The organism is Pseudomonas sp. SIMBA_041 (assembly GCF_046535095.1).
Taxonomy (GTDB): domain Bacteria; phylum Pseudomonadota; class Gammaproteobacteria; order Pseudomonadales; family Pseudomonadaceae; genus Aquipseudomonas; species Aquipseudomonas mucoides.
Window position 1 is genome coordinate 518,630 of record NZ_JAWRXJ010000003.1, and the last position, 57,671, is coordinate 576,300.

Here is a 57,671-nt window from a genome sequence, read left to right on the forward strand (position 1 = left end):
GGCCCTTATGTCGATTGCTGCCCGTAAAGATGAAACTTTTCGATCGTTTTGGCCTGATGACCTAACCTCATAGGCTGAGTGACCAACAACAGAGCCGAACGCCTATGCGTCATGTATTGATGTCAGTGATTTTCGTCGCGCTCACCCTGCTGGTGCCCAGTGGCGCAGCGCTGCCCGCGGATGATCCCGCACCGTCTTCAATAATTGCGCCAGGCTCTTCGTCGGCGGCGGTGTCCACCAGTGAACTGCAAGGCCTGCAATTGCGCCTGGACCTGATCAAACAGCGGGTTTCACTGGCCAATAACGTCACCATGATGGTCGGCCTGCAAGACTCCGTTCAGTCGTTTATCAATGACGTGGACAACCTGCAATCGTCGCTGTTGCCCGAACAGAAACAACTGCAAGCGCAACTGGACGTATTGAGCGGTCCGGTTTCCCTGGGGGGCGAGGCTGTCGAGAAATCGGATATCACGGCGCAACGAGCTGTTCTTTCCGAGCAAAAGAAAAATGTCGATGCCAGCTTGAAAATCCTCGCCGCACTGAGAGCCAGTGCCGTCGACCTCCTTACACAAATCGCCAGCATCCGGCGCAGTCTTCTGGAAAGCGAAGTCACACTGCGCAGTGGCAGCATCCTGGGACGGGATTTTTGGGCACCGTTAATTAACCCACTCCCGGAGGATCGCCTGCGGCTCATCAATTTCATCGAACAAGCCGGCGACACACTCGCGGCTGCCTGGCAACCCGGCCAGCGTCTGTCGACAGTCCTGCTGATGTTGCTGGCACTGGTCATCTGGATCTGGGGCCGCAGACTGGCTGATCGAGGGCTGACCTGGATTTGCATCCATCGCCTGCCTGAAGGGCGATTGCGGCGAAGTACGCTGGCCCTGGCGTCTGTCGTGGCCACGGTGTTGACCACCGCCTGTGCGTTGCAACTGCTGTTTTACGCCCTCACGCGGGAACTGCCGTTGTCGCCGATGATTCAGAACTTCGCCGAGGAGTTCGAAAGGGTGGTCTATACCTGCGTGCTGATCACCGGGTTGAGCCGTGCGTTGTTGGCCAACCAGCACCCCTCCTGGCGGCTACCCGCTATCGACGATTCCGTCGCGGAGGCCATAAAGCCCTACCCCAGAATACTGGCCGCCACCCTGCTGGTGACGGTGACGATAGCCCAAATCACCAATGTCTCCGGCATGAGCGGCGCCGCCGTGCTGTTGGGGCGAGGCCTGATCGCACTGGTGGTGGCAATTATCTTCGCGTTGTTGTTCCGCCGCGCGAGTCACGCCCGAAGAGTTCTGGTTGCCGCTGGCGACAGCATTGAAGCGGGCACTGCCCTGGCCGGCCTGATTTACACCTGCACGATCATTGCGCTGGTCATCTCGTTCTTCGCCTTGCTGATCGGCTATGTGTCCCTGGCAAGGTTCATCACGTATGAACTGGTCTGGGGTTTTATCGTCCTCTCAGGTTTCTACATGCTGATCCAGTTGCTCAGGGACAGTTGCGAATACCTGTTCTCCCCCAAGAGCCCGAGCGGCAAGGCGATCAAACAGTTGCTGGGGATGGGCGATGTGCGCCTTGAGCAAGCCCAGATCATTTTGTCCGGGGCCGGTCGTGCGACGTTAATACTGTTGGCGGTCATTTCGCTGTTTGTCGGCGGCGTAGGCACCACGTTCGGACAACTGGTGACCCAGGCGCTGTCGATCCTCGGCGGTGACGGTTTGCGCAAGCTGAACATCATTCCCGGCCATTTGCTCAATGCCATCCTGGCCCTGTTTATCGGGATCTACCTGATTCGAGCCCTGTGCCGCTGGCTGGATGACGAATTCCTGCCGAAAACCGATATGGACCCCGGCATGTGTGCCTCGCTGAGTACCCTGTTCGCCAACATCGGCTATGCCCTGGTGATCCTGCTGACGCTGTCATCGCTGGGCATCCAGTGGACCAACCTGGCGTGGATTGTCAGCGCCCTGTCAGTGGGTATCGGTTTCGGCTTGCAGGAAATCGTCAAGAACTTCGTCTCTGGCCTGATCCTGCTGACCGAGCGTCCGGTCAAGGTCGGCGACCTGATCAGCATCAGCGGCGTGGAAGGTGATATCCGCCGCATCAACGTCCGGGCCACGGAAATCCAGCTCAGCGACCGCTCGATTGTGATCGTGCCCAACTCTCAGTTGATCTCGCAAAACCTGCGCAACGTGACGCTGGGCGGCAGTGCCCAAGGCGTGGCGAGCCTTGAGTTGATGTTCCCGCTGAACATCGATCCGGAGCAGGTGAAAAACCTGCTGTATGACACCTACCAAGAGAACGAGAACATCCTCGATAAACCGGCGACGTTTGTGCGCTTCAGCAAACTCAGCCCCGATGGCATCACCTTGACCATCACCGGTTACGTCAGCAGCCCGAGAATCGTCGGCATCACCAAAAGCGACCTGTTGTTCGAGATTTTGAAGCGACTGGGCGCGGCGGGGATTGAACTGGCTAAGCCGGCGACCCCGGACTGAAGGATGACGTCCGGTTAGTTCGTTCAGCGCTGGCCGCAGCGCTTGAGTGTTTCACTGGGCAACTCTTTGAACAACGCCCGATAACTGCTGGAAAACCGGCCCAAATGCCAGAACGACCAGTTCATCGCTACCTCGGCAACGGTGGTCTCGTTGGGGGTGCGGCCGAGCAGTTCGCGGTGTGCGCTGTTGAGCCGGCGCAGGCGCAGCCAATGGCTCGGTGTCATGCCGGTGAAGGCCTTGAACGCATGCTGCAACTGACGCAACGAAACCCCGGCGACCTGGGAAAGCTCCAGCAGATTGAGGGTTTCTTCCGGGGAATCGGCGGCCCACTCCCCGATGCGTTTCATGATCGCGCGCTCTTCGGTGCGGCGCTGTAAGCCACCCCGGTCGAGGCACACGCAGGCGTTGTCGAGGATGTACAAACAGTCCTCCAGCAACTGCTGTGTCAGGGCTTCCTTGCTCGGTGGGTCGAGTGTTTCGCCCAGACGGGTCAGCGTGCCGCTCAGCCAACGGCTGAACAAGGCGTTCTGCCCCGAGTTCAGCGGCGACAGGAACAACCCTTCCAGCCGCGCCACGTTCAACCCCTGGCGCTGGACGAATTCAGGGCCGAATACCACGGCGATTTCCTGGTAGTTCTCGGGGGTGATCCAGATGTTGCGGCTTTCACCATTGAGCAGGTAAAGCGCGTTGTCGCTGCGATCAAAACAGAACGCCAGTGCCCCCTCGGGTGCGCTGAAATTCTGCTCGACGCGGGTGTTCATCTGCTCTTCGTAGATCTCCACGCCTTGCAAGTCCAGATAGCGCACACGCCCGGCGAAATGCCCTGGCGACATCTGCTGATAGTGCTGGACCCAACCCGGTGTGGCGCGGATTTGCTCGGCGACATCTTCGGTGTTGAACGCTTGAACCTGAATCGGACTGGACGCTGACATGGGTGACCTTACGCACTCGTTTGGTGCGTTTTGGTGCTGCTTAAAGTGGATAGATGGAACCGCAAGGCTCGCCCAAGATAGTCGTCAACGCGTCTCAGGGGAAGAGTGCGGTGGATGAAACCGCCCTCCCCGACGTTAATAAAACCAATAACGAGGTCTTTATGAATGTCCCTTTCGATCAGCTGTTCACTTGGCTGAAAGATCACAAGATTACCGAAGTCGAGTGTGTGGTCAGTGACTTGACCGGCATTGCACGCGGCAAGATTGCACCCACTAACAAGTTCCTGCATGAGCGAGGCATGCGCCTGCCGGAGAGTGTGCTTTTGCAAACGGTAACCGGGGACTTTGTCGACGACGACATCTACTACGACCTGCTCGACCCGGCCGACATCGACATGGTCTGCAAGCCGGACCCGAATGCGGTCTATGTGATTCCATGGGCGATCGAGCCGACCGCCATCGTCATCCACGACACCTTCGACAAGTTCGGCAACCCGATCGAATTGTCGCCGCGCAACGTGCTGAAGAAAGTGCTGCAGTTGTACACCGACAAAGGCTGGCGGCCGATTGTGGCGCCGGAAATGGAGTTCTACCTGACCCAGCGTTGCGAAGACCCGGACTTGCCACTCAAGGCGCCGATGGGCCGTTCGGGGCGTGCCGAAAGCGGTCGTCAGTCGTTTTCCATCGACGCGGCCAACGAGTTCGATCCGCTGTTCGAAGATGTCTACGACTGGTGTGAACTGCAGGGCCTGGACCTCGACACGTTGATCCACGAAGACGGCCCGGCGCAGATGGAAATCAACTTCCGTCACGGCGACGCGCTGGACCTGGCGGACCAGATCACCGTGTTCAAGCGCACCCTGCGTGAAGCCGCGCTCAAGCACAATGTGGCGGCGACCTTCATGGCCAAGCCGATTGGCGATGAGCCTGGCAGCGCCATGCACATTCACCAGAGCGTGGTCGACATCGCCACCGGCCAGCCGATCTTCGCCGACGCCGATGGCAACATGAGCGAGCTGTTCCTGCACCACATTGGCGGTTTGCAAAAGTACATCCCTAAAGTGCTGCCGATGTTCGCGCCCAACGTGAACTCGTTCCGCCGCTTCCTGCCGGACACCTCGGCGCCGGTCAACGTCGAATGGGGCGAAGAAAACCGTACCGTCGGTTTGCGCGTGCCAACCTCGTCGCCAGATGCGATGCGCGTGGAGAACCGCCTGCCGGGCGCCGACGCCAACCCGTACCTGGCGATTGCCGCAAGTTTGCTGTGCGGTTACCTGGGCATGGTCGAGCGCGTCGAGCCGAGTGCTGCGGTACAGGGCCGCGCCTATGAACGTCGCAACCTGCGCTTGCCGATCACCATCGAAGACGCCCTGACCCAGATGGAAGAGTGCGACACCGTAGAACGTTATCTGGGCAGCAAGTTTGTTCGCGGTTATGTCGCGGTCAAGCGTGCGGAACACGAAAACTTCAAGCGGGTGATCAGCTCCTGGGAGCGTGAGTTCCTGATGCTGAGCGTCTGAGACCTGATTCGCCTGCACCGGCCTCTTCGCGAGCAGGCTCGCTCCCACATTTTAAATGCATTCCATATCTGAAATGCATTCCCCCTGTGGGAGCGAGCCTGAACTCGCGAAAGCGGCTTCAGGATCAACAAAGAATCTCCGGAAGAATCCAATAATTAGAAGAGGTGTCGATATGCGTCTATTGAAATCCATGTTCCCGGTCGCGCTGGCGGCAATGTTCAGCGCCGGTGTGCAGGCTCAGCCACAGGTCAGCGTCTACAACTGGACCGATTACATCGGCGAAACCACCCTCGCCGACTTCCAGGCCAAAACCGGGATCAAAGTGATCTACGACGTCTTCGACTCCAATGAAACCCTGGAAGGCAAACTGCTCGCGGGCCGCACCGGCTATGACGTCGTAGTGCCGTCCAACCACTTCCTCGCCCGTCAGGTGAAAGCCGGCGCGTTCCTGAAGCTCGACCGCGAGCAACTGCCGAATTTCAAGAACCTCGACCCGAAACTATTGGCCTTGCTGGAAAAGAACGACCCACAAAATGCGCACTCCGTGCCGTACCTGTGGGGCACCAACGGCATCGGCTACAACGTCGACAAAGTCAAGCAAGTGCTGGGCGTCGATCACATCGATTCCTGGGCCGTGCTGTTCGAACCGGAAAACATCAAGAAACTCAGCCAGTGCGGCGTGTCGATGATGGATTCGGCGGATGAAGTGTTCCCGGCGATCCTCAACTACATGGGCATGGACCCACGCAGCGAAAACCCCGAAGACTTCAAAAAGGCCGAAGCCAAGTTGTTGGCGATCCGTCCTTACATCACCTATTTCCACTCCTCGAAGTACGTGTCCGACCTGGCCAACGGCGACATTTGCGTGGCCTTCGGCTACTCGGGTGACGTGTTCCAGGCCGCCAACCGCGCCAAGGAAGCCAAGAACGGTGTGAACATCGCCTACGCCATTCCCAAGGAAGGCAGCAACCTGTGGTTCGACTTGCTGGCCGTTCCCGCCGATGCGAGCAATCCAAAAGAGGCCCATGCGTTCATCAACTACCTGCTGGACCCACAAGTAATTGCCAAGGTCAGCGCGTCGGTCGGTTACGCCAACCCGAACCCGCCAGCCAAGGCATTCATGGACCCGGAACTGGTGAACAATCCTGAGGTGTATCCATCCCAGGCCGTCCTCGACAAACTCTACATTTCGACCACCCCGCCCCAGGCGATCATGCGTTTGATGACCCGTTCCTGGAGCAAAGTGAAGTCCAACAAATGACTCAGTACAGCAACGAACACACCCATTCCTACTATGCCGCGTCGGCTAACGGCCTGACGCCGCGCCCCACGTTGACTTCGGACCTGACGGCCGATGTCTGCGTGATCGGCGGCGGCTTCACCGGCGTCAACACCGCCATCGAACTGGCGCAGCGCGGGCTCTCGGTGATCCTGCTGGAGGCCCGGCGGATTGGCTGGGGCGCCAGCGGGCGCAACGGCGGCCAGTTGATTCGCGGCATCGGCCACGACGTCAGCGGGTTTGCCAAGCATGTCGGCGCCGAAGGTGTGCGCTATCTGGAACGTGCCGGCGTCGAATCGGTGCAAGTGGTGGGTAATCGAATCCGCGAACACGGCATTGATTGCGACCTGCGCTGGGGCTTCTGTGAACTGGCCAACACCCCGGCGCAGTTCGCCGGGCTGAAGGCCGAACACGCGGAGTTGATCGCGTCGGGCTACGCCCATGAAACCCGCCTGGTCGAACCCGGACAGATCCGCGAGCAGGTGGTGAACGCCGGCGTGTATGCCGGTGGTTTGGTGGACATGGGCTCGGGGCACTTGCACCCGCTGAACCTGGTGCTCGGCGAAGCCCGTGTCGCGCACTCCCTCGGCGTGCAAGTCTTCGAGCAGAGCCCGGTGCTGGAACTGATCCATGGCAGTACCGTGCAAGTGCGGTGTGCCGGCGGAACGGTGCGCGCCGGCAGCCTGGTACTGGCTTGCAACGCGCATCTGGAAGAACTCGAACCCACGCTCAGCGGCAAGGTGCTTCCGGCGGGCAGCTACATCATCGCTACCGAGCCTCTGTCGGAAGAAGCGGCGTCGAAACTGATCCCGCATAACGTCGCGCTCTGCGACCAGAAAGTTGGCCTGGATTACTACCGGCTCTCGGCGGACCGGCGTTTGCTGTTCGGCGGTGCCTGCCATTATTCCGGTCGCGATCCGGCGGACATCGCCGCCTACATGCGCCCGCAAATGCTCAAGGTATTCCCGCAACTGGCCAATGTGCGGATCGACTATCAATGGGGCGGCATGATCGGCATCTCGGCCAATCGTTTCCCCCAGGTCGGGCGCTTGAGCCAGCACCCGAACGTGTTCTACGCCCAGGGCTACTCCGGCCATGGCCTGAACGTCACCCACTGGTGCGCCAAACTGTTGGGCGAAGCCATCCATGCCGGGCACAGCAAAGGCTTCGATGTGTTCAGCGCGGTGCCGCACATGACCTTCCCCGGCGGCCGTGCCCTGCGCTCGCCACTGCTGGCGCTGGGCATGCTCTGGTACCGGATGCGGGAAGTGTTGGGTTAACGTTAAGCCATCCTTCACTTGCACATGAAAAACGACAGGAGATGCCGGGCTGCCTCAAGCCGCTTCGGGTTGGTAAAAAGACACCCGGCATCCGTCGACACCCGCTAACGCCCCACCGCCGCTTCAATCGCTGCAATATCGATCTTGCCCATCTGCATCATGGCCTCGAACGCGCGCTTGGCTGCCGCTTGATCAGGACTGGTAACCGCGGCCGTCAAGACACGCGGGGTGATCTGCCACGACAAACCCCACTTGTCCTGGCACCAGCCGCAGACATTTTCCGTGCCGCCGTTGCTGACAATCGCGTTCCACAGGCGATCCGTTTCGGCTTGGTCATCGGTCGCGACCTGAAACGAAAAGGCCTGGTTATGCTTGATTCCCGACCCGCCGTTCAGGCCGAGACACGGTATGCCCATCACCGTGAACTCAACCGTCAAGACATCGCCCTGCTTGCCCGCCGGATAGTCGCCCGGCGCGCGATGCACGGCACCCACGGCACTGTCGGGAAACGTCTGGGCATAGAAAGTCGCAGCCTCCAGCGCAGTGCCGTCGTACCAGAGACAAATCGTGTTTTTGCTGATCATCGTGGTTCTCCTGGATTGGAACTCGAAGGTGCATTTTAGCAGCGCAGAGAATTGCGACCGGACGCCGAGGTATTGACCGAGGTACGAGGCGTGTCAGCCATCAGCGAACCCCGCCGTTACACAGTGGTCACAACCAGTGATGGCATCGCAACTGATCAGCGGCCCGGGGCCTCTATAATTCAAGCGCGACGCTTGCAATCCCAACCTTTCAGGGTGCGCCGGATAACGTCAGCGAGCTCGGTTCCTGCCAGATGCAGACACTGACTGCTGGCCCCATCCAAGCTCCCTTTCTCGGAGTACGGAAATGACACGATCAATGCAATTCCTCCTCTCGTTCTTCCTCGCAACAGCCTCCTTGGCCTCGGCGAGCCTCCTCAACACAGCAGGTGCGGCCACCGCCGAGGATTTGAATGCCGACGCTCGGCAAGAACTGAAAATCCTCTACAAATCCACCCCAGCTGCCGAAACCCTTTCAAAACAGGCAAAGGCGATCCTGGTCTTCCCGAAAATCATCAAGGCTGGCCTGGTCTTCGGCGGTAGTTATGGCGAAGGCGTGTTAATGGAAGGCACGAAAATCGATAAGTATTACAACTCCGTCAGCGGGTCATGGGGGTTGCAGGCCGGCGCCCAGTCGTATGGCTATGTGGTGTTTCTGATGACCGACAAAGCAGTGAAATACCTCGCCGAAACCAAGGGTTGGGAAATCGGTGTGGGGCCCACGGTTGTCGTAGTGGATGAAGGGATTGCGAAAAACCTGTCCAGCTCGACACTGAAAGATGACGCCTACGCGTTCATTACCGACCAACAAGGGTTAATGGCCGGCGTCAGCATCGAAGGCACGAAGATTTCCCAGATCAAGCGCTGAAAACGGCGGTTTGATTGGGTGTCTGTCTCCCCTTCGACCATCACTTTTCTGCTCGATTGCTGCCCGGCTTAACGGGCAGTAATCGCCTGTGGATTCAACCGGTCGAGGCAACAGATTGGCTAAATCGTTCAGCGGGTGCTTGGTAGAGTAGTGTTTTCCGAAGGCAGCTATTTAGCTGCCTGCCACTTCTATCCCCATAAATGACTGTAGCTCTACGCAGCGGCCAATTAAGTCTCAGGAGCTGGCTGTAAGGTGTAGTATCAACACCTGTCCTTCAGATATCAGTTAGCCATGTCCACGCTAAGCGAAGAGAGCCGTCAGATCGTAGCTTCTCTAACTTCGCCATGAGCACCCAAGTGACTATCAACCGTCTGGCCACTGGTGGATAGCCGCGCCCCGACCTGTCCATCGACGAGATCGTGCAGTTGCTGTTAAGTGAAATCACGCGGCTCAAGGCCACCCGCGTGGTGATTGACTTTTTGTCAGGCTTCGAACTGACGCTGGCGTCAACCTTTCGCGAAGATTTTCGCGAATCACTGTCGTGTATGGTCACCGCCCTCACCAGTGTCGGCGTCAGTGTGTTACTGACCTCGGACCTGGAAGACCGCTACATTGCCGGCCGGCTGGTGCGGGTGCCCAGTGAAGAACTGCCGAGGATGCAGGCGCTGATTGAAGGTCAGGTGCAACACATGTCTCGGTTAGTGGACGATTTGCTCGACCTCTCCCGTGCCAGCACCGGCAAGCTGCGACTGGATTGCCACCTCGTCGTCATTCACCTATGCCGCTGCACTGCATGGATCATAGTAGTCGTTGGCGTACTCTTTTGGTTCGGGTTTCCAGCAGCTTGATAGTCCGGTTATGGCCACTTGCGTCTCATGCGTTGGCCGCTTCACGTCCTGAGGAAGTCAGCCAACCAACATCGATGTTCTTGAGGCGCGTGACCCCGGATTCTACCGGTGGCTAACTATCTGCTTATTGTTTGACGCGTCATCTTATTCTATGAATCCAAGGGCTTATAGAGACAGTCGCTAAACTTAACCAGAAAGAAACTCCCTCTCAAAACATTCTCAGTAGTCACCACCCGCTCGACCTGCTTAAATAACCCGCAGGCTTACGAATTGATTGGCTATCTGGCCAATCTATTGCGCTAATGCCGATGCATAATGGGGTATAAATAATGACAATTAAGCCATCCTTTTCCAACTAAATCGCAATCGACCATGCTGGCATTTGCTTGTGCACTGGGCGTCTCTCAGAGCGCCGAGGTTTTTGCCGAGTCGCCATCAGGGGCCAGTGTTCCAGATTCAGCGTTTTTTATAGGGTTCGGCGCCAGCGCCAATCACACCCAATTTAACAACCAGGATATTTATGCAACCGGCTTGTCGAATGTCTATGATTCGAATACCGGCGCCTATATTTCTTCCGGCTCTGCCGGTGGGCCAGCTGTCGACCTGAGCATGGACTCCGATTCAAAATTTTCGCCGTCACTGCAAGTGGGCTATTTCAAGCACTTCGAGAACAGCAGCTGGCTGTGGGGCGGTAAATTTACTTACGATTACTTATCAACCAGCTCTAAGACAGACCCTTTCCTGATCCCTCAGTTTGGCGCTTACGGAACGACCTCTTTTACCGGGAATGCAGTTGTCCGCTCGTTTGAAACCGAAGTTAAACATCACATGTCTTTAGTGCCCTATATTGGCCGGTCATTTAAGTCCGGCTATATTTATGCAGGCGCTGGACCGACCGCTTCTCAAATAAACACCAAAATTACCGACTTGGTTGGTTTTGCCGACCTCAAGGGAAATCGCACGGATATATCTGGGCAGCCGACTAACTTTTCCGGTTCAGACTGGGTGTACGGCGGCACCGCGACACTGGGCGGCACCTACTTTTTAAGTTCATCGTGGTTTCTGGACTTTAGCTACAACTACTCCGTCACCAAAAGCCATACCATCGACTACTCCGCTCCATTCACAAACCCCGGCACGCCTTACACTTACACTGGTTCGCTCATCGGTAGCACCACTGGCAGTATAACGACACAATCTGCTGCGCTATCAATTAACCGGGCTTTCTAGTTTAACGTTTGGCGCCTCTCGTTATTTTATGCGTATTAACTATTGTGAAGACCATAATCCAACGCGTTGCACAGACGAATAAAAACCCGGAACAACACAGACCGAGACGGGTGACCGTGGAAACTGAGTGCGACACCTGACCTTTCCGGTAAGGTGAAGCCCAATGAAATTATCACGAACTCATGTTGGCTTCTCGCTTATAGAAACGGTTCGTGGCCGACGGCGGTCCTCCCCGAACGGCAGCTGTTGGCCGGTTGCGCCCCATCAACGGCGGTGTCGCTTGGCAGTCTTCAAAATGATGCTGTAACGATGGCACGCCTCGCCAATCGCCAACGCAGACACCTTCTTGATCAAAAATCCCCCTCTGATACGCGCGATAATTAGCTAGCTATTTGTTAACGAAAGTCTGAAGTATTGATTTGAACTTTCAGATTCTTTCGCCGCACGGCCTGTGCCTAACATCGGCGCCACAGTGAACCAGCCTCGGTATCGCTCAGTGGATCAGATGACGCAGACGCCCGGACCTAATGTCCTCTGCCCCGGTTGACCATTGATCGCTGATTGGCTTGGCGCCATCGAAGTGCTTTTGCAGTAGGCCCTGGGATTTTTGAGGATCACCGATGAAGCTGGAAATTTTTCGCACGCTGTGGGGTTACACCGCCAGCAAAGCTCAAGCGCTCGAGGAGTTGCTGCAAGCCGGCTTTGATGGCATGGAAGCACGCCTGCCACTGGACGCCCGGGAACGGGCTGAGTTTGGCGCCTTTCTCCAGGCCAATCGCCTGGGCTATATCAGCACTGTCTTCACCGCCTACGACGTGCTGCCGGAACAGTCGGCATCGCCTGCCGTCCACCTCAATGACCTCGATCAGAAACTCGCCTGGGCTGCCGAACTCGGCCCTCGTTTCGTCAATGTGCTGGCAGGCAATGATCGCTGGTCCTTGCCGCAACAAGTGGAGTTCTTTGGTCAAGCACTGGAACTGGCGCGCAAGCATGGTCAGGTGTGCAGTTTCGAAACTCACCGTTCGCGTTCGCTGTTCAACCCCTGGGTGACCCTGGAGTTGATCCGGCAACTGCCCGAGTTGCTGTTCACCAGTGACATCAGCCATTGGGTCGTGACTTGCGAGCGTCTGCTGAATGACCCGGCCGATGACCTCAGCGCCTTCATCGAGCGCGTTCACCATATCCAGGCCCGGGTCGGTTACGACCAAGGCCCGCAGGTCCCACACCCGGCAGCTCCCGAATATGCAAAAGAACTGGCTTTCCATCAGCAGCATTGGGAAAGCATCTGGCGTTCGCAGCAAACTCGCGGTTACCAGGTCAGCACCCTGACCCCGGAATTCGGCGCCGACGGCTACCTGCATCACTTGCCCTTCACCAACGTCCCGGTGGCCGATTTGTGGTCATTGAACGTGTGGATGGGCCAGACCGAGCGCGAACACTTCGAGCGTTTCCACCACTCAAGCCGTCCTTAGGGAGCCGATGCGTCATGCCTGACAATAAAAACAACAGCGCCAGCACTGACACCCACACAGCCAACTTCAATAGCATCCCGGTGGTGAACATCGCCGGTCTGTTCAGCTATGAACTGGAACACCGCCTGGCCGTGGCCGAACAATTGGGACGCGCCGCCAGCGACGTCGGGTTCCTCTATATCACCGATCACGGCATCGACCCGCAACTGATCGCCAACCTGCGCAAGGCTGCCAAGGATTTTTTCGACCAGCCTTTCGACACCAAGATGCAGCACTACATCGGCACCTCGCAAACCCACAAGGGCTTTGTTCCCGAAGGCGAAGAGGTCTACTCCAAAGGCAAGCCGGACCACAAGGAAGCCTTTGACGTCGGCTTCGAAGTCCCGGCCGATGACCCGCTGGTGCTGGCCAACACTCCATTGCTGGGGCCTAACGACTGGCCGCAACTGGCAGGTTTCAAGGCGTCAGTGCAGGCCTACTATGAAGCGATCTTCGCGTTGGGCCGGCGCCTGTTCGGCGGCTTTGCCCTGACCCTGGGCCTGGAAGAAAACTATTTCGACAGCCTGGTCACCCGCCCGCCATCCAAACTGCGGCTGATTCACTACCCCTTCGACGGCGCCGCCCACGACGCACCGGGGCTTGGCGCCCATACTGATTATGAGTGCTTCACCATTCTCTTGGCCGACAAACCTGGCCTTGAGGTGATGAACAACCTTGGGCAATGGATCGATGCACCACCGATGGCCGATGCCTTTGTCGTCAATATTGGCGACATGCTTGAAGTCATGACGGCAGGCGCATTCGTTGCCACTGCACACCGGGTGCGCAGCGTGAAAGAGGAGCGCTATTCCTTTCCTCTGTTTTATGCCTGCGACTATCACACCCAGATCAAACCGCTGCCAGGGTTCGCCCAGGCAGGCAACGACTACGAAGAAATCACGATCGGCGAACACATGTATGGCCAAGCTCTGCAGACCTATCAGTATCTGCGTCAGAGGGTAGCCAATGGGGAAGTTCAACTGCCAGGCAAGGCACGCAAGCCCGCCAGTTTCGGACATTTGAAAAATCAGGTTCAACCGTCCTGATTGAAGTTTTCAGTTACACCCTTACCTACGCCGGAGTCAGTAAAAGATGAAAAACAATAAAAAGAACCTGTTGAGCTTGGCTGTATTGGCAGCCGGTATGCTCGGTGCCTCGGTGAGCATGGCTGCGACCGGCCCGTTCAAGGTCGGCATGGAAATCACTTACCCTCCGTTCGAGTCCTATGACAAGGACAAAAACGTCGTGGGTTCCGATCCTGAACTGGCAGCGGCACTGGCCAACCACATGAACACCACGGTGGAGTTCGTCGACACCAAGTTCCCGAGCCTGATCCTGGGCTTGAACTCGGGCAAATACGACGCGGTCATTTCCGGCATGTACATCACACCGGAACGCCAGACTCAGGCCCAGACCATCGCCTATGCCAACACCGGTGCCGCGGTCATGGTGCCCAAGGGCAGCGAAATCAATGCAAAAAAACCTGAAGACCTGTGTGGCTTGAAACTGGGTCTGGAACAGGGCACCACCTGGGTCAAGGAATTCCGCAAACTGTCCGATGAATATTGCGTGCCGAACAACAAAGGCGCGATCACCGTCAGCGAGTACCCTTCGGCGCCTGAAGTCACCCAGGCCCTGTTGTCCAAGAACATTCAGGCCCAGGTTGAAATCGCAGGCGCGGCAAAATTGATCGCGGAAAAGACCAACGGCCGAGTCGTCATCACCACCGATCACCCGATCTATCAGCAAACCCTGGGCATTTTCGTCAAGAAAGGTAACGAAGAAACCTTCCAGGCGGTGCAAAAGGCCTTCGAGGAGACCAAGAAGAGTGGTGAGTATGCCGCTATTCTTAAAAAATACGCCTTGGAAGAACCGACCTCCCATTAAGAACCTGTCCTTGTAGTCTGGTCATCTGCCGCCCCTGCATGGGGGTGGCAGATCGAGGTGCCCTATGCCATTCGATTGGTCGTATTTCTTCTCCCTGTTCTCCCTGCCGGACTTCTGGAACGCCTGCGTCACGGTGATCCAGCTCAGTGCCCTGGCCTGGTTCATCGGCATGCTGCTGGGTTTTCTCCTGGCCTCGGCCAAGCTGTCCCAATCGCCCTTGCTGCGCATTCCCGCAGCGGTCTACATCTGGTTCTTTCGCAGCATTCCGTTGCTGGTGCTGGTGGTGTTCGTCTACAACTTGCCGCAATTGTTTCCCGGTAGCGGCCCGATTCTGTCCAACCCCTTCTACTCCGGCTTGCTGGCCCTGGTGGTCACCGAAGCGGCGTACATGGCGGAGATCCATCGTGGCGGCCTGATTTCCGTGGCCAAGGGCCAGAAGGAAGCCGGGCGCGCGCTGGGCGTCGGCGTGTTCGGCATGCAACGTTTGATCGTGATCCCCCAGGCATTCCGTATTTCACTGCCCACGTTGATCAATGAATACATCACGGTGGTCAAGCTGACATCGCTGGTCTCGGTCATCTCCCTGACCGAAATCCTCACAGTCGGCCAACGCCTCTATGCCACTAACTTCCTGGTCATGGAAACCCTGGCGGCAGTCGGCGTCTACTACGTGTTGATCGTCACCGTGTTCGGCTATTTCCTGCAGCGTCTGGAACGCTACCTGGACCTGAATTTCCGCAAGCCGCACACACTCGATGACGCGGCCGTGGCGAAGTTCAAAGCCTGCGCCGAAGCGCTGCCCGACAGCGCGCGCAAAGCCGCCGGCAATAATGCGACACCCATCCTGCAATTGAAGAATATCCAGAAGAGCTATGGCACGCATAAAGTGCTTTTGGGCATCGACCTGACTGTCGCATACGGCCAGGTGGTCTCGATCATCGGGCCCTCCGGCTCCGGCAAAACGTCGCTGATCCGCACGGTCAACGGGCTGGAAAGCATCGATACCGGCGACATTCTGTTGTTCGGCGAAACATTCATTGAGGCGTCGGACAAGCCCGACAGCGCCCGCCTGCGCAAAGGCGTGCGGCACATCGGCATGGTGTTCCAGAACTTCAATCTGTTCCCGCACCGCACCATTCTCGACAACGTCACGCTGGCACCGCGTTACCACGGCCAGCCAGGTGAGCTGAGTGAACATCGTGCCTACGCGCTACTGGACAAGGTCGGCCTGCTGGCCCATGCCCACAAGTACCCGCACCAGCTCTCCGGCGGGCAGCAACAGCGCGTGGCCATCGCCCGGGCCCTGGCGATGGAGCCGCAGATCATGCTGTTCGACGAGCCGACCTCGGCCCTCGACCCGGAACTGGTCAACGACGTGCTCAATGTGATCCGCGACTTGGCCAAGGAAGGCATGACCATGCTGATCGTGACCCACGAAATGGACTTTGCCATGTCAATCTCCGATCGGGTGATTTTCATGGAGAACGGCAATATTCAACTCGATGCCGCGCCTGAAACCATACGTTGCGATGCCGAGGGCGAACGAGTGCGGCGCTTTATGGGCATCGGTGCTCAGTCGCCCAACCGCTCCGCAGCGGTGGATCACGCATGAACAGGCAACTCCTTTTTTTGAGCGCTCATCTTTCAGGAAAGCACGCATGAATCTTGGAATAGCAGGACGCTGGGCGCTGGTATGCGCCGCCAGCAAAGGCTTGGGTAAAGCCTGCGCACAGGCACTCGTCAGCGAAGGCGTGAACGTGGTGATTACTGCGCGGGGCGAACACACGCTGAATGAAACAGCCCTTCAGCTCAGAGCGATCAATCCTGAGGTGACGGTCATCGCCGTGGCGGGAGACATATCGACGCCTGAAGGCCGGGCAGCCGCCCTCCTGGCCCACGAGCATTTCGACATCTTGATCAACAACGCTGGCGGCCCTCCTCCCGGGGATTTCCGCGAATGGGATCGCGACGCCTGGCTCAAAGCACTGGACGCCAACATGCTCACGCCGATCGAGTTGATCAAGGCAACAGTAGACGACATGGCGGCACGCGGATTTGGCCGGATCATCAACATCACGTCGAGTGCCGTGAAGTCGCCTATCGAAAGCCTCGGCCTGTCCAACGGCGCGCGCAGTGGCCTGACGGGGTTCATCGCGGGGCTTGCCCGGCAGGAACACATTGCCAGTCGTAATGTGACGATCAACAACCTGCAACCGGGCTCCTTCGACACCGATCGACTGCGTGACAACCTGGTCGCGGCGGCCCGGGAGTCGGGGCAAGACAGTGAGGCATTCCTCGACGAATGCCGCCGTGAAATCCCTGCCAAACGCTTTGGCTCACCCGAGGAATTCGGTGCGCTGTGTGCCTTCGTTTGCAGCCGCCACGCAGGCTACCTGACCGGGCAGAACCTGTTGATTGATGGCGGGGCGATTCGCTCCAGCCAGTAATGACGGCAGGCACAACGGAGCGGACCTCGCAACGGGGTCCGTTCCAGCGCAACCCCCCGTTTAAACAACAAAAATCCAGCCTGTTTAAACGAAGCCTCCTGTTACCACCCAAAGGCTACAACGCCTTGCGCCATGGCCTACGGGTAAGACAGAATCCGCCGGCTTGTGCGTCCAGGTCCCCGTCGTTAACTTGATTCATGTCACTGCTCATCAGTGATCGGGTCTGCAAGCCCGCCGGAACACGTTCCAGTGCGCACCTCCCCTTCGCGCACGTATCGGGTGATCAGCACGCCGCCCGGCGTGCTGGTCGAATGCGCCAACGTGAAGGCCCAAGCCTGCGCCGTGTCATCGAACAAGCGCTTGCCGCGCCCCAGCATGACGGGAAACGTCATCAACCGAAGTTCGTCGACCACTCCGGCGGCGAGCAGCTGGCGCACCAGATCGCCGCTGCCCTGGGTCAACAGATCGGCACCGTCCTGTTGCTTGAGCGAACGTATCGCATCGGCAAGGTTTCCTTCCAAGGCACGACTGTGCTGCCATTCCAGCGTATCGGGGTGATGCGTGGCCACATGCTTCGGTGCCCGGTTGAACAGGTCAGCAATACAATGGCTATGGGAATCGGCCTTTTGCTGCGGCCAATACGCCGCAAATATGTCGTAGGTGCGACGGCCCAGCAACAATTCGAACGGCTGCGAAAACAGGTCCTGTACCGCCTCGCCAGAGACCTTGTCGGCGTGGGGCACGATCCAGCCACCGAAACGGAATTCGCCGCTGGTGTCTTCTTCAGGACCGCCGGGGGCTTGCATAACGCCATCCAGACTCAGGAAAGCGGCAACGGTGAGCTTGCGCATGGTCTTCTCCTGTTGAGTGCGCGTATCGGGAATGCCGGGGATCACAGCGTACCCGCCGATTCATTCCCTGACAGATAGTCGAACGAGCCGTTGCGAAATCGACAGTACGCCGTACAGATGAAGGTTCACCGATACCGCATCGTTTTGCATTTCGATTTGCTCAATTGCAAGGCACTTCTATATTGAGGAGGTGCTCTGAACTTCCTGCCTACTGTTGAGCCTTGGCCCATGGCGAATACTGATCAATTGATCATCTGCGAGCACTGCGACTCTGTGTATGAAAAAGTCACGCTCGCCAAACACCAGAAAACCCTGTGCACCTGCTGCGGCGGCGTGCTCCAGCGTTACAACGGCCTGACGGTGGAGCAACGACTGGCGTTAACCTTCACGGCGTTGGTGCTGTGGATTTTCGCCAATTTCTATCCGGTCATGAGCATCAGCCTCAAAGGCTTGAAAAACAGCGCAACCCTGTGGGATTCGGTATTGGCCCTGAGCCTGGGTCCGATCACGTTCATCGCGATGGTCGCCGCGATTGCAATGATCATCGCGCCGATTTTCCAGCTGTTGCTGCTGATCTGGGTCCTGGGTTTCGCCCTCTCGCACCGACGTTCCCCCGGTTTCAAGTTCTGCATGCGCTGGCTGGAATCCCTGCGGCCCTGGAGCATGCTGGAAGTCTGCCTGCTCGGCGCCATGGTCGCGGTGATCAAACTGGCCGGATTGCTCGACGTACTGCCCGGCATCGGCCTGTTTGCACTGGCCGTGCTCAGCCTGATGATGATCCGCATCGCCGGGCGCGATATCCGTGAATTATGGGACATCCTATGAACATGCCCCCGGTCGCCAGCGACCTCAACCTCTGCCTGTGCCATAGCTGCGGCATGGCCTGCGACATGACCGGTGAGCCCCACGAATGCGAGCGCTGCGGCGCGCCGCTGCACCGGCGCAAATCCAATTCGCTGGCCCGCACCTGGGCCTACATGTTCACCGCCCTGGCGTTTTACGTGCCGGCCAATTTGTTGCCGGTGATGAACACCAAGATGGTCGGCAATGGCGCCGACAGCACGATCATGAGCGGCGTCCTGGAGTTCTGGCAGCACGGTGCATGGGACATTGCCCTGATCATTTTCATTGCCAGCATTGCGGTGCCGGGCATCAAGTTCGTGGCCCTGACCATGCTGCTGGTGACCGTCCAGCGCGGGAGCCTGTGGGCACGCAAGGAGCGGTCGCAGCTGTACCGCTTCGTCGAGATCATTGGTTACTGGTCGATGCTCGATGTGATTGTGGTGGCGATGGTGGCCTCTCTGGTGAAGTTTCAAGCCCTGGCCGACATTGAACCGCGCCCGGGCATTCTATTTTTCGGTTTGGTGGTGGTGTTCACCATGCTGGCGGCGATGAGTTTCGACCCGCGCCTGATCTGGGATAAAAAGCGGGAAAACCCACAAAACGAGGAGGTCATGGATGAAGTCGCAAGCCACTGAAGGGCCTCAAGCCCCCGGACAGGCCCCGGTCAAGACCGGTCGCAGTCTCTCACTGGTCTGGATCGTGCCCATTGTTGCGGTATTGGTCGGGCTGTCACTGGTGGTCCACAGCATCTTGCAGGAAGGCCCGACCATCACCGTCACGTTCAAGACCGGTTCTGGCCTGACGGCCAACAAGACTGAGGTTAAATACCGCAACGTGGTGATCGGCCAGGTCGCCGATGTGGAGCTGAGCAACGACCAGAAGAATGTCAACGCCACGATCAAACTGACCAAACAAGCCGAAAGTTTCACCCGTTCAGACTCGCAATTCTGGGTCGTGCGGCCACGTATTGGTGCCGGCGGGGTTTCGGGCATTGATACGCTGCTGTCCGGGGACTATATCGGCGCCGACATTGGCCAGGCCAATGGCCGCTCGAAAACCTTCAAAGGTCTGGAAAACCCGCCACCGATCACCTATGGCGAGCCGGGCAAGCGGTTCACCTTGCATACACAGGACCTGGGTTCGCTGGACATCGGCTCGCCGGTTTACTACCGCAAGATTCCGGTTGGCCAGGTGGTGGCCTACGCGCTGGACCCCGACGGCAAAGGGGTAAACATCGACCTGTTTATTCATGCGCCCAATGACCAGTACGTCACCGAAAACACCCGATTCTGGAATGCCAGCGGTGTGGACGTGAGCGTCGGCGCCAACGGTTTTGCGCTCAAGACCGAGTCCTTGTCCTCTCTGTTGGTGGGCGGTATCGCCTTCCGCGCGCCGGACTACAACCCCAACGACAAGCCGGCCGCCGAAGAGTATGCCTACGAGCTGTTCGAAGACCAGCAAACCGCCCTCGCCCCGCCCAATGGCAAGGCGCAGTTCCTGGCCCTGCGTTTCGATCAGGCGATGCGCGGGCTCAAGGTTGATGCGCCGGTGGAATTTCTCGGCATAGAAATCGGCAGAGTGGTGTCGGTCAACCTGGATTTTGACCCGGTAAAACGTACTTTCCCGGTCAACGTCGGCATTGTGATCTACCCGCAACGCCTGGGTCAGGCCCACACCAAAATGATCAAGGCGCTCAATCATGACCCTAATGACGAAGCGGCTGGCGTGCGGATGATCGGTACCTTCATCGACAACGGTCTGCGTGCCCAGGCCCGTACCGGCAACCTGCTGACCGGCCAGTTGTACATCGCTCTGGACTTCTACCCCAAAGCAGACAAAGTCGCTTTCGATCCCAACGTGCGCCCGGTCATGATTCCAACGGTGCCGGGCAGCCTCGAACAGTTGCAGGAAAAGCTTGAAGCCATGATCAGCAAGATCAACAAGCTGCCCGTGGAGCGCATTGCCGACAACCTCGACAGCAACCTTGTGGAACTGCGCAAAGGGCTGGTGAAATTCAACGGCAAGACACTGCCTGGCGTAGATACCACCCTGTCGGAAGTCAGCAAGACCCTGCAGTCGGCCAATACGACCCTGCAATCCGCCAACTCCACCATTGCCGAAGATTCGCCACAAAGGGAAAAACTGGGGCAGACCCTGGATGAGCTTTCACGTACGTCGCGATCCTTGCGTGAACTGACGGATTACCTGGGCCGCCATCCGGAATCACTGATTCGTGGTCGACCTGACAATGCCGCGGCAAAGGACCTGAAATAATGACCGGGACGCAGAAGAAAGGAGCAACACCTATGGGTTTTTCGCCAAAGCTCACCTTGGTCACTGCGCTGTTACTGCTCGCGGCCTGCCGCAGTGATCCTGTTCACTATCACACCCTGATGCCGCCTCAAACGGGGGGCGCGGCGCACAATAATGCGGTGTCCATCGAGATTGAGAGCCTCAGTGTGCCAGCGCAGGTCGACCGGCCACAGGTGGTGATTCGCCAAGGCAACAGCGGCCTGGTGCTGCTCGAAACCGAATGGTGGGGGGCGTCGCTGGGCGATGAGTTTCGAAGCGCCCTGATCGATCAATTGGCCAGCGCCAATCCCCCGCGCAAGCTGTCATTGCGCATTGATGTCCAACGCTTTGATTCGGTTCCCGGGCAATATGGGCTGATTGACGCGACCTGGCGCCTGCGCGTGACCGGCGAAGGCAATGGGGCAGCACTCACCTGCCGCAGCACGTTGCAAACGCCTTCAGGCGCGAGCATTGAAGATCTGGTTGCCGCCCAGCAGAACAACGTCAAACGCCTGGCTGCACTGATCGGGCAGGCGGCCAGGGGCACACGACAGAGTTGCCCGTCCTCCTGACTTTAATGCCCGGACACTGTTCAGCGGTGCCTCCGTCACCGCTGAACCAAGCATGACAGGATGGTTTTATGTCGACACGTCAAACGTCGTGACAGGGGCCGAATAAGCGATAAGGGTTCTCAATCATTGACTAAGTTGGCAGCGCCCACATCCTGAGCAATTTTTTCACATTCGTTTCACTCCTCCGCTACCTGCCCGCCTCTAGTTTTGCTCGTAACTCTCCTACTTCAGATAACGAACGACACATGACTTCGCGCACAGTAAAACTGGCGTCATTGATCGCCACCTCGGTGGTTGCTGTAGTTGTCACGGGTTTGGTCTTGTGGCCGAGATCGCCCACTCACCTGGTCAGTGCCGAGAGCGCTGCCAAGGCTGAACTCTTTCAAGACTGGCAGGCTGGCGAAGTGGTTGCGCTGGTCCGTCACGCCGAGCGGTGCGACCAATCCAGCAACCCGTGCCTGGGGCCGGCGGACGGTATCACTCGCTTCGGCAACGAATCCTCCACGGCGGTCGGCCAGCACTTCATGCGCCTGGGCATGGCGCAAACCGATGTGTTGAGCAGCCCGGCCACGCGCACGATACAAACGTCGCACGCCATGTTCGGCAATGACCCCAAGACACAGGAATGGCTGGTGACTTGTGGCAAGACACTGCGCAATGACGTGGTCGCGCACAAGCAGGCCCATCGCAATCTGGTACTGGTCTCTCACAGTGGCTGCATTGGCGACTTCCTGGCCGAGACCGGTTTCCCGCATGCGGCCAAGAGTGAATACGGCAGTACAGTGTTCCTGCGCATCGACACTAATGGGCAACTCCAAGTGCTGGGCATTATTAATCCTGAAGACTGGAACGCAGTGCAGGGGAAATAAACAACGGCGCGCCAACAGTCATCAGTAGCCGCCGACTCGACTTGAGTTGCCCCACTGTCCATTGAACTACGACACCCACGCTGCCCGCTTGCGGTATTACGGCAAGGACGAGTCATGACTTCGCATACCCCATTACCCCATTCTACGGATCAGCTAGCCAGCGCTCGCGTCCCGATTGAACGCTGGCTCGTACCCGGCCTGTTATTGGCGTTTGTGGTTTTTTACCTGCTGCCGCTCGTGACGCACGGGCTATGGATCCCCGACGAAACCCGCTACGGCCAGATCAGTCAGGAGATGCTCCTGACTGGCAACTGGGTCGCGCCGCACTTCATGGGCATCCGCTACTTCGAAAAGCCTATTGCCGGCTACTGGATGATCGCCATCGGTCAGGCGATCTTTGGCGATAACCTGTTCGGCGTGCGGATTGCTTCGGCCGTGAGTACCGGGCTGAGTGTCTGGCTGACTTACCTGATCGCCCGCAGGCTTTGGAACGATCCGCGCAAAAGCGCGGCCTGCGCATTGCTGTACATGAGTTTCGGGCTGATTGCCGGTCAGGCCGGTTACGCCAACCTTGATCCGCAATTCACGCTCTGGGTCAACTTGAGCCTGGTCGCGCTTTGGTTTGCCATCGACGGCCAAACGTCTCGAAACAAGGTGAGCGCGTGGGCGGTGATGGGTTTTGCCTGTGGCATGGGTTTCATGACCAAAGGCTTTCTCGCCTGGCTGTTACCGGTGTTGATCGCCCTGCCCTACATGATCTGGCAACGGCGCATGGGCGAATTGCTGCGTTACGGTTCGTTGGCCGTGTTGGTCGCTGTCGCGGTGTGCTTGCCATGGGTGCTCGCCATCCAGCATCGGGAGCCGGACTTCTGGAACTTCTTCTTCTGGAATGAACACGTGCGCCGGTTCGCCGCCGATGATGCGCAGCACGCACGACCCTGGTGGTTCTATCTGCCACTGCTGGTCGCGTCGAGCCTGCCGTGGGCGGCATTGCTGCCCAACACGTTGATCAACGCGTGGAAGCAAAAAGGCCAACCGGCCATCGCGTTCATGCTGTTGTGGCTACTGTTGCCATTGGCGTTTTTCAGCTTGAGCAGCGGCAAACTGCCGACCTACATCATGCCGTGCCTGTTGCCGTTGGCCCTGCTGATCGGGCACACGGTCATGGAGCAGCTGAATCTGGGTCGGGGCCGTTCAATTCGCATCAATGGCGTGGTCAACATCAGCGTGGGCACCGCGGCGTTGATCGCCTTGCTTTATGTCCAGACCACCAAGGAAATCTACCCAAACACCGAGATGTTCAGCCTGTCCCTGGTGTTTATCGTGTTGATCGGCTGGATCATTTCCAACGCCTTGCAAGTCATGCGGCCATTGACGTTTTGGGCGATGCCCGCTGTCGGTATCTGGCTGCTGGTCGCATTAGCGCCGGCCGCCATACCTTCGCAAATCGTCAACAGCAAGATGCCGGATCAGTTTATTGCCGAGCACCTCGATGCATTGGCGCAAACCTCCTCTTTGCTGAGTAACGACCTGGGGGCGGCGTCGGCGTTGTCCTGGCGTTTGAAGCGGCCACAAATCGACCTGTTCAATACCGTTGGCGAGCTGAAATACGGCCTCGCCGACCCGGCCATGGACTCACGCAAAGTCACCAAGGACAGCGTCGGCAAGTGGATGGCCGAGGCACGAAAAAAAGGCGCGGTTGGCGTGGTCATGCGAGTGAACAGTGTTCAGGAAGTGCAGGAGGTCGAGCTGTTGCCTATCGACGGCGTACGCTATGAGCGAGGCAATCTGCAGATCCTGATATTTCCGAAAACCGGCCCTGACAGCGTTTCTGACAAAGTGCCGACTGGAAACCCCTCATGAAATTCTGGACCCGTGACAAGGGCCGGTTGACGCTGCTGCTGGGCGTTACCGCGTTGATTCTGTTGTTGGGGCTAGGCACCCGTGAGTTATGGGGCGCGGAAACACGTTGGGCCAATATCGCGTTGCAGATGCTGCAAAGTGGTGACTATTTCGACCCCTACCTCAAAGGTGGGGCCTATTACGACAAACCGCTGCCCTCCTATTGGTTGATCACGGCTTCCGCCTGGTTGACCGGCGGTTTGAACCACTGGTCATTGCGCCTCTCCTCGGTGATCGCCGCGTGGCTGAGCGTGTGGCTGGTGTACCTGATCGGCGAACAGCTGTTGCGCAAAGGCACCGGTTTGATTGCCGGGTGGATGCTGGCGACCACCTTCTATTTTGTCTTTTGGGCACGGGTGGCCACGGCCGACATCCTCACGGTGTGCGGCGTGCTGGCGGCGGTGTGGTGGTATTGGCGCGGACCGGACGACACCCGCGTCGGTCGTTACCTGGTGTTTTTCCTGCTGCTGTCCCTGACCTCGCTGTTCAAAGGCTTGATCGGTTTCATCCTGCCGGGTTTGTTGCTGCTGCCGCATCTGGTGCAGGAAGGGCGCTGGAAACGCCACCTCAATCTGCGGCTGTGTGCCGCCCTGCTGATTGCCGGCGTTTTCTACATGACCCCGTTCATGCTCTCGCATGTTTACGGTGCCCCGACTTATGGCGAAAGTGGCCTGGGCCTGGTGTTGCGCGAGAACGTTGTCCGGTTTTTCCAGCCGTTCGATAACATCGGCCCGATTTACACCTACCTGCTTTACCTCCCCGTCTACACCTTGCCGTGGGCGCCTTGCTGGCTGTTGGCGTGCTGGGTCGCGTTGCGCAACTGGCGCAGTGTCGAGCCCAATACCCGCTGGCTGCTCTGGGGCCTGGGGTTGCTGATGTTGTTTTTCACTGCCAGTGGCAGTCGACGCAGCTACTACGTGCTGCCGCTTGTGCCCTTCGCGCAACTGCTGGGAGCGTGGTGGATCACCCGACGCATGGCTGAACGCAACGTGGTCGGCACGTTGGTCAGTCGCGGCTTGAAGATCGGCTTCGGAGTGAGTGCCGTCGCACTAATGGCCGTGCTTGGCGTGCTGTATCCCTGGACCAACAGCGGTGGCGGCGTGATGGACTTCGGTGACAGGGTCAAGCTCGAGGCCAGCAAACGGGCTCCCTTGAATCACTGGCGCATGGTGATGATCGATGTCGACAACAAAGTGCCCATGTACCTGCAAACCGGTGGCCCAACGTTTTATTACGTGCAGCAAACCGACGACTTCCCGCGCACCGGCGACACCGCCGCGCTGATGGCCTGGTTGGACCGCACCAGTGGCCAGCACTGGAATCCGCAACTCACCATTGTTGTCGCGCAGTACCGCAACGGCGATGCGCTGCCGCTGAACTACCTGAGTGCCGACCACCAGGTCATCACCACCACGCCCACCAACGGCGAGCGACTGTTTCACGCCCGCGAAGACCAGAGTGTGGCGTTTATTCCGGAGTGATCCACAACAAAAAATTCAACCACCGGGCCGCGCTTCCCGGCGTGCCTTTGAGAGCGGTACTATCCTTTCGCCACTATTTACACCTCAGCGGCTGCCCGCCGGTTGCTCACAACAAGGTGCGCGAAACGAATTTCTGCCGGGCAAGCCGCTGAGGGCTGCTAATCTGAATGAAAATGACATGTATTAACGGTTTCTTTGACGTTTTTTTCTCATTTTACGTTCTACATTCCCTGCCATTCAAAACATGCAAATGATTCGCATTGATTGGCTAGCGAATCGCCGTGCATGACCACTAAGAAAGAACAGGAGCTGCCCCCGGAATGACGCCCTCTTTCCCTGCGTTTTTCAAAACCGCACTGCTGACCACCGCTCTGATCAGCGCCGGGCACGTGTATGCCGCTGAGACCGACGGCATCGTGGTCTACAACGCTCAACACGAAAGCCTGACCAAAGCCTGGGTCGAGGGTTTCACCAAGGAAACCGGGATCAAAGTCACGGTACGTAACGGCGACGACACCGAGATGGGCAATCAGCTCGTTCAGGAAGGCGCCGCTTCTCCGGCCGACGTGTTCCTGACCGAGAACTCCCCGGCCATGGTGCTGGTGGACAACGCGGGCCTGTTTGCACCGGTCGCGCCGACCACGCTGGAACAAGTCGATGCGGCTTATCGTCCGGCGCATGGCAAATGGGTCGGAATCGCTGCGCGCTCCACGGTATTCGTCTACAACCCGAGCAAATTACCTGCAGCCGATCTGCCGAAATCGCTGATGGACCTCGCCGGGCCCAACTGGAAAGGCCGTTGGGGCGCCTCGCCTGCCGGTGCCGATTTCCAGGCCATCGTCGCGGCCGTGCTGGAACTCAAGGGCGAAGCCGCCACCCTTGAGTGGCTCAAGGGAATGAAAGCCAACTACACCGCCTACCGTGGCAACAGCGCCGTGCTCAAGGCCGTCAACGCCGGCCAGGTCGACAGCGGTGTGATTTATCACTACTACAGCTTCGGCGATCAGGCCAAGACCGGTGAAAACAGCAAGAACACCGCCCTCTTCTACTTCAAGCATAAAGATCCCGGTGCCTTTGTCAGCGTCTCCGGTGGCGGCGTCCTGGCCTCCAGCAAACACAAAGAAGAAGCACAGGCACTGCTGAAGTGGATCACTGGCAAGGAAGGCCAGAAAGTCCTCGAAACCGGCAAATCGTTCGAATACGCCGTGGGCAAGAACGCACCGTCCAATCCTAAACTGGTGCCTTTGCAGCAGCTCGATGCGCCAGCAGTCGATGCCTCAAAACTCGACAGCAAAAAAGCCGTGGAGTTGATGACTCAGGCGGGACTGCTCTAATTGATTCCTGAAACCCTCCCAGGGGCTATCGCCACGGCGATGCCCTCGAACTTGCGACGACGCTCCCGTGGCGTCTTCACAGGTCGCGGCGGCGTGTGGGTGATCGGTTTGTCCGTACTGATCTCCCTCCTGTCGCTGCTGCCGATTGCCTTCGTCATCGGCGTGTCGATTCAAACGGGCTGGGCGGCCATCGTGCCGCTGGTCTTCCGGCCTCGCGTCGCTGAACTGCTGATCAACACCGTGTTGCTGGTGGTGATCACCATTCCGTTGTGCGTGATGCTGGGCCTGGCGCTGGCCTGGCTGACAGAGCGCACCAATCTGCCGGGCCGACGCACATGGTCACTGCTGGCCACCGCCCCGCTGGCGGTGCCGGCCTTTGTCCACAGCTATGCGTGGGTGAGCCTGGTGCCACCGATTCACGGGTTGTTTGCCGGCGTGCTGGTCTCGGTCATCGCCTACTTCCCGTTTCTGTACCTGCCGATTGCCGCCACCCTGCGCCGGCTCGATCCAGCCATCGAAGACGTCGGCGAATCGTTGGGACTCAAACCGTGGGCGGTGTTCTTTCGGTTGGTGCTGCCACAGCTGCGCCTGGCCATTTGCGGCGGCGCGTTGTTGGTGGGCCTGCATTTGCTCGCCGAATATGGCCTGTACGCGATGATCCGCTTCGACACCTTCACCACCGCAATTTTCGACCAGTTCAAATCCACCTTCAACGGCCCTGCCGCCAACATGCTGGCCAGTGTGCTGGCCCTGTGTTGCCTGGCGATGCTCACCGCCGAATCCGCTGCTCGCGGCACGGCGCGTTATGCCCGGGTCGGCTCAGGAAGCGCACGCTCTCAGCGGACTGTACGTCTGGGCTCACGGGATATCGCGCTCGGCCTGCTCCTGCAAGGCATCACCTGCGCACTGGCGCTGGGCGTGCCATTGATCACGCTGGGCAAGTGGCTGATTGCGGGGGGCACGCAAGTCTGGCAACTGGACGATCTGCTGCCGGCGCTGCAACAGACGTTGCTGTTAGGCGCTGCGGGCGCGGCCCTCACTACCTGCGCCGCGATCCCGATTGCCTGGCTGTCGATTCGCGCGCCGGGTCGACTGCAACGGGTGCTGGAAAGCTGCAACTACATCACCAGCTCGTTGCCGGGGATTGTCGTGGCGTTGGCCCTGGTCACGTTCACCATCCACTTTGCCCGGCCGATTTACCAGACCACGATCACCGTGTTGCTGGCGTATCTGCTGATGTTCTTGCCCCGGGCCCTGGTGAGTCTAAGGGCCGGTATTGCCCAGGCACCGGTGGAACTGGAAAACATCGCGCGCAGCCTCGGCCGCTCGCCGGGGCGGGCCTTGTGGCTGATTACCCTGCGCCTGGCCGCGCCGGGGGCCGCCGCTGGCGCTGCGCTGGTGTTTCTGGCGATCACCAACGAACTCACCGCCACCCTGCTGCTGGCGCCCAATGGTACGCGTACCCTGGCCACCGGCTTCTGGGCCATGACCAGCGAAATCGACTATGCCGCCGCTGCACCCTATGCCCTGTTGATGATCCTGCTGTCGCTTCCGCTGACCGGACTTCTTTATCACCAATCCAAACGAACGGCTGGCCGATGAACGCTCTTGAACTGCATGCCATTTCCAAGTCTTACGGCGACCATCAGGCGCTGGAAAACATCAACCTGTCGGTACCCGCCGGCAGTCGGACGGTGATTGTCGGACCGTCCGGTTCAGGCAAGACCACCCTGTTGCGGATGATCGCCGGTTTCGAATTCCCGGACACCGGCCGGCTCTCACTCAACGGCCAGACACTCGTCGACGAGACCCACGAGGTGCCGGCGCATCAGCGTTTGATTGGTTACGTGCCCCAGGACGGCGCCCTGTTCCCGCACATGACCGTGGCCGCCAATATCGGTTTCGGGCTTGCGAGCAAGGGCAGCGAAAAAAACGAGCGTATCGCCGAGCTGATGGACAGCGTGTCTCTGGACGCGAACATGGCCAATCGTTGGCCCCATGAACTCTCCGGCGGCCAGCAACAGCGTGTAGCGCTGGCACGGGCATTGGCGCAACAGCCGCGCCTGATGCTGCTGGACGAGCCGTTTTCCGCCCTCGATACCGGCCTGCGCGGCGCCATGCGCAAAATGGTCGCCCGGCTGCTGTCCGATGCTGGCGTCACCACCATCCTGGTCACCCATGACCAAAGCGAAGCGCTGTCGTTTGCCGATCAACTGGCAGTGATGCGCGACGGTCGGCTGGTGCAATCAGGCCATCCGCTGGATCTTTACCGCTACCCCAACGACGAACAGACCGCTCTGTTTCTCGGGGATGCGGTGGTCATGCCGGCCCGCATCGAAGCCGGCTGGGCCCATTGCGACCTCGGCCGGGTACCGGTGAACAACCATCGCAACAACAGTGCCGCGCAGATCATGCTGCGTCCCGAACAACTGCAACTGGTCAGCGCCCAGCCCAGTCCCACCGAGGCTACCGGCTGCCGCGCGGTGGTCACCGACCGGGATTTCAGCGGCAATACCTGCACATTGACCGTCGAGCTGGAAGCCCCGACTGCCGGCGAACTGACAGGACGGTCATTAACGGTTCGCAGCTCAGGCATGTATGCGCCCCCTGCCGGCAGCGCGGTTCACGTCTCGACCATCGGCCATGCCCACGTGTTCAGCGACGTTTGACAGCGATGCGTCAAAGATCAAAGCGATCCACTGCTCGGCGCCGCTCGTTGTCGTCGCGTACATCGTAATTGGCGGTGGTCTGGATGTTGCTGTGATGCGCCAGTTTCTGCGCGATCGATAAATCGTGCTCTTCAATCACGCGGGTGATGAATGAACGGCGAAAATCATGCGGCATGATCTTGACCCCGACTTCGGCACCGCGCTGGCGCGCGATGTAATAGATCGCATGTTTGGTCACGCGCTCACGGGTGATATGGCTGCCACGGCGAATGCGGTTGAACAGAAACGGGTCATCCACCTCGCCTTCCTTGAGCTGTGATCGACGGAACTCGAGCCAGGCTTCCAGCTTGGCGAAGGCCCAGGCCGGCGCGTACTTGATCAATTGCTTGTTGCCCTTGGCCGTCACCCGCAGGCTGCGCTCGGCAAAATCGACCTGCGACAGGTCGAGGTTTACCGATTCGGACTTGCGCATCCCCGAACCGTACAAAATCCCGATGATCGCCGCGTCCCGCAACCCTTGTGGGCGTGGATCGGCGGCACACACCGCCATCAACTCCTGGATCAGCGTGCGCCGCAAGTTGCGCCCTTGCGACAATCGGGTGCCGGCAATGCCTTTGACCGAGCGCATTTTCAGCAGGTGTTCCTGGCTGATCAGGCTCATGCGCCACGCCTCATTCATTACCCCGCGGATCGCGTTCACATACAACGAAGATGTGTTGGGCGCATAGCCGTCTTCGCGCAACGCCGCGACCAGCGCAATGGCATCTTCTGGCTGCAGCTGATGCCAGGGAATTTCCTCGATGTTCATGTCTTCGAAGCCCAACCGGTCGGCGGCATCCTGCAATACATAACGCATGGTCAGCTGACTGGAGGGCGCGAGCCGGGCCAGGTAGACCGTCAACGGGTTGGTCTTTGAAGCAACAGGATGGGTAACAGGTAAGTCAGTCAAACGAAACGGCCTTGAGTTAAAACACTGCAGTAAAACAACTAAGGATTGAAACATTCCTCATCTAAAGCGGAGACTTCCGTAGGACTTTTCTTCTGAAAACCACGATGAACGGCAGGAGTCTGAACAGTGCCTGTATGACGCTCAGATAAATGATTTGCCGACCGGGTTTTCATGTTCCTTTCACGAAATTGCGCATACCCTCAATGAGCTGCGACTGTCCCCCACAGGCCTCCAACGTGCCGACCGGAACAGAAAAAGTCAATTGATGCGATTTGTCACACTTTCGGTGTAACCAATTGAAGCAGCTTATTTTTTATCGACTACGCTTGCCTTGGATCCAACACATCCAGTATCAATGTTCGTCCAATTCCAGCCCGAGGTGCCCATGAGTCAGGCGTTTCTCCCCTTTTCCCGCCCAAGTATCGGCGATGAAGAAATTGCAGCCGTCGAGCAAGTATTGCGCTCCGGCTGGATCACCACCGGGCCAAAAAATCAACAATTGGAAGAGCAGTTCGCCAACTATGTCGGATGCCGCCACGCCGTTGCACTTTCCTCGGCCACCGGTGGCATGCACATCACCTTGCTGGCCTTGGGCATCGGGCCGGGCGATGAAGTCATTACCCCGTCCCAGACATGGGTGTCCACCGCCAACATGATCTGCCTGCTGGGCGCGACGCCGGTGTTCGTCGACGTCGACCGCGACACCCTGATGAGCGATCTGGACAGCATCGAGGCCGCCATCACCCCACGCACCAAAGCCATCATTCCGGTGCACTACGCGGGCGCTGCCTACGATCTCGACCCGCTGTATGCGCTGGCTGACAAACACGGCATTCCTGTCATCGAAGACGCCGCCCACGCCGCTGGCACCTTCTACAAAGGTCGTCATGTCGGTTCCAAGGGCACGGCGATCTTCTCGTTTCACGCCATCAAGAACATGACCTGCGCTGAAGGCGCGATGTTTGTCAGCGACGATGAAGCCCTGGCCAATCGGGTGCGCATGCTCAAGTTTCACGGCCTCGGCGTCGACGCCTATGACCGCCTGACTGGCGGCCGCAAACCGCAGGCGCAAGTGATTGAACCGGGTTTCAAATACAACCTGGCCGACATCAATGCTGCCATCGCCCTGGTGCAACTGGAGCGACTTGAAGAAATCAACGCTAAACGCACCCAGCTGGCACAAACGTACTTGCATCGCCTGGAAGGTTGCGCCGTGCAACCGCTGGCGATACCGACTTACCCGCAACAACACGCCTGGCACCTGTTTATCCTGCGCATCGACGCCGAGCGTTGCGGCCTGGACCGTGAAGCGTTCATGAAGGGCTTACAGGAGCAGAACATCGGCACTGGTATCCACTTTATCGCCACCCATTTGCACACGTATTATCGTCAGCGGTTCCCGAACATTTACTTGCCTAACACCGAATGGAATTCGGCCCGGCTGTGTTCGATTCCCTTGTTCCCCGACATGACCTGCGATGATGTCAATCGTGTGGTCGATGCCATTGAAAACGTTATGGACAGATCTCAGTGAAACCTTACCCAATCCGTTGCGTGTCGGTTGTTATCCCGGTCTACAACGAGCAAGACAGTCTGCCCGAGTTGCTGCGGCGTACCGAAGCGGCCTGTGCGCAGCTGCACCATGAATACGAAATAGTGCTGGTGGATGACGGCAGTCGAGACAACTCGGCGCAAATCCTCGAAGAGGCTGCCAGTCGCGAAGGCAGCCCGGTGGTCGCGGTCATTCTCAACCGCAACTATGGTCAGCATGCGGCAATCATGGCCGGTTTCGAACACTGCAAAGGTGATGTCGTCATCACGCTCGATGCCGACCTGCAAAACCCGCCTGAAGAAATTCCGCGACTGGTGGCCCAGGCCGAACTCGGTTATGACGTGGTCGCCACCGTGCGCAACAACCGTCAGGACTCGGCCCTGCGTCGCTGGCCGTCGAAACTGATCAACATGGCCGTGCAGCGCTCGACCGGCGTTGCCATGAGCGATTACGGCTGCATGTTGCGTGCTTATCGCCGGACCATCGTCGACGCGATGCTGGCCTGCCGAGAACGCAGCACCTTCATCCCGATCCTGGCCAACAGTTTTGCGCGGCACACCACGGAAATCCTGGTGATGCACGCCGAGCGCGAACACGGTGAATCCAAGTACAGCCCCATGCGCCTGGTCAATCTGATGTTCGACCTGATCACCTGCATGACCACCACGCCGTTGCGCCTGCTGAGCATCGTCGGTTTCGCCATGGCCGGCCTGGGTGTGCTGTTCGCCATGACCTTGATCTTCTTGCGCCTGGTGTTCGGCGCCGAATGGGCCGGGGACGGTTCGTTCGTGCTGTTCGCCGTGCTCTTCGTCTTCACCGGCGGGCAATTCATCGGCATGGGCCTGCTGGGCGAGTACCTGGGACGCATGTACAGCGACGTCCGCGCCCGCCCGCGCTTCTTTGTCGAAAAAGTCTTGCGTAGCCAACCCGCCGCACCCGCTCCCGTTGTCACCGTTGACGGCCTCACTTCCACTTCAGATCAGGTTCTCTCATGAGCGCAAAAGCTGTTGTCTTCGCCTACCACGATATTGGCTGTGCCGGTATCGAATCCCTGCTCGCGTCCGGCTTTGAAATTGCCGCCGTGTTCACTCATGCCGATGACCCGAAAGAAAACGCGTTCTACGGTTCCGTTGCGCAATTGTGTGCCCAAAAAGGCATCCCGGTGCATGCCCCTGAAGATGCCAACCATCCGCTGTGGATCGAGCGCATCGCCAAACTCAACCCGGATTACCTCTTCTCGTTCTACTACCGCAACCTGTTGACCGAGCCACTGCTGGCCACCGCCCGCAAAGGCGCCTTCAACCTGCACGGTTCGCTGCTGCCACGCTACCGCGGCCGCGCCCCGGCTAACTGGGTGCTGGTGAACGGTGAAACCGAAACCGGCGTGACCCTGCACCGCATGGTCAAGCGCGCCGATGCCGGCGCGATCATCGCCCAGCAAAAGGTTGCCATTGAACGCAGCGACACCGCGCTGACCCTGCACGGCAAATTGCGTGTGGCCGCGGCCGACCTGTTGCGCGACACCCTGCCTGCCCTGTTGCAAGGCAAAGTCACCGAAACGGCTCAGGACGAGTCCAAAGCCACGGTGTTCGGTCGCCGCACCGCCGCCGACGGCAAACTGTTCTGGAAGAAACCCGCTGAAGAACTGTTCAACCTGGTCCGTGCGGTTACCCAGCCGTACCCGGGCGCGTTCTGCGACGTGGGCGAGCACAAGCTGATTGTCTGGAGCGCCGAAGTGGCCAAGGGCAATGAAGGTCAGGCGCCGGGCCGTGTGATCAGCGTCGATCCACTGCGTATCGCCTGCGGCGAAGACTCGCTGGTGATCACCGCCGGTCAGCGCAATGACAACGGCCTGTACCTGAGCGGCCCGCAACTGGCCAACGAATTGGGCCTGGTCGACGGCTCCGTCCTGCGCGGCGCGGAATCCGGGCGCAAGCCACGTCGCACCCGCGTGCTGATCCTCGGCGTCAACGGCTTCATCGGCAACCACCTGTCCGAGCGCCTGCTGCGCGATGACCAGTACGAAGTTTATGGCCTGGACATCGGTTCGGACGCCATCGACCGCCTGCGCAGCCACCCGAACTTCCACTTCGTCGAAGGCGATATCAGCATTCACTCCGAGTGGATCGAGTATCACATCAAGAAGTGCGACGTGATCCTGCCGCTGGTCGCGATTGCCACCCCGATCGAATACACCCGCAACCCGCTGCGCGTGTTCGAACTGGACTTCGAAGAGAACCTGAAGCTGGTTCGCTACTGCGTCAAATACAACAAGCGCGTGATCTTCCCGTCGACTTCCGAAGTCTATGGCATGTGCCAGGACAACAACTTCGACGAAGACACTTCCAACCTCATCGTTGGCCCGATCAACAAGCAACGCTGGATCTACTCGGTCTCCAAACAGTTGCTCGACCGTGTCATCTGGGCCTACGGCCAGAAAGGCCTGAATTTCACCCTGTTCCGCCCTTTCAACTGGATGGGCCCACGTCTGGACCGTCTGGACTCGGCACGTATCGGCAGCTCCCGCGCCATTACCCAGCTGATCCTGAACCTCGTGGAAGGCACGCCGATTCGCCTGTTCGATGGCGGCGAGCAAAAGCGTTGCTTCACTGACATCGCGGACGGCGTAGAAGCCCTGGCGCGGATCATCGACAACGAAAACGACGCCTGCAACGGTCAGATCATCAACATCGGCAACCCTGAGAACGAAGCGAGCATTCGCCAGCTGGGCGAAGAACTGCTGCGCCAATTCGAAGCTCACCCGCTGCGCGACAACTTCCCACCGTTCGCCGGTTTCCGCGACGTAGAAAGCAAAGCCTTCTACGGCACCGGCTACCAGGACGTGTCCCATCGCAAACCAAGCATCGCCAACGCCAAACGTCTGCTGGACTGGACGCCAACCGTGGAGATGAGCGAGACCATCGGCAACACCCTGGATTTCTTCCTGCGTGAAGCCATGCTCGAAATCGCGGACAAGCGCTAATGCAGGCAGGCCTTCGAATCGATGTCGACACCTACCGAGGCACCCGTGAGGGGGTGCCCCGGCTGCTGGAAATCCTCGACGAAGCGCAGGTCAAGGCGACGTTCTTCTTCAGCGTCGGGCCGGACAACATGGGGCGCCACTTGTGGCGCCTGATCCGCCCGCAATTTCTCTGGAAAATGCTCCGTTCCAATGCCGCCGGGTTGTACGGCTGGGACATTTTGCTGGCCGGCACTGCCTGGCCGGGCAAACCGATCGGCCGTGACCTGGGGCATTTGATGCGCCAGGCTCAGGCCGCCGGGCATGAAGTCGGCCTGCACGCCTGGGATCACCATGGCTGGCAGGCCAATGCCGGACGCTGGAGCGACGCGCAACTGATCGAGCAAATCCGCCGGGGCGTCGACACGCTCAGCGACATCCTCGGAAAGAAGGTCGACTGTTCGGCCGCCGCCGGTTGGCGTGCGGACGAGCGCGTGATCGAAGCCAAGCAAGCATTCGGCTTTCGCTACAACAGCGACTGCCGGGGCCAGAGCCTGTTTCAGCCGACGCTGGCAAACGGTAGTTTGGGTGCACCGCAGATACCGGTGGACCTGCCGACCTTCGATGAGGTGGTTGGCCCAACGGTCGCTGCCCAGGACTTCAACGCGTTCATTCTTGACCGTTTTTCCCCCGACAAACTCAACGTCTACACCATTCATGCAGAAGTAGAAGGGATTCTGATGGCCAACGATTTCCGTCAGCTGCTGGCCGATGCGCGCCAGCGTGACATTCATTTCCAGCCCTTGGGCGATCTGCTGCCCGACGCGCCCAACACCTTGCCCACAGGACGTGTCGTACGCGGCACCCTTGAAGGTCGCGAAGGCTGGTTGGGAGTGCAAGGCGCATGAGCAAACGCTGGGCACTCCCCCTGCTGCTGGTCCTTTTCGTCCTGGGTTATCTGCTGCCACTGGGCACCCACGGCTTATGGATCCCGGACGAAACCCGTTACGCACAGATCAGTCAGCACATGCTCCTGAGCGGCGACTGGGTGTCGCCGCATTTCATGAGCGTGCGCTATTTCGAGAAACCGGCGGCGGGTTACTGGATGATCGCCGCCAGCCAGGCGCTGTTCGGTCAGAACCTGTTTGGCGTGCGGTTTGCCTCGGCGCTGAGCATGGGCCTGAGCGTGCTGCTGTGCTTCCTGATCGCCCGCCGATTGTGGAACGATCCGCGCAAGAGTTTTGCCTGCGCGCTGCTGTACATGAGTTTCAGCGTCATCGCGGGTCAGGCCGGTTACGCCAACCTTGATCCGCAATTCACCTTATGGGTCAACCTGAGTCTGGTGGCGTTGTGGTTTGCGCTGGACAGCGACGGCCGCCGGCAAAAAATCATCAGCTGGGCGGTGCTGGGTCTGGCCTGCGGCATGGGCTTCATGACCAAGGGTTTCCTGGCCTGGTTGCTGCCGGTGCTGGTGGCCCTGCCCTACATGATCTGGCAGAAACGCTGGAAAGAACTGCTGACCTACGGGCCTGTGGCGATTGTCGTGGCCATCGCGGTGAGCCTGCCCTGGGTGCTGGCGGTTCATTCGGAAGAGCCCGATTACTGGCGTTTCTTCTTCTGGCACGAACACATTCAGCGCTTTGCCGGTGAGGACGCCCAGCATGAAGAGCCGTTCTGGTTCTACCTGCCGCTACTGGTCGGTTTCAGTCTGCCGTGGGCGGCGTTGTTGCCGTCGGCGCTGAAACAGGCCTGGCAAACCCGACGCCAGTCCAGCATCGGCTTCCTGCTGCTATGGCTGGTGATGCCGCTGGTATTTTTCAGCATCAGCAAAGGCAAACTGCCCAGTTACATCCTGCCGTGCCTGCTGCCCCTGGCCTTGTTGCTGGGTCATACACTGGCTGACCGGCTGAAGCTGGAACAGGGACGGGTGCTGGGGCTCAACGGGTTGCTCAACCTGGTGTTGGGTCTGGTGACCCTGATCGCCTTGGTCTACCTGCAACTGAAAAAGCCGCTGTACGACCATGAACTGCACAACCTGGTGCTGGTGTTCATCGGTTTGATCGGCTGGATCATGGCCAACCTGCTGCAAGCCTTCAGGCCATTGCAATGCTGGGCTGCACCGGCATTCGGCAGTTTGCTGCTGATCGGCTTGATACCCGCCGGACTGCCTAACTCGGTGGTCGCCAACAAGACCCCCGACCAATTCATCCTCCATCACACGGATGAACTGGTGCAGACCGGCAAATTGCTGAGCAATGATCTTGGCGCCGCATCGGCGCTGGCCTGGCGCATGAAGCACCCGGATGTGTCCTTGTACAACTCGGTAGGCGAATTGAAATATGGTCTCGCCTATCCTGACTCGGCACAGCAACTGGTCACTGTCGGCCAGGTTCAGCAGTGGATGCGCGACGCCCGCCGCAGCGGCTCCGTCGGTGTGGTCATGCGGGTCAAGGGTGAGGACGAATTGCAGGAAATCGAATTGTTGCCCAAGGACGGTAAACGCTATGAACAGGGCAACCTGGTGATCCTGATTTTCCCTCAGGAGGCGCCATGAGCCTGCTACTGGTTCTGGTCGCGTGCCTGTTGACGTGCCTGGGTCAGATTGCGCAGAAATACGCCGTGGAGAGCTGGCGTGGCCAGGCTTCGGGATGGGGCGCGAAACTGCGCTCGCCCTGGCTGTGGCTGGCGCTCGCCGCGCTCGGGTCAGGCTTGCTGGTCTGGCTGCTGGTGTTGCAGCGCCTGGAAGTCGGCATCGCCTACCCGATGCTCAGCCTCAATTTCGTATTGGTCACCCTGATCGCCCGCTTCGTCTTCCACGAAACCATTGATCGCCAGCACTGGTTCGGCGTCGCACTGGTGATCGGTGGCGTGGTTCTGCTGGGGCAACACGCATGAGCCTGCGTCGCGGAATCACGTTCGCCCTGGGCAGCGTGGTGCTGGGCAGCGCGGCGCAACTGGGCATGCGCTGGAGCATGACGCGCCTGCCCTCGCCGGAAAACTGGCTGACCGCCAGTTTCGAACCGGTCCCGGTGCTGGTCGTGCTGAGCGCGATCCTGGCCTACGCCCTCTCGATGCTCTGCTGGCTGGCCGCCCTGCGCGACTTGCCGCTGGGCCGGGCCTACTCGCTTTTGAGCATCAGCTACGCGCTGGTGTACGTGCTGGCCGCCAGCCTGCCGCTGTTTCACGAATCGTTCAGCCTTTCCAAGACCGTCGGGGTGGCATTGATCATTCTCGGGGTCATCACAATCAACTCTCGTTCAGTCCGTGCGACCGAACTCCGGGGTGCGTCATGAAAATCAGTGTATTTGGTAGCGGTTATGTGGGCTTGGTCCAGGCAGCTGTCCTGGCTGAAGTTGGCCATGATGTGGTCTGCATGGACATCGACGAGAAAAAAGTCGCGCTGCTGCAACAGGGCCACGTGAGCATTTTCGAACCAGGGCTGGCCAGTCTGGTACGTGAAAGCCTGGAAGCCAGACGACTGCAGTTCACCAGCGACGAAAAGCTGGCCGTCCAGCATGGCGAGGTGCTGTTTATTGCAGTGGGCACGCCGTCCCGGGACGATGGTTCGGCGGACCTGAGCTATGTGATGTCGGTCGGTGATGCCGTGGCGCGGCATCGCGAACAACCGGTGATTCTGGTGGAAAAGTCCACGGTCCCGGTGGGCACCGGCGACGCGTTGCAAGCACATATCGACAAGGCCCTGGTGAAAGCTGGCCGTGTGTTGCAGTTCGATATCGTTTCCAACCCCGAGTTTCTCAAGGAAGGTTCGGCCGTCGCCGACTGCCGGCGCCCGGACCGGATCATCATTGGCTGCGAACGTGACGAAGTGCGCGAAGTAATGCGCGACCTCTATGCACCGTTCAACCGCAACCACGACCGCGTCATGTTCATGGACCTGCGCAGCGCCGAACTGACCAAGTACGCCGCCAACTGCATGCTGGCCACGAAAATCAGCTTCATCAACCAGATTGCCGAACTGGCCGAACACCTGGGCGCCGACATCGAATCGGTGCGTCTGGGCATCGGCGCCGACTCGCGCATCGGTTATCACTTCATTTACCCCGGCTGCGGTTATGGCGGCTCGTGCTTCCCCAAAGACATGCGCGCACTGATTCACAGCGCCCAGGAAGCGCACTGCTCCAGCGACCTGCTGCAAGCGGTGGAAGCGATCAACGAGCGTCAGAAACACAAACTGTTCGAGCGGATCAACGCGTTCTACCGTGGTGATCTGCGGGGCAAGACCTTTGCCGTCTGGGGCCTGGCGTTCAAGCCCAACACCGATGACATGCGTGATGCGCCGAGCCGGGTCCTGCTGGAATCGCTGTGGGCCGCCGGAGCCAATGTCCGCGCGTATGATCCGGAAGCGATGCAGGAAACCCAAAAACTCTATCCGAATGAATCGAAGCTGATGCTCATGGGGACGCCCGAATCGGTATTGACCGGCGCCGATGCCTTGATCGTCTGCACCGAGTGGCAACAGTTCAAGGCCCCGGATTTCGACCTGATCGAACAACGTCTGAACGCTCCCGTGATCTTCGACGGACGCAACCTGTACGACGCCGAACGCCTTGAACGCAGCGGTTTCAAATACTTCCCGATGGGCCGTGGCGAGTCACGCAACCTGCCGATCCCGCTTCAGCAATGGCCGGCAGACTCGGTCGTCGCGTGATCACCCTGTCACCCACCCGCCAGCAGTCCCTGGGCATCGGGTTACTGGCACTGATCCTGTTCAGTGCCGGGGTTTATCAGCAGGCGGCCATCGGTTTCGATTCGCGGTTCGTCATGTTTGCCCAGGAAATGCTGCGTAACGGGCCATCGGTGTTCCCCACCACCTATGGCCAGCCTTACGCCGACTACTCCGCCCTTTCGACGCTATTCATCTGGCTGCTGTCCTTGCCATTCGGGCAGGTCAACAGCCTCAGCGCCTGGCTGCCGAGCGCGATGGCGGGTGCGGTGATTGTCACGCTGATGTATCGCTTGCTGGCGCCCTACTCCCGACGCTGGGCGCTGCTCAGCATTGCCTTGATGCTGATGACCAGTACGTTCATCACCGAAGCTCGCGCGGTGTCCCAGGACCTGATACTCGCGGCGGTCGCGTTTTCGGTGTTTTACCTGGGGTATGCCGCCGACCACTTCGCGGCACAACGCCGCTGGTGGCTGATATTTGCCCTGTTGGTCCTCGGCTTTGGGGTGCGCGGACCGATCGGGCTGGTGGTGCCCACAGGCATTCTGTGCAGCTACTTTTTGCTCAATCGCCAATGGCGGCATTTGTTCGGCTTCGGCCTGACAGCCGCCGTGTTGTTGGCCGTGAGCATCGGCACATTGTTGTGGCTGGCCGACACCGAAGGCGGCCCGGCCTTCATGCAAGACGTGGTGCGCATGCAGTTCATGGGGCGCATGGACGGCAGCGAAGGCGCCAGCGGAGCGCTGTATTATTTCACCAGTTCGATGGGCAACTATGCGCTCGCCTATCCGCTGGCCTGGCTTGCGTTGGCGGCGATTGCGCTGACCCGACCGCGCCAGGCAGGCCCGGCATGGCGCCTGTTGCAGTACTGCATGGCGGCCGGGTTGATTGTGATGATCGGGTTGTCGATCCCGCAGGCGAAAAAGGCCCGTTATCTACTGCCGATGTTGCCGATGGCGGCGATTATTGCGGCGTATCCGTTTCAGGTCGCGCAAGGGCGGTTGTTTGCCGCGTTGCGCGGTTTGATGCAGGGGTTATGGTTGCTGATCCCGATACTCATGATCGTTGGATTGGTGGTCGCTCAGCGCCGGTTTCCCGAGCAACTGACGTCGATCCGCTCGATCGTGATCCTGCTCGGCGTGTTGCAGGCCATCGCCCTTGCCACGCTGTTCAAGCCCCGTTGGCGCGCAGAGACGCTGGCTTTTTGCGCGGTGCTGGCGGTGTGGTCGGTGTACATGAGCGTGTTCGAACCGGTTGAGCGTCGGCTCTATGACACCCGCACATTCAGCCTTGCCGTCTATGAGCAGGTTAAAAAAGCGCCGGCGCCATTGGTGCTGCACAGCATGGGCAAAGATGCCAAGGCGATCAAATTCATGGTCAATATCCCGCATGACTTGCAGCCGCTGTTTACCGACTCGATCCCGGAACTGCAAAGTCTCTCCGGACCCGCGTGGTTGATGATGGACCTGAACGCCTACATCGCCTTGCAAGGCACTGCGCTGGGTAACTTGCAACCGGTGTTGAGCGGGCGATTCGACAAGAATGATTTCGTGCTGCTGCATAAACAAACCCCGTAGAACGGCGCACAGAAAGTTGCTGTTAGCGACCCCTGCTTGTTTCACGCAGGGGCCTTCAAATCGACCCCCAACGCCTGCGCAAACGCCTTGACCAGCGGACTGCGCACGGTGTTGTGGCGCAGGATCAGATTGAACGGCGTGACGATGTTGATCAGGTCCGGGCGCACCGCGCGAAACTGTCCCTGAGCCACCATCGTCGCTGCATAATGCTGCGGCAGAAAACCGACAAAACGACCGGTCTTGATCAACAGCGCCACGGCTTCCACCTGGGTGGCGGACGCCGAGAAACTGTCATAGTGAGCAAAGTTCAGCTTGTCCCGATGAATCGCGTAGCGATGGTTGATGCACTCATGGTGCCTGAGCACATCACTGCCCATTTCGGCGTCCGGCGTCGAAAACAGCGGGTGACCGACAGCGCAATAAACTTCCGAGCGTTCTTCATACAGCGCGTAATAATCAAACTCCTCTCTTTTCTGGTACACCGGCACGATCCCCGCCACTAATCGCCCCTCTACTACGCCCCTTTCCACTTCATCCAGTTGAGACGACTGAAGTTGAAACCTTACTTTCGGCGACTCTTCATTAATTCGTCTAAGCGCTGCAACTAACGGTGAATTAGCATCGGAAATCGTATTGTCGATAACGCCCACCCCCAGATCGCCGATAAGTTCGTTTTGCGCTGAACTAAGGCGATCTCGAAAGTTATCGACCGAGGCAAACAAATCGATCGATGCCTGATACACCAATCGCCCTTCTTCGGTCAGGTGAAAGCCTTCTCGACCCCGGGTACACAAGCGCATGCCAATGCGGATTTCCAGGTCAGATATCTGTTTGCTGATCGCCGCCAGCCCCACATTCAGCTCATTTTGCGCCGCACTAAAGCCTCCGGCCTCGACCACGGCCTTGAATACCTTGAGCAATTTGAAGTCCAGCCCACTGAGGGCCAGCGGTGCCCGTTGCAGCGGTTTTGGCGGCGGGTTTCCGGAATTGGAAAGTGGGGTTTCCATAATGCTTATTTACCTCTGGCGCCGTATTCAACAACCTGTGTCCAACAACAAAAATAGTGCCGGTAAATAATAATGACCACAGAAAACCAGGCTTGGCAACTGCCAATAAATTCCGTCCTTCAGTGCCAACTCACTGATGTTCAACGACTAAAAGCTGACACTTCGATCAGCTCTCGTGACTTCGCAACTGCGCTTATCCCCTGCCCTTGAATTTGATTAGGCCGAACCTCGCCCGAATGATTTTCGACGCGTGTTCCAGGCCCGGCATACCGATTTCAGTTCGCTTTACCGACGAGGAAAACAACAATGTCTCAAACCACCGACCGTCTCTGGGGTGCCCGCTTCAAAAGCGGCCCATCCGAAGCCCTGGCGGCCCTGTCCCGTTGCCCCGAGCGCTACTTTCGCCTCACCCCGTACGACCTCGCCGGTTCCAAGGCACATGCCCGTGAACTGCAGCGTGCCGGGCTGCTGACCGAGCAAGAAACCCTGACCATGCTCGATGCGCTGGAGCGCATCGGTGACGACTTCCGCGCCGGCAGCATCGCCCCGACGCTGGACGACGAAGACGTCCACACCTTCATCGAACGCCTGCTGACCGAACGCCTCGGCGCCTTGGGCGGCAAGCTGCGTGCCGGGCGCTCGCGCAACGACCAGACCGCCAACGACCTGCGCCTGTTTCTGCGTGATCACGTCCGCACCCTGGCCGTCGAAGTGCTGGCCCTGCAACAGGCCCTGGTCGATCAGGCCGAGCAACACATCGAAAGCATCTGCCCGGGTTTCACCCACTTGCAGCAGGCGCAACCCATTGTCTTCGCGCACCACTTGCTGGCTCACTCGCAATCGATGCTGCGTGACGTGCAACGCCTGGTGGATTGGGACATACGCACCTCACTGTCGCCACTCGGCGCTGCGGCCATGGCCGGTTCCGCCATTGCTCGCCTGCCGCAACAGTCGGCCAAGGAAATGGGCTACAGCGGCGTCTGCGAAAACTCCATCGACGCCGTCGCCAGCCGCGATCACGTCGCCGAATTCCTGTTTATTGCGAGCATGCTCGGCATCAACATTTCCCGCCTCGCCGAAGAATTTTGCCTGTGGTCGTCGCGGCAATTTCGCTGGGTTGCGCTGGACGATGCCTACGCCACCGGCAGCTCGATCATGCCGCAGAAGAAAAACCCGGACATCGCCGAACTGGCCCGGGGCAAGGCGGGTCGCCTGATCGGTAACCTGACCGGTTTGCTCTCCACGCTGAAATCCCTGCCGCTGTCGTACAACCGCGACTTGAGCGAAGACAAGAACGGCGTGCTCGACAGCGTCGACACCTTGCTGCTGGTACTGCCGGCCATGGCCGGGATGGTCGCAACCATGAAGGTCAACGTCGAAGAACTGCGTCGTCAGGCGCCACTGGGCTTCACCCTCGCCACCGAAGTCGCTGACTGGCTGGCCATGCGCGGCGTGCCGTTCAAGGAAGCGCATGAGATTACCGGTGCGCTGGTCCAGGCCTGCGAGAAACATGACCTCGAATTGTGGGAAGCCTCGCCGGCATTGCTGGCCGAAATCGACCCGCGCCTGACGCCTGAAGTGCGTGACAGTTTGACCCTGGAAGCCGCCATCGCCGCCCGCAGTGGCTGGGGCGGCACCGCACCGCAACAGGTGCGCGAGCAGATCGGCCGCCTGAAAACCGCCCTCGCCGCGCAACAGCAGTGGACCGAGGACTATCAGGGTTTCCGCCTCTGAGGCAAGACACAAAAACCTGTGGGAGCGGGCTTGCCCGCTTCCACAGGGATCAAGTTGGACCTGTGATACCAGTGTACGGAGAAACAACATGAGCCAGACCCAGGCAGAACGACTCCAGTCGGAGCGCAAACTGGCGGAAAACCAGTTCGACATCACGCAATACCAGCATGTGCCACGGCGTTATTACGGGCGGATTTTCTTCGCCACCCTCATCGTCGTCGCCATTCTCGGTCTGGTGCGGGCCTTCGCCGAAGGCAAGATCGAATGGTCGTACATCGGCCAGTTCCTGACCTCCCAGGCGATCATGTGGGGCTTGCTCAACACCGTCGTCATGGCCGTGCTGGCAATGGCGCTGGGCATTATTTTCGGGGTGATCACCGCGATCATGCGCATGTCGGCCAACCCGATCCTGCGCTACGTGGCCGTGACCTACACCTGGCTGTTTCGCGGTACGCCACTGATCCTGCAACTGCTGTTGTGGTTCAACCTCGCATTGATTTTCCCCACCATCGGCATCCCCGGCCTGTTCGAAATGGACACTGTGAGCCTGATGACGCCGTTCGTGGCCGCCCTGCTTGGCTTGAGCATCAACCAGGGCGCCTACACCGCCGAAGTGGTGCGCGCCGGGTTGCTGTCGGTGGACACCGGCCAGTACGAGGCCGCCAAGTCGATCGGCATGCCGCGCCTGCAAGCGCTGCGCCGCATCATTCTGCCGCAGGCCATGCGGATCATCATTCCGCCGGTCGGTAACGAATTCATCGGCATGGTCAAAATGACCTCGCTGGCGAGCGTTATCCAGTACTCGGAACTGCTCTACAACGCCCAGAACATCTACTACGCCAACGCTCGCGTGATGGAGCTGCTGATCGTCGCCGGTATCTGGTACCTGGCCACGGTCACCGTGCTGTCCTTTGGTCAAAGCCGCCTGGAGCGTCGTTTCGCTCGCGGCGCCGGCAAGCGTTCTTGAGGAGCCCCACATGAGAAGCATCGTCAAGGCCGTGAGCCTGAACAAATATTACGACCAGTACCACGCGCTCAAGGACATCAACATCGAAGTCGAGCAAGGCGAAGTGCTGTGCATCATCGGCCCGTCCGGCTCCGGCAAAAGCACCTTGCTGCGCTGCGTCAACCAGCTGGAAAAGATCGACAAGGGCGGCCTGTGGGTCGACGGCGAACTGGTGGGTTACCGCGTCGTCGGCAACAAACTGCACGAGCTCAACGAGTCGCAGATCGCCCGTCAACGCCTGTCCACCGGCATGGTGTTCCAGCGTTTCAACCTGTTCCCGCACATGACGGTGCTGCAAAACATCATCGAGGGGCCGTGCCAGGTGCTCAAGCGTTCGCCCAAGGAGGCGCACGAAGAAGCCGTGGAACTGCTCGCTCGCGTCGGCCTGGCCGACAAGCGCAACAGCTACCCGATCGAGCTGTCGGGTGGCCAGCAACAACGCGTGGCCATTGCCCGCGCCCTGGCCATGCGGCCCAAGCTGATGCTGTTCGATGAACCCACTTCGGCACTCGACCCGGAACTGGTCGGTGAGGTGCTGTCGGTGATGCGCGATCTGGCGCAAACCGGCATGACCATGATCGTCGTCACCCATGAACTGGGCTTCGCTCGCGAGGTTTCCAACCGCATGGTGTTCATGGACGGCGGGCAGATCGTGGAGGCAGGAAGCCCCGAAGAAATTCTAATAAGTCCGCAAAACCCGCGCACCCAAAGCTTCATTTCTGCCGTTCGAACCTAAGCGCTGTTTGGCGCTCACAACACTCATAAGAGAACGACCATGAAGAATTTCGTTATTCCAGCAGTACTCGCCGGCCTGATGGCTTCCAGCTTCACCTTCGCCGCCGAATTGCCGGCCAGCATCAAGGCCAAGGGCGAGATCGTGGTAGCGATCATGCCGAACTACCCACCGATGGATTTCAAGGACCCGGCCACCAACACCCTCACCGGCCTGGACTATGACCTGGGCAATGCCCTGGCCGAGCGTCTGGGCGTGAAGATCAAATGGCAGGAAACCGGTTTCGAACAGATGATCAACGCGCTGACCACCGACCGCGTGGACATGGTCTTGTCCGGCATGACCGACACTGCCGAGCGTCAAGCCAGCGTGACTTTCGTTGACTACTTCACCAGCGGTCCGCAGTTCTACACCCTGCAGAAGAACAAGGACTTCAACGAGATCATCGACCTGTGCGGCAAGAAAGTCGGCACCAGCCGCCGCACCACCTTCCCGTCGGAAATCGCCGAGTGGAGCAAGGCCAACTGCGAAGCCGCCGGCAAGCCTGCAATCAACGTGATCGGCACCGAAGGTTCGGCCGATGCCCGGGCGCAACTGCGCCAGAGCCGTATCGACGCGGCGATGCAGGGCAGCGAGACCCTGCCCTACCTCAAGACCCAGGAAAAGGACATGTACAAAACCGTGGGCCTGCCGATCTCCTCGCAGTTCACCGGGTTGGGCGTGAGCAAGAAAAAGCCTGAGCTGAGTGAAGCGGTGAAGGTCGCGTTGCAGAGCATGATTGATGACGGCAGCTACCAGACCATCCTGAAGAAATGGGACCTGGAACTGGGCGCAATCAAGACTGTGACCATCAACGCCGGGAAATAAGCGGCAGGCTCGCTCCCACAATGGTCTGGGCCAAACACAATTTTTGGCCGACCAATAAACCTGTGGGAGCGGGCTTGCCCGCGATGGCGATCTGTCAGGTGACATAGATGTTGAATGTGCCGGCCTCATCGCGGGCAAGCCCGCTCCCACAGGTTTTGTGGGGTACCTATAAATGAATGGAGTGCCACTGATGTCCTCCTCGCTGCAACCCACCTGGCCCGCCCCGCACAAAGCCTGCCTCGCCCTCGCCTTCGATCTCGATGGCCCGACCGGCGATGCCATGCTCAATGGCTCGATCTGGCACAAGCCCGAGTACTTCGGTTTCGGCGGTTACGGCCCTTACCGGGCGCTGCCGCGGATTCTCGACCTGCTGGACGAATTCAGGATTCCAACGACCTTCTTCGTCCCCGCCTGGGTCGTGGAGAACTGGCCGACACAGTGCCAGGCGATTATCGAGCGCGGGCATGAGGTGGCGTACCACGGCTACAAACACGAATCCTTTTACGCCCTGACGCTGGACCAGCAAAAGGACGTGATGAAGACATCACGCGAGGTGTTCTGGAAACACCTGGCGATCCGCGCCGAAGGCTTTCGCACCCCGTCCGGCGATTGGCGCGCCGAGACCCCGGCGATGCTGGTTAAAGCCGGCGTGACCTATTCCAGCAGCATGCGCGGCGATGACCGGCCGTACCTGGTCAAGGTACCCGGCCACGACACGCCGTTGGTGGAAATTCCCGGCCGCTGGGAAATGGACGACTACGCCTCCCTCGCCTACACCCGTGCCCCGAACTTCCCCTCGGGCCTCGACCGCACCGCCAGCTACGCGCTGACCCTCGACAACTGGTGCCGCGAATACGACGGCGCGATGAACGAAGGCCTGTGCCTGACCACCTTGTTCCACCCCAAGATCACCGGCAAACCGGGACGCATCCTGTTGCTGGAAAAACTCTTTGACCACATGCGCCAGCGCGATGACGTGTGGTTCGCGACCTGCCGCGATGTCGCCCAGTGGTGGCTGAAGGAGCACCACCATGGCTGATTCCACTGTGTGGCCTCAAGGCAAGCGCTGCGCCGTGGTGTTGACCGTTGATTACAACGACATCCACGGCATTCTGACCCAGGCGCCTGAAGTCGCCGGGCGCGACAAGACGCTGTCTGTCTGGCGTTACGGCAGCCAACGCGGAGTCGAGCGCTTACTCGGTTTGTTCAAGGAACTGGGGGTATCCAGCAGTTGGTGCATCCCCGGCATCGTCGCCGAGGAAAACCCCGAACACCTCCGCGCAATACAGGCCGGCGGGCATGAAATCGCCTGTTCAGGCTATCGCCACCAGAACTACGACACCCTCGATCTCGCCCAACAGAGCGCTGAGATTGCCAAGGGTTGCGCAGCGTTGACCGCGCTGACCGGTCAGCGCCCCACAGGGTTTCGCATCCCGGCCGGCAACGGCGCACCGGGTTTCATCGAGGCCTTGAGGGATCAGGGCATTCGCTGGTCTTCATCATGGCGTGGCGATGACTTGCCGTTCAAGCATCCGACTGCACCGGAAGTCATCGAGTTGCCGCTGCACTATGAACTGGAAGACGAGCCGTATTTCGCCTTCAACCTGAGCCCTGCCGTGCCTCCGGCGCAGTCGCGGGTCGCGTCTTACAGCCACACCCTGGGCAACCTGCAAATGGACTTCGCCGGGTTCCACCGGTTTGGCCTGTGCTACGTGCTGCGCCTGCACCCGGAAATCATCGCCACGCCGGGGCGCATCGGTGTCCTGCGCGAATTGCTTGAGGGCATTCAGCAACACAAAGATGTGTGGATCGCCACCGCCGCTGAAGTCGCGCAGTGGTGGGCCGGTTCGGCGCAGCCTGTGGCCGAGGATCACCCGGCCTCGGTGTATGAGCGCCATTATCGGGATTACCTCGTATGACCGAACGCATGCAGCGACTGGCGCAGTTTGGCGTCGACACTCGCTACGAAGACTTGCCCCCGGCTTTGGTGACGCAAGCCAAGCGGCACATTCTCGATACCTTCGGCGCGACGTTGGCCGGTTCTGTGAGCGACGTGGCGAAACAGGCGCAACAGGTGTTCGCGGGTGAAACCGGAGAAACGTTGGTCTGGGGCACCGGATTGCGGGTCGGGGCCATTCAGGCGGCCATGCTCAACGGCGTCGCGGCCCATGCGCTGGAACTGGACGACACCGGTGGCTGCGACCATTCCGGCGCGGTGGTGCTTCCGGCGGTCATGGCGGCGGTATCGATGTCGCCCACCCCTGTCAGCGGTCGCGAGCTGATCACCGCCGTGGTCATCGGCTACGAAGTTGGCCGGCGCGTGCTGGAAGCCTGCGGCGGTTACTCGGCGCACAACGGCGCGGGCTGGCACTCCACCGCCACGTGCGGTGTATTCGGCGCGGCCGCGGCGAGCGCACGGATCCTGCGTCTGGACCTTCAGCAAACGTTATCGGCGCTGGGCATCGCCGGCAGTTTCAGTGGCGGGTTGTGGGCGTTTATCCATGACGGCTCGCACAGCAAAAAACTGCACAGTGGCCGCGCCGCGGAAGGTGGATTGCTCGCGGCACGGTTTGCGCAGCAGGGCATCAGTGGGCCAACGAAGTTGTTCGATGATGTCTGGGGCGGTTTTCTGAAAACCCTCGCCGGCGTGACATCGCAGCCCGAGGCACTGGACGCCGACGTGGGCGTCGTGTGGAAACTCGCCCGCTGTTCGATCAAGCCTCATGCCTCGTGCCGGGGCACGCATTCGGCCATCGACGCATTGGGGCTGTTGCTCGATCAATTGCAGGTCGATGTCGATCAGGTCGAAGACATTCATGTTTCGCTGTGCGGGTTTCTTCAAGGCATGTGCGGCGACCAGGAAGTCAGCACCTTGGCGGCGGCGCAGATGAGTTTGCCGTATGCCCTGGCGGCACGGTTGGTTCATGGTCATTGCCGGTTGCAGGCCTATGACGATGCGCAACGCCGTGATCCGCGTATCGCGCACTGGATGTCGCGCGTTCGCCTTGAAGTGGACCCGCAACTGTCAGAGGATGGCGAGCCGGTTGTCAGCCTGCGAACCGTGGACGGTCGGCGGGCAAGCCTGTGTGTCGACGTGCCGCTGGGAGCGCCGGGAAATCCGTTGAGTGATGCGGCGTTGGAACAGAAGTTTTTCAGTCTGGCCGGGCGGGTGATGTCGCAGGAACGGGCGGCGCAATGCCTTGGGCAGTTGTGGCGGCTGGAGGAGATGGAATCGGTTCGTTTGCTGGATCGGTGGCTGGTTTGATCAAGAGGTTGAATCGGCTGACGCCATCGCGAGCAAGCTCGCTCCCACAGGGCAATGCATTGCAAATGTGGGAGCGAGCTTGCTCGCGATGGCCGCGCCTCGGTCTGTCGGTAAACACTCAAAAAACCAAATAAGGACATTTGCCCCACCGTGGCCACTTACTCGCTCGTTATCCGCCGCTTGATGATTGTCTCGCTGACGATTGTCGTCAGCCGCGCCATCACCAGTCCGCTGCTCACGCTGTTCCTGAGCAACAAACTCGGCCTCAACCAACAGGACGTCGGTTTGCTGCTAGGCATCGCGGTGTTTATCGCTACCCTGCTCGCGCTCTACGGCGGCTACATCATCGACCGTCTGGAAAAGCGCCGACTGCTGATCCTCGCCATGCTCTCCAGCGCCATCGGCTTTGTGCTGCTGACCTTTGCCGAAAACCTCTACCTGACCACCGCCACGCTGGTGATCACTGAAACGGCATCGGCGCTGTTCCTGATCGGATCGAAAGCGATCCTCAGCGAAAACCTGCCCATGGGCCAGCGCGCCAAGGCCTTTTCCCTGCGCTACACCTTGACCAACATCGGTTACGCCACCGGGCCGATGCTCGGTGTGGTGATTGCCGGGGTGTACCCGATTGCGCCATTTCTGATTGCCGGTGGCATCGCGTTCTTCAGCATCTTCCTGATGATCGGCATCCCCAAGGACTCGGCCCCGGTGCCCGCCATCGGCCAACCCCAGAGCTTTCTCAAGACGCTGATCACCCTGAAAAACGACCGCACGCTGATCATGTTCACCTGCGGTTGCCTGCTCAGTACTGTGGTCCACGGCCGGTTCACCTTGTACCTGTCGCAATACCTGCTGGTGACTCACGATTCCAAACGCGCCCTGGAAACCATGGCCGCCCTGCTCGCTTGTAACGCCATCAGCGTGATCCTGCTGCAATACCAGATCGGCCGGTTTCTCAAGCGCGAACAACTGCGCTACTGGATTGCCGGCGGCACCAGCCTGTTCATCGTCGGTTTGATCGGCTTCAGCCTGGCCGACAGCCTGGTGTCATGGTGCGTGGCCATGTTCATCTTCACCCTGGGCGAAATGATCATTTACCCCGCCGAGTTCCTCTTCGTCGACACCCTGGCCCCGGAAGAATTGCGCGGCAGCTATTACGGCGCGCAGAACCTCGCCGCACTCGGCGGCGCATTGAGCCCGGTGATCTGCGGCTTCCTGCTGATGCACACCCCCGCACCGACGATGTTCTATGCCTTGAGCGCACTGACCGCAATGGGCGGATTCCTGTGCTTCATGAGTGGACGGCGCGTGGCAATACTGCAAAATTAATGCACTGAAACTGCATTAATATGAATTTGTCAGTACATGGATTCAACGGCACACTGTGCCCCGTTCCTCCCCCAATAGTTGGAACACCTTCAAGGGCTTTCTGGATATCCCAGCCAAGCCTTTTTTTTTGCTCGTTTTTTTGTTCACGGATCAACTTCATCATGTTCGCTCGCTGGTTGCCCGCCGCCATCAACACCCGCCCTTCCGAATGGAGCCGCGCCGCCATCGGCATGGCCCTTGGGACGCTGTTCAGCGTTTGGGTTTGCGGGCAAGTGTTTGGCATGGAAGTGGCGCAGCACCTGATCGGCCCGCTGGGTGCATCGGCCGTGTTGTTGTTCGCTGTGTCCTCCGGCGCCCTCGCCCAGCCGTGGTCGATTCTGGGCGGCTACTTGAGCGCCGGAGTGGTTTCGCTGCTGGTTGCCCATGTGCTCGGGCGAACCCTCGGCAGTGCCTGCCTGGCAGCGGGCATGGCGCTGATGTTGATGTGCTGGCTGCGTTGCCTGCATCCGCCGGCCGGGGCTTTGGCATTGCTGTTGGTGCTGGCCGATCCGGCCACCATTGCCATGGACTGGAAGGCCCTCGGCCCGGTGATGCTCGGTGCCTCGGCGATGCTGCTCAGCGCCCTGGCCTACAACAACCTGACGCGCATTCGCTACCCCAAACGCGCCAGCGAACCGGTGGCCGTGATCCCCGCCGATCACCCGCCTGTTGACAGCCAGGCCATCACTGCCCAAGACCTGAAACTGGCGTTGGCGGACATGGAGGCGTTCTTCGATGTCACGCCTGAAGACCTCGAACAGCTGATCCATGCCAGTGAACTGCACGCCAAGCGGCGCAGTATCAGCGAAGTACTCAGCAAACGCATTTAACCAATCCTTGTGGGAGCCGAGCTTGCTCGCGATAGCAGTGTGTCATTCAACATTTATGTTGGCTGACAGGACCCCATCGCGAGCAAGCTCGGCTCCCACAAGTTTGTTGCAAAAACGCAGACAGGACCTGCACATTTCCCGGTTGTACATCACAAATTTGCACTGGTACGATCCTGCATCGCTCGCGCGCGAGCTTCTCTATAAAGAACAATAAAAGCAGGGAGTTAGTGATGACTGCTCAGGTTTTATCGAAGGGGACTTCGTCCATGGACGCCACGCAAAACGAAGTGCTGGCCGAGGTTCGCAACCACATCGGTCACCTGACCCTCAACCGCCCCGCTGGCCTCAATGCCTTGACCCTGGACATGGTGCGCGACCTGCAGCGTCAGCTCGATGCCTGGGCTCAGGATCCACACGTACACGCGGTGGTCTTGCGCGGTGCCGGCGAGAAAGCCTTCTGTGCCGGCGGCGATATTCGCTCGCTGTACGACAGTTTCAAAAGCGGCGACACGCTGCACCAGGATTTCTTCGTCGAGGAATACGCCCTGGACCTCGCCATCCACCATTACCGCAAACCCGTGCTCGCCTTGATGGACGGCTTCGTCCTGGGCGGCGGCATGGGGCTGGTGCAAGGCGCCGACCTGCGAGTAGTCACCGAAAAAAGCCGTCTGGCGATGCCGGAAGTCGGCATCGGCTACTTCCCGGACGTCGGTGGCAGCTACTTCCTGCCACGCATCCCTGGCGAGATTGGGATGTACCTCGGTGTCAGCGGTGTGCAGATTCGCGCGGCGGATGCGCTCTACTGCGGGTTGGCCGACTGGTATCTGGAGAGCGAAAAACTGTCCGTGCTGGACGACAAACTCGACCAGCTCGAATGGCACGACACGCCGCTCAAAGACCTGCAGGGCTTGCTGGCTAAACTCGCGGTGCAGCAACTGCCCGACGCACCGCTGGAAGCGCTCCGCCCGGCCATCGACCACTTCTTCGCCTTGCCCGATGTGCCGAGTATTGTTGAGCAATTGCGTGAAGTGACGATTGCCGACAGCCATGAGTGGGCACTGACCACTGCCGACCTGCTGGACAGCCGTTCGCCGCTGGCCATGGGCGTGACCCTGGAAATGCTCCGTCGGGGTCGGCACTTGAGTCTGGAAGACTGCTTCGCCCTTGAGCTGCACCTGGACCGTCAATGGTTCGAGCGCGGCGACCTGATCGAAGGCGTGCGCGCCTTGCTGATCGACAAAGACAAGACGCCGCGCTGGAACCCGCCGACCTTGCAGGCGCTGGACGCCAAGCATGTCGCGAGTTTCTTCACAGGCCTTGATGAGAGTGGGAACTGAGCCATGCACGATATCGAATTGAGCGAAGAGCAAGTCATGATCCGCGACATGGCCCGGGACTTTGCCCGCGGCGAAATCGCGCCCCATGCGCAAGCCTGGGAAAAGGCTGGCTGGATCGACGACGGTCTGGTGGCGAAGATGGGTGAACTCGGGCTGCTGGGCATGGTGGTGCCTGAAGAATGGGGCGGCACCTATGTCGACTACGTGGCCTACGCCTTGGCGGTGGAAGAGATTTCCGCGGGTGATGGCGCTACCGGTGCGCTGATGAGCATTCACAACTCGGTCGGGTGCGGCCCCGTTTTGAACTATGGCACTGAAGAACAGAAACAGACCTGGCTGCCGGATCTGGCCAGCGGCCAGGCCATCGGCTGCTTCTGCCTGACCGAACCACAAGCCGGTTCCGAAGCGCACAACCTGCGCACCCGCGCCGAACTGCGCGACGGCCAGTGGGTGATCAACGGCGCCAAGCAATTTGTCAGCAACGGCAAGCGCGCGAAACTGGCGATTGTGTTTGCCGTGACCGATCCGGACCTGGGCAAACGCGGCATTTCGGCCTTCCTGGTGCCGACTGACACTGCCGGTTTTATCGTCGATCGCACGGAACACAAGATGGGCATCCGCGCCTCCGACACCTGCGCGGTGACGTTGAATAACTGCACCATTCCTGAAGCCAACCTGCTGGGTGAGCGCGGCAAAGGCCTGTCCATCGCCCTGTCCAACCTCGAAGGTGGCCGCATCGGCATCGCCGCGCAAGCCTTGGGCATTGCCCGAGCCGCGTTCGAAGCGGCGCTGGCCTATGCGCGGGATCGGGTGCAATTCGACAAGCCGATCATCGAACACCAGAGCATCGCCAACATGCTCGCTGACATGCACATGCAGCTGAACGCCGCGCGATTGCTCATCCTGCATGCGGCGCGCTTGCGCACCGCCGGCAAACCCTGCCTGTCGCAAGCTTCACAGGCCAAGCTGTTTGCCTCGGAAATGGCCGAAAAGGTGTGCTCGTCCGCGATTCAGATTCATGGTGGTTATGGGTATCTGGAAGACTATCCAGTGGAGAAGTACTACCGGGATGCGCGGATTACGCAGATTTACGAAGGGTCGAGCGAGATACAGCGGATGGTGATCGCCCGCGAGCTCAAAAACTATCTGGTCTGAAGCCTAAAAGCATCGCGGGCAAGCCCGGCTCCCACAGGTTATGTGTCAATGGAAAGGACACCGATAACCTGTGGGAGCCGGGCTTGCCCGCGATGGCGTCAGTCAAAACGCCGCATTACTTACCTTTGAACTCAGCCTCACGCTTGGCAATAAACGCAGCCATCCCTTCCTTCTGATCCTGCGTCGCAAACGCCGCATGGAACACCCGGCGCTCAAAGCGCACGCCTTCGGACAGGCTCACTTCGAACGCACGGTTGACGCTCTCCTTGACCATCATCGCAATCGGCAGCGACTTCTTGGCAATCAGCGCCGCAACTTTCAGCGCTTCGTCCAGCAGTTCATCCGCCGGCACGATCCGCGCGACGATGCCGCAACGCTCTGCTTCCACTGCGTCGATCAAACGCCCACTCAGGCACATTTCCATGGCCTTGGCTTTGCCCACGGCGCGGGTCAGGCGCTGGGTACCGCCCATGCCCGGCAGCACGCCGAGGTTGATTTCCGGCTGGCCGAACTTGGCATTGTCGCCCGCCAGGATGAAGTCGCACATCAGCGCCAGTTCACAGCCACCGCCCAAGGCAAAACCGTTGACCGCGGCGATGATCGGCTTGCGGCGGTTGGCCACGCGATCGCTGTCGCTGAACAGGTCGTCGATGTAGATTTGCGGGTAGGTCAGCTCGGCCATTTCCTTGATGTCGGCGCCGGCGGCAAAGGCTTTTTTCGAGCCGGTCAGCACGATGCAGCCGATGTTCGAATCGGCTTCCAGGCCATCAAGGGCGTGATTCAGCTCGCTGACGATCTGCGCGTTCAACGCGTTCAGCGCTTGCGGGCGGTTCAAGGTGATCAGGCCGACGCGGCCATGGGTTTCCAGCAAAATCGTTTCGTAACTCACAGAGGAACTCCTTCTTATAAATTGCGCGAAATAACCATGCGTTGAATATCGCTGGTGCCTTCGTAGATCTGGCAGACCCGCACGTCGCGATAAATGCGCTCCAGCGGGAAATCGTTGAGGTAACCGTAACCGCCGAGGGTTTGCAATGCCGAGGAGCAGACCCTCTCGGCCATTTCCGAGGCGAACAGCTTGGCCATGGACGCTTCGACCAGCGCCGGTTTGCCGCTGTCACGCAGCGCCGCCGCGTAATGCACCATCTGGCGGGCCACGGCAATTTGTGTGGCCATGTCGGCGAGGCGGAACGCAACCGCCTGGTGTTCGATGATCGGTTTGCCGAAACTCTCGCGCTCACGGGCGTAGTCGCGGGCCGCTTCGAACGCGGCGCGAGCCATGCCCACCGATTGCGACGCAATGCCGACGCGACCACCTTCTAGGTTGGCCAGGGCGATTCGATAACCTTCGCCCTCTTCGCCCAAACGGTTGGCGACCGGGACTTTAACGTCTTCGAACAGGATCTGGCAGGTGTCGGACGCGTGCTGACCGAGTTTGTCTTCGACCCGCGCGACTTTGTAGCCCGGCGAATCGGTCGGTACGATCAACGCGGTGATGCCACGTTTGCCCGCGCTCGGGTCGGTCACCGCGAACACAATCACCACCCCGGCGTTTTGCCCGGAGGTGATGAACTGTTTGCAGCCGTTGAGCACGTAGTGATCGCCTTCCAGCCGTGCGCGGGTTTTCAGGCCGCTGGCGTCGGAACCGGCCTGCGGTTCGGTCAGGGCAAAGGCGCCAAGCATTGCGCCACTGGCCAAGGGCTTGAGGAAGCGTTCTTTCTGATCGTCGTTGCCATAGTGCAGGATCGGTACGCAGCCGACCGAGTTGTGCACGCTCATGATGGTCGAGCATGCGCCGTCACCGGCGGCGATTTCTTCCAGGGCCATGGCGTAGGCCAGGTAACCGGTGTCGCAACCGCCCCACTGCTCCGGCACCAGCATGCCGAAGAAGCCGAGCTCGGCCATTTCACCGATGGCTTCCTTGGGGAAACGGTGTTCGCGATCCCACTCGGCGGCGAACGGTTTCAGCCGTTCCTGGGCAAACTGCCGGGCGGCTTCGCTGATCTGCAGTTGTTCGTCATTGGGAATCATGCCAAGTCCTTAAAATAAGCCTGTCGTACAAAATGACGGGTTGAAACACTGAACCTGTAGGAGCGAGCCTGCTCGCGATGGCGGTCTCATAGTCAACATTTCTACTGACTGATACACCGCTATCGCGAGCAGGCTCACTCCTACAGGGACTGAGTGCTTCAGTAGAGGCATTCAACCGCCATGGCCGTGGCTTCGCCGCCGCCGATGCAGATCGCTGCGACGCCGCGTTTCAGGCCTTTCTGGCGCAGGGCCGAGAGCAAGGTCACGAGAATCCGCGCGCCCGACGCACCAATCGGATGGCCCAAGGCGCACGCGCCGCCGTGAACGTTGACCTTCTCGTGCGCGATTTCCAGTTGGGTCATCGTTACCAGACTGACCACGGCGAACGCTTCGTTCACTTCAAACAGTTCGACCTGGTCCAGCGACCAGCCGGTTTTCTTCATCAACTTCTTGATCGCGCCCACGGGTGCCACCGGGAACAGGCCCGGTGTGTCGGCAAACGCCGCGTGGCCGTGAATCACGGCCAGTGGTTTCAGCCCTTGTTTCTCGGCTTCGGAACGGCGCATCAGCACCAGTGCCGCCGCGCCGTCGGAAATCGAACTGGAGTTCGCCGCCGTGACCGTACCGCCCTCGCGGAACGCTGGTTTCAACGAAGCAATCTTGTCCAGTTTGGCTTTCGGTGGCTGTTCGTCGTTGCTGATCAGTACTTGCTCCTTGCCGACCATGACCGACACCGGGACGATCTCGTCCTTGAAGCTGCCGTCCTTGATCGCCTGCTGCGCGCGGGTGGTCGAGGCGATGGCAAAGGTGTCTTGCGCTTCGCGGGTGAACCCGTTGGTTTCCGCGCAATCCTCGGCAAAAGTGCCCATCAGGCGGCCCTTGTCGTAGGCATCTTCCAGACCGTCGAGGAACATGTGATCGAGCAC

Annotated in this window: 49 protein-coding genes and 1 pseudogene (1 of these 50 cut by a window edge); 42 read left to right on the forward strand and 8 right to left on the reverse strand. The window is 59.5% G+C overall.

The window, feature by feature from the left end; translation table 11 throughout:
• Positions 1-104: 104 nt before the first annotated feature.
• On the forward strand, positions 105-2,495 hold the full coding sequence (locus SB725_RS09425) for a DUF3772 domain-containing protein (protein ID WP_410921674.1): 2,391 nt from the start codon (positions 105-107) through the stop codon (positions 2,493-2,495).
• A 23-nt stretch (positions 2,496-2,518) separates the two neighbouring features.
• Here SB725_RS09425 and SB725_RS09430 read toward each other — a convergent pair whose 3' ends face one another.
• The gene (locus SB725_RS09430) at positions 2,519-3,427 is read right to left on the reverse strand and encodes a helix-turn-helix domain-containing protein (RefSeq protein WP_027923091.1); all 909 of its coding nucleotides are present in this window, start codon (positions 3,425-3,427) and stop codon (positions 2,519-2,521) included.
• A 161-nt stretch (positions 3,428-3,588) separates the two neighbouring features.
• Between SB725_RS09430 and SB725_RS09435 the strand changes: the two genes are divergently transcribed.
• The 3 genes from SB725_RS09435 (at position 3,589) to SB725_RS09445 (ending at position 7,506) form a co-directional block, all read left to right on the forward strand.
• Entirely contained in the window at positions 3,589-4,947 is a 1,359-nt protein-coding gene (locus SB725_RS09435; RefSeq protein ID WP_027923090.1) for a glutamine synthetase family protein, read from the forward strand.
• 172 nt (positions 4,948-5,119) lie between these two features.
• Positions 5,120-6,208 (forward strand): polyamine ABC transporter substrate-binding protein, encoded by a 1,089-nt coding sequence (locus SB725_RS09440; protein ID WP_027923089.1) that lies wholly within the window; start codon positions 5,120-5,122, stop codon positions 6,206-6,208.
• On the forward strand, positions 6,205-7,506 hold the full coding sequence (locus SB725_RS09445) for an NAD(P)/FAD-dependent oxidoreductase (protein ID WP_410921675.1): 1,302 nt from the start codon (positions 6,205-6,207) through the stop codon (positions 7,504-7,506). The genes SB725_RS09440 and SB725_RS09445 overlap by 4 nt, the downstream gene beginning before the upstream one ends.
• A gap of 104 nt (positions 7,507-7,610) precedes the next feature.
• Here SB725_RS09445 and SB725_RS09450 read toward each other — a convergent pair whose 3' ends face one another.
• Positions 7,611-8,090, reverse strand: coding sequence for a VOC family protein (locus tag SB725_RS09450; RefSeq protein WP_027923087.1), 480 nt, complete (start codon positions 8,088-8,090; stop codon positions 7,611-7,613).
• 304 nt (positions 8,091-8,394) lie between these two features.
• Between SB725_RS09450 and SB725_RS09455 the strand changes: the two genes are divergently transcribed.
• The 8 genes and pseudogenes from SB725_RS09455 to SB725_RS09490 all read left to right on the forward strand — a co-directional run bounded on the left by SB725_RS09455 (position 8,395) and on the right by SB725_RS09490 (position 16,878).
• Positions 8,395-8,955, forward strand: a complete 561-nt coding sequence (locus SB725_RS09455) for a YSC84-related protein (protein ID WP_027923086.1) — start codon at positions 8,395-8,397, stop codon at positions 8,953-8,955.
• A 395-nt stretch (positions 8,956-9,350) separates the two neighbouring features.
• Positions 9,351-9,566: pseudogene (locus SB725_RS09460) on the forward strand (protein kinase); the annotation flags it as partial.
• 609 nt (positions 9,567-10,175) lie between these two features.
• Positions 10,176-11,033, forward strand: coding sequence for an outer membrane protein (locus tag SB725_RS09465; RefSeq protein ID WP_410921676.1), 858 nt, complete (start codon positions 10,176-10,178; stop codon positions 11,031-11,033).
• Between the two features lie 620 nt (positions 11,034-11,653).
• Positions 11,654-12,505, forward strand: coding sequence for a sugar phosphate isomerase/epimerase family protein (locus SB725_RS09470; RefSeq protein WP_027923083.1), 852 nt, complete (start codon positions 11,654-11,656; stop codon positions 12,503-12,505).
• 14 nt (positions 12,506-12,519) lie between these two features.
• Positions 12,520-13,590 (forward strand): isopenicillin N synthase family dioxygenase, encoded by a 1,071-nt coding sequence (locus SB725_RS09475; protein ID WP_027923082.1) that lies wholly within the window; start codon positions 12,520-12,522, stop codon positions 13,588-13,590.
• A 46-nt stretch (positions 13,591-13,636) separates the two neighbouring features.
• A complete protein-coding gene (locus tag SB725_RS09480) occupies positions 13,637-14,431 on the forward strand; it encodes an ABC transporter substrate-binding protein (protein WP_410921677.1) in 795 nt (264 codons plus the stop codon).
• A 64-nt stretch (positions 14,432-14,495) separates the two neighbouring features.
• Positions 14,496-16,043: an amino acid ABC transporter permease/ATP-binding protein gene (locus SB725_RS09485; protein WP_410921678.1), complete on the forward strand. Its 1,548-nt coding sequence runs from the start codon at positions 14,496-14,498 to the stop codon at positions 16,041-16,043.
• 46 nt (positions 16,044-16,089) lie between these two features.
• The gene (locus SB725_RS09490) at positions 16,090-16,878 is read left to right on the forward strand and encodes an SDR family oxidoreductase (protein ID WP_410921679.1); all 789 of its coding nucleotides are present in this window, start codon (positions 16,090-16,092) and stop codon (positions 16,876-16,878) included.
• A gap of 200 nt (positions 16,879-17,078) precedes the next feature.
• Here SB725_RS09490 and SB725_RS09495 read toward each other — a convergent pair whose 3' ends face one another.
• Positions 17,079-17,729 carry a dihydrofolate reductase family protein gene (locus tag SB725_RS09495; protein WP_059182922.1) on the reverse strand — a complete coding sequence of 217 codons (651 nt, stop codon included), beginning with the start codon at positions 17,727-17,729 and terminating at the stop codon, positions 17,079-17,081.
• A 228-nt stretch (positions 17,730-17,957) separates the two neighbouring features.
• Between SB725_RS09495 and SB725_RS09500 the strand changes: the two genes are divergently transcribed.
• From SB725_RS09500 to SB725_RS09545, 10 genes are all read left to right on the forward strand, one after another.
• Positions 17,958-18,554 (forward strand): paraquat-inducible protein A, encoded by a 597-nt coding sequence (locus SB725_RS09500; protein ID WP_027923076.1) that lies wholly within the window; start codon positions 17,958-17,960, stop codon positions 18,552-18,554.
• A complete protein-coding gene (locus SB725_RS09505; protein ID WP_027923075.1) occupies positions 18,551-19,207 on the forward strand; it encodes a paraquat-inducible protein A in 657 nt (218 codons plus the stop codon). The genes SB725_RS09500 and SB725_RS09505 overlap by 4 nt, the downstream gene beginning before the upstream one ends.
• Positions 19,188-20,846 (forward strand): intermembrane transport protein PqiB, encoded by a 1,659-nt coding sequence (locus SB725_RS09510; protein WP_194940080.1) that lies wholly within the window; start codon positions 19,188-19,190, stop codon positions 20,844-20,846. The genes SB725_RS09505 and SB725_RS09510 overlap by 20 nt, the downstream gene beginning before the upstream one ends.
• Positions 20,847-20,878: 32 nt before the next feature.
• Positions 20,879-21,436 (forward strand): membrane integrity-associated transporter subunit PqiC, encoded by a 558-nt coding sequence (locus tag SB725_RS09515; RefSeq protein ID WP_027923073.1) that lies wholly within the window; start codon positions 20,879-20,881, stop codon positions 21,434-21,436.
• Between the two features lie 245 nt (positions 21,437-21,681).
• Positions 21,682-22,305, forward strand: a complete 624-nt coding sequence (locus tag SB725_RS09520) for a histidine phosphatase family protein (RefSeq protein ID WP_050590166.1) — start codon at positions 21,682-21,684, stop codon at positions 22,303-22,305.
• 114 nt (positions 22,306-22,419) lie between these two features.
• A complete protein-coding gene (gene arnT / locus SB725_RS09525) occupies positions 22,420-24,168 on the forward strand; it encodes a lipid IV(A) 4-amino-4-deoxy-L-arabinosyltransferase (protein ID WP_410921680.1) in 1,749 nt (582 codons plus the stop codon).
• Positions 24,165-25,688: an ArnT family glycosyltransferase gene (locus tag SB725_RS09530; protein WP_410921681.1), complete on the forward strand. Its 1,524-nt coding sequence runs from the start codon at positions 24,165-24,167 to the stop codon at positions 25,686-25,688. The genes arnT (SB725_RS09525) and SB725_RS09530 overlap by 4 nt, the downstream gene beginning before the upstream one ends.
• 320 nt (positions 25,689-26,008) lie before the next feature.
• Positions 26,009-27,022, forward strand: a complete 1,014-nt coding sequence (locus SB725_RS09535) for an iron ABC transporter substrate-binding protein (protein ID WP_027923070.1) — start codon at positions 26,009-26,011, stop codon at positions 27,020-27,022.
• 3 nt (positions 27,023-27,025) lie between these two features.
• The gene (locus SB725_RS09540; RefSeq protein WP_194940385.1) at positions 27,026-28,624 is read left to right on the forward strand and encodes an ABC transporter permease; all 1,599 of its coding nucleotides are present in this window, start codon (positions 27,026-27,028) and stop codon (positions 28,622-28,624) included.
• Positions 28,621-29,691 (forward strand): ABC transporter ATP-binding protein, encoded by a 1,071-nt coding sequence (locus SB725_RS09545; RefSeq protein WP_410921682.1) that lies wholly within the window; start codon positions 28,621-28,623, stop codon positions 29,689-29,691. Before SB725_RS09540 ends, SB725_RS09545 begins: the two co-directional genes overlap by 4 nt.
• Positions 29,692-29,701: 10 nt before the next feature.
• Here the strand turns inward: SB725_RS09545 and xerC are convergent, their stop codons facing one another.
• Complete coding sequence (gene xerC, locus SB725_RS09550) at positions 29,702-30,640, reverse strand: tyrosine recombinase XerC (RefSeq protein ID WP_059182917.1); 939 nt, start codon at positions 30,638-30,640, stop codon at positions 29,702-29,704.
• 385 nt (positions 30,641-31,025) lie between these two features.
• Between xerC and arnB the strand changes: the two genes are divergently transcribed.
• From arnB to SB725_RS09595, 9 genes are read left to right on the forward strand one after another with little or no spacing between them, the layout of a single operon-like run.
• Entirely contained in the window at positions 31,026-32,174 is a 1,149-nt protein-coding gene (gene arnB, locus SB725_RS09555) for a UDP-4-amino-4-deoxy-L-arabinose aminotransferase (protein WP_027923066.1), read from the forward strand.
• Positions 32,171-33,187, forward strand: a complete 1,017-nt coding sequence (arnC, locus tag SB725_RS09560) for an undecaprenyl-phosphate 4-deoxy-4-formamido-L-arabinose transferase (RefSeq protein WP_027923065.1) — start codon at positions 32,171-32,173, stop codon at positions 33,185-33,187. Before arnB ends, arnC begins: the two co-directional genes overlap by 4 nt.
• Entirely contained in the window at positions 33,184-35,175 is a 1,992-nt protein-coding gene (gene arnA, locus SB725_RS09565) for a bifunctional UDP-4-amino-4-deoxy-L-arabinose formyltransferase/UDP-glucuronic acid oxidase ArnA (protein ID WP_027923064.1), read from the forward strand. Before arnC ends, arnA begins: the two co-directional genes overlap by 4 nt.
• Positions 35,175-36,059: a 4-deoxy-4-formamido-L-arabinose-phosphoundecaprenol deformylase gene (gene arnD / locus SB725_RS09570; protein WP_027923063.1), complete on the forward strand. Its 885-nt coding sequence runs from the start codon at positions 35,175-35,177 to the stop codon at positions 36,057-36,059. Before arnA ends, arnD begins: the two co-directional genes overlap by 1 nt.
• A complete protein-coding gene (gene arnT / locus SB725_RS09575; protein WP_410921683.1) occupies positions 36,056-37,705 on the forward strand; it encodes a lipid IV(A) 4-amino-4-deoxy-L-arabinosyltransferase in 1,650 nt (549 codons plus the stop codon). The genes arnD and arnT (SB725_RS09575) overlap by 4 nt, the downstream gene beginning before the upstream one ends.
• Positions 37,702-38,046, forward strand: coding sequence for a 4-amino-4-deoxy-L-arabinose-phosphoundecaprenol flippase subunit ArnE (gene arnE / locus SB725_RS09580; RefSeq protein ID WP_027923061.1), 345 nt, complete (start codon positions 37,702-37,704; stop codon positions 38,044-38,046). Before arnT (SB725_RS09575) ends, arnE begins: the two co-directional genes overlap by 4 nt.
• The gene (gene arnF / locus SB725_RS09585; RefSeq protein WP_059182914.1) at positions 38,043-38,444 is read left to right on the forward strand and encodes a 4-amino-4-deoxy-L-arabinose-phosphoundecaprenol flippase subunit ArnF; all 402 of its coding nucleotides are present in this window, start codon (positions 38,043-38,045) and stop codon (positions 38,442-38,444) included. The genes arnE and arnF overlap by 4 nt, the downstream gene beginning before the upstream one ends.
• Positions 38,441-39,820 carry a UDP-glucose dehydrogenase family protein gene (locus SB725_RS09590; protein ID WP_027923059.1) on the forward strand — a complete coding sequence of 460 codons (1,380 nt, stop codon included), beginning with the start codon at positions 38,441-38,443 and terminating at the stop codon, positions 39,818-39,820. The genes arnF and SB725_RS09590 overlap by 4 nt, the downstream gene beginning before the upstream one ends.
• A complete protein-coding gene (locus SB725_RS09595; protein WP_410921684.1) occupies positions 39,793-41,412 on the forward strand; it encodes an ArnT family glycosyltransferase in 1,620 nt (539 codons plus the stop codon). The genes SB725_RS09590 and SB725_RS09595 overlap by 28 nt, the downstream gene beginning before the upstream one ends.
• Positions 41,413-41,453: 41 nt before the next feature.
• Here SB725_RS09595 and SB725_RS09600 read toward each other — a convergent pair whose 3' ends face one another.
• Positions 41,454-42,419, reverse strand: coding sequence for a LysR family transcriptional regulator (locus SB725_RS09600; RefSeq protein ID WP_059182912.1), 966 nt, complete (start codon positions 42,417-42,419; stop codon positions 41,454-41,456).
• 306 nt (positions 42,420-42,725) lie between these two features.
• Between SB725_RS09600 and argH the strand changes: the two genes are divergently transcribed.
• The 11 genes from argH to SB725_RS09655 all read left to right on the forward strand — a co-directional run bounded on the left by argH (position 42,726) and on the right by SB725_RS09655 (position 54,714).
• On the forward strand, positions 42,726-44,153 hold the full coding sequence (argH, locus tag SB725_RS09605) for an argininosuccinate lyase (RefSeq protein WP_027923056.1): 1,428 nt from the start codon (positions 42,726-42,728) through the stop codon (positions 44,151-44,153).
• Between the two features lie 88 nt (positions 44,154-44,241).
• Positions 44,242-45,120 (forward strand): amino acid ABC transporter permease, encoded by an 879-nt coding sequence (locus SB725_RS09610; RefSeq protein ID WP_027923055.1) that lies wholly within the window; start codon positions 44,242-44,244, stop codon positions 45,118-45,120.
• Positions 45,121-45,130: 10 nt separating this feature from the next.
• On the forward strand, positions 45,131-45,895 hold the full coding sequence (locus SB725_RS09615; RefSeq protein WP_027923054.1) for an amino acid ABC transporter ATP-binding protein: 765 nt from the start codon (positions 45,131-45,133) through the stop codon (positions 45,893-45,895).
• Positions 45,896-45,934: 39 nt separating this feature from the next.
• Positions 45,935-46,759 carry an ABC transporter substrate-binding protein gene (locus tag SB725_RS09620; protein ID WP_027923053.1) on the forward strand — a complete coding sequence of 275 codons (825 nt, stop codon included), beginning with the start codon at positions 45,935-45,937 and terminating at the stop codon, positions 46,757-46,759.
• A gap of 190 nt (positions 46,760-46,949) precedes the next feature.
• Complete coding sequence (locus tag SB725_RS09625; protein WP_410921685.1) at positions 46,950-47,798, forward strand: polysaccharide deacetylase family protein; 849 nt, start codon at positions 46,950-46,952, stop codon at positions 47,796-47,798.
• Positions 47,791-48,678, forward strand: a complete 888-nt coding sequence (locus SB725_RS09630; RefSeq protein ID WP_410921686.1) for a polysaccharide deacetylase family protein — start codon at positions 47,791-47,793, stop codon at positions 48,676-48,678. The genes SB725_RS09625 and SB725_RS09630 overlap by 8 nt, the downstream gene beginning before the upstream one ends.
• Positions 48,675-50,024 carry an MmgE/PrpD family protein gene (locus tag SB725_RS09635; protein WP_410921687.1) on the forward strand — a complete coding sequence of 450 codons (1,350 nt, stop codon included), beginning with the start codon at positions 48,675-48,677 and terminating at the stop codon, positions 50,022-50,024. The genes SB725_RS09630 and SB725_RS09635 overlap by 4 nt, the downstream gene beginning before the upstream one ends.
• Positions 50,025-50,174: 150 nt before the next feature.
• A complete protein-coding gene (locus SB725_RS09640; RefSeq protein WP_027923049.1) occupies positions 50,175-51,353 on the forward strand; it encodes an MFS transporter in 1,179 nt (392 codons plus the stop codon).
• A gap of 161 nt (positions 51,354-51,514) precedes the next feature.
• Positions 51,515-52,222, forward strand: a complete 708-nt coding sequence (locus SB725_RS09645; RefSeq protein WP_410921688.1) for an HPP family protein — start codon at positions 51,515-51,517, stop codon at positions 52,220-52,222.
• A gap of 230 nt (positions 52,223-52,452) precedes the next feature.
• Complete coding sequence (locus SB725_RS09650; RefSeq protein ID WP_410921689.1) at positions 52,453-53,559, forward strand: enoyl-CoA hydratase/isomerase family protein; 1,107 nt, start codon at positions 52,453-52,455, stop codon at positions 53,557-53,559.
• Between the two features lie 3 nt (positions 53,560-53,562).
• Positions 53,563-54,714 carry an acyl-CoA dehydrogenase family protein gene (locus tag SB725_RS09655; RefSeq protein WP_027923046.1) on the forward strand — a complete coding sequence of 384 codons (1,152 nt, stop codon included), beginning with the start codon at positions 53,563-53,565 and terminating at the stop codon, positions 54,712-54,714.
• Between the two features lie 115 nt (positions 54,715-54,829).
• Here SB725_RS09655 and SB725_RS09660 read toward each other — a convergent pair whose 3' ends face one another.
• The 3 genes from SB725_RS09660 to SB725_RS09670 all read right to left on the reverse strand — a co-directional run.
• Positions 54,830-55,603, reverse strand: a complete 774-nt coding sequence (locus tag SB725_RS09660) for an enoyl-CoA hydratase (RefSeq protein WP_027923045.1) — start codon at positions 55,601-55,603, stop codon at positions 54,830-54,832.
• A gap of 14 nt (positions 55,604-55,617) precedes the next feature.
• Positions 55,618-56,745, reverse strand: coding sequence for an acyl-CoA dehydrogenase (locus tag SB725_RS09665; RefSeq protein WP_027923044.1), 1,128 nt, complete (start codon positions 56,743-56,745; stop codon positions 55,618-55,620).
• A 158-nt stretch (positions 56,746-56,903) separates the two neighbouring features.
• Positions 56,904-57,671, reverse strand: the 3' portion of a protein-coding gene (locus SB725_RS09670; RefSeq protein WP_410921690.1) for an acetyl-CoA C-acyltransferase. The gene runs 426 nt beyond the window's last position; 768 of the gene's 1,194 nt are visible here — the last part of the coding sequence; the start codon falls outside the window, past its right edge — the gene reads right to left on this strand; it ends in the stop codon at positions 56,904-56,906.

Coding starts and splice junctions, on each gene's coding strand:
- SB725_RS09635 (WP_410921687.1), top strand. CDS start 48,675: ATGACCGAACGCATGCAGCGACTGGCGCAGTTTGGCGTCGACACTCGC.
- SB725_RS09475 (WP_027923082.1), top strand. CDS start 12,520: ATGCCTGACAATAAAAACAACAGCGCCAGCACTGACACCCACACAGCC.
- SB725_RS09630 (WP_410921686.1), top strand. CDS start 47,791: ATGGCTGATTCCACTGTGTGGCCTCAAGGCAAGCGCTGCGCCGTGGTG.
- SB725_RS09430 (WP_027923091.1), bottom strand. CDS start 3,427: ATGTCAGCGTCCAGTCCGATTCAGGTTCAAGCGTTCAACACCGAAGAT.
- SB725_RS09515 (WP_027923073.1), top strand. CDS start 20,879: ATGGGTTTTTCGCCAAAGCTCACCTTGGTCACTGCGCTGTTACTGCTC.
- SB725_RS09440 (WP_027923089.1), top strand. CDS start 5,120: ATGCGTCTATTGAAATCCATGTTCCCGGTCGCGCTGGCGGCAATGTTC.
- SB725_RS09665 (WP_027923044.1), bottom strand. CDS start 56,745: ATGATTCCCAATGACGAACAACTGCAGATCAGCGAAGCCGCCCGGCAG.
- arnA (WP_027923064.1), top strand. CDS start 33,184: ATGAGCGCAAAAGCTGTTGTCTTCGCCTACCACGATATTGGCTGTGCC.
- SB725_RS09455 (WP_027923086.1), top strand. CDS start 8,395: ATGACACGATCAATGCAATTCCTCCTCTCGTTCTTCCTCGCAACAGCC.
- arnT (WP_410921680.1), top strand. CDS start 22,420: ATGACTTCGCATACCCCATTACCCCATTCTACGGATCAGCTAGCCAGC.
- SB725_RS09530 (WP_410921681.1), top strand. CDS start 24,165: ATGAAATTCTGGACCCGTGACAAGGGCCGGTTGACGCTGCTGCTGGGC.
- SB725_RS09655 (WP_027923046.1), top strand. CDS start 53,563: ATGCACGATATCGAATTGAGCGAAGAGCAAGTCATGATCCGCGACATG.
- arnF (WP_059182914.1), top strand. CDS start 38,043: ATGAGCCTGCGTCGCGGAATCACGTTCGCCCTGGGCAGCGTGGTGCTG.
- arnD (WP_027923063.1), top strand. CDS start 35,175: ATGCAGGCAGGCCTTCGAATCGATGTCGACACCTACCGAGGCACCCGT.
- SB725_RS09435 (WP_027923090.1), top strand. CDS start 3,589: ATGAATGTCCCTTTCGATCAGCTGTTCACTTGGCTGAAAGATCACAAG.
- SB725_RS09590 (WP_027923059.1), top strand. CDS start 38,441: ATGAAAATCAGTGTATTTGGTAGCGGTTATGTGGGCTTGGTCCAGGCA.
- SB725_RS09595 (WP_410921684.1), top strand. CDS start 39,793: ATGGCCGGCAGACTCGGTCGTCGCGTGATCACCCTGTCACCCACCCGC.
- SB725_RS09650 (WP_410921689.1), top strand. CDS start 52,453: ATGACTGCTCAGGTTTTATCGAAGGGGACTTCGTCCATGGACGCCACG.
- SB725_RS09425 (WP_410921674.1), top strand. CDS start 105: ATGCGTCATGTATTGATGTCAGTGATTTTCGTCGCGCTCACCCTGCTG.
- SB725_RS09610 (WP_027923055.1), top strand. CDS start 44,242: ATGAGCCAGACCCAGGCAGAACGACTCCAGTCGGAGCGCAAACTGGCG.
- arnE (WP_027923061.1), top strand. CDS start 37,702: ATGAGCCTGCTACTGGTTCTGGTCGCGTGCCTGTTGACGTGCCTGGGT.
- SB725_RS09470 (WP_027923083.1), top strand. CDS start 11,654: ATGAAGCTGGAAATTTTTCGCACGCTGTGGGGTTACACCGCCAGCAAA.
- SB725_RS09520 (WP_050590166.1), top strand. CDS start 21,682: ATGACTTCGCGCACAGTAAAACTGGCGTCATTGATCGCCACCTCGGTG.
- SB725_RS09485 (WP_410921678.1), top strand. CDS start 14,496: ATGCCATTCGATTGGTCGTATTTCTTCTCCCTGTTCTCCCTGCCGGAC.
- SB725_RS09615 (WP_027923054.1), top strand. CDS start 45,131: ATGAGAAGCATCGTCAAGGCCGTGAGCCTGAACAAATATTACGACCAG.
- SB725_RS09645 (WP_410921688.1), top strand. CDS start 51,515: ATGTTCGCTCGCTGGTTGCCCGCCGCCATCAACACCCGCCCTTCCGAA.
- SB725_RS09510 (WP_194940080.1), top strand. CDS start 19,188: ATGAAGTCGCAAGCCACTGAAGGGCCTCAAGCCCCCGGACAGGCCCCG.
- SB725_RS09490 (WP_410921679.1), top strand. CDS start 16,090: ATGAATCTTGGAATAGCAGGACGCTGGGCGCTGGTATGCGCCGCCAGC.
- SB725_RS09600 (WP_059182912.1), bottom strand. CDS start 42,419: ATGGAAACCCCACTTTCCAATTCCGGAAACCCGCCGCCAAAACCGCTG.
- SB725_RS09450 (WP_027923087.1), bottom strand. CDS start 8,090: ATGATCAGCAAAAACACGATTTGTCTCTGGTACGACGGCACTGCGCTG.
- SB725_RS09500 (WP_027923076.1), top strand. CDS start 17,958: ATGGCGAATACTGATCAATTGATCATCTGCGAGCACTGCGACTCTGTG.
- SB725_RS09505 (WP_027923075.1), top strand. CDS start 18,551: ATGAACATGCCCCCGGTCGCCAGCGACCTCAACCTCTGCCTGTGCCAT.
- SB725_RS09445 (WP_410921675.1), top strand. CDS start 6,205: ATGACTCAGTACAGCAACGAACACACCCATTCCTACTATGCCGCGTCG.
- SB725_RS09465 (WP_410921676.1), top strand. CDS start 10,176: ATGCTGGCATTTGCTTGTGCACTGGGCGTCTCTCAGAGCGCCGAGGTT.
- SB725_RS09625 (WP_410921685.1), top strand. CDS start 46,950: ATGTCCTCCTCGCTGCAACCCACCTGGCCCGCCCCGCACAAAGCCTGC.
- argH (WP_027923056.1), top strand. CDS start 42,726: ATGTCTCAAACCACCGACCGTCTCTGGGGTGCCCGCTTCAAAAGCGGC.
- SB725_RS09620 (WP_027923053.1), top strand. CDS start 45,935: ATGAAGAATTTCGTTATTCCAGCAGTACTCGCCGGCCTGATGGCTTCC.
- SB725_RS09535 (WP_027923070.1), top strand. CDS start 26,009: ATGACGCCCTCTTTCCCTGCGTTTTTCAAAACCGCACTGCTGACCACC.
- SB725_RS09545 (WP_410921682.1), top strand. CDS start 28,621: ATGAACGCTCTTGAACTGCATGCCATTTCCAAGTCTTACGGCGACCAT.
- SB725_RS09480 (WP_410921677.1), top strand. CDS start 13,637: ATGAAAAACAATAAAAAGAACCTGTTGAGCTTGGCTGTATTGGCAGCC.
- SB725_RS09495 (WP_059182922.1), bottom strand. CDS start 17,729: ATGCGCAAGCTCACCGTTGCCGCTTTCCTGAGTCTGGATGGCGTTATG.
- arnT (WP_410921683.1), top strand. CDS start 36,056: ATGAGCAAACGCTGGGCACTCCCCCTGCTGCTGGTCCTTTTCGTCCTG.
- arnB (WP_027923066.1), top strand. CDS start 31,026: ATGAGTCAGGCGTTTCTCCCCTTTTCCCGCCCAAGTATCGGCGATGAA.